This window comes from Embleya scabrispora DSM 41855, from assembly GCF_000372745.1.
Lineage (GTDB): Bacteria > Actinomycetota > Actinomycetes > Streptomycetales > Streptomycetaceae > Embleya > Embleya scabrispora.
In genome coordinates, this window is sequence record NZ_KB889684.1 from 1 (window position 1) to 55135 (window position 55135).

Sequence of the window (55135 nt, forward strand, 5' to 3'; positions counted from 1 at the left end):
CGAAATCCGCCCGGTATGTGCTTTCGCCTTCGGTGATCAGGCTCGCCCAGCGGCTGGGGGCGGAACCCTCGACGTGTCGCAGGTCCGGGTACGCGTGTTCGATGTCGCCGATCACGAACCGCCACGGCTGCAGCCCGGCCACGCTCTCGACCGGCGGCGTCGTGGCGGGATCGGCTCGTACGAGCCACTCCTGCCAGACCCGCCCGTCGGGGCCGGTGAGGATCTCGAAGCGCAACTCCGGCCACAGCGGCAACACCCACCACTGCGCATCGGCGGTGAGATCCCCGATCCTGCGCTCGGCCCGGCCGGACGGCTCGCCGAGCGCGGCCCGGTACGCGCGGCCGGGGCCACCGACCGAGCGGCTGCGCACCATGCGCTGCCACTGCGCGTTGACCTCGCGCATCCGGGTGCGGGTGAATTCCAACTCGCGGATGGCGTCGGCGACCAGATCGGGTTGGTAATCGCCCATGCGCCGCAACAACACCAGACAGAACTGATCCGGTCCCACGCTGATCTCCGTACTCGTTCGCAGCCGGCCTCGACGTTATCCACAAAGCGGATGGCCGCGGCGTCATTCCCCGCAGGTTCGTTTCCGGCATGTCGTTCCCGATGCCGTGCCCGGCACCCGCACGTCGTCCACCGCATTGTGAACGCCGAGCAGAGCCCGGGCACCCCGCAACATGTATGCCCGAGGCCCTGGGATCTGACGGTTCGTCAGCGCTATCGTGAGCCCGAAGTCATCGGGCGGCCACCGGACAGTCGGCGCCGACCCATTACGTGGCAAGGGGTGGCACATGATCGTCGACTACATCCGGATGCTCGGCGGGGACCGCATCGAGCATCCCGGCGGAACCCTGCTGGCCCACCTGAGCCGGGTCGAGGCCCTGCTCGGCACCTGGGGCGCACGCCCCGAACTGCGCACCGCCGGCCTGTGTCACGCCTTCTACGGCACGGACGGCTTCGCGACCGCACTGCTCCCGCTGGACCGGCGCGCCGAACTCGCCGGCCGGATCGGCGTGGGCGCCGAGCGCATCGTGTACTTCTACGGCAGCTGCGACCGGGCCGCCAGCCACGGCACGCTGGTCGACGGCCCGTTCCGGGACCGGTTCACCGGCCGCACCTACCGGCCGAGCGAGGCCGAGCGACGCGACTTCGCCGAGCTCACCGCGGCCAACGAACTCGACATCGTCCGCGTCGTCCCGGAGCTTCGGGCGCAGTGGGGCGGGGAGCTTCGGGCCATGCTGGCCGGGTTCCGTCCGCTGCTCAGCGCCGCCGCCTGGGCCGAGTGCGAACGGGTGCTCGGGGACACCAGGGCCGGCATTCGGTAACCGGTACCTGCGCGGGAATCAGCGGCCCTCGGGCGTCGGGCGGTGCTCGACGTACTCGACGATCGTGCCGTCGGCATGCCGAGCGGTCACCCCCGAACCGGTGGGCACACGCCGCAGCGGTTCGAGGATCTCGGCGCCGGCCGCCGTCAGGCGTTCGAGGTAGGGCGCCAGTTCGGGGACGAGCAGGGTGCCGGTGGTGGACCGGAACCGCTCCACCGTGTCTGCGGCGCCCTCGATCAGCAGGAAGCCGCCCACGGCCGACAGCGCGATGCCGAATTCGCGGAAGGTGAACCACATGTCGCGCTCGACGCCTTGGAGGTCCTCGTAGAACCCGGTCGCGGCCTCCAGGCCACCGGGCTCGACGAAGACCCGCAGGAACGCGCGCGGCGCGGTGAGCATGGACGAGTCGTTGTTGCGACGCCACACGATGTCGGCGGTGGGATCGACTGCGTCGATGGCGGACCCGACGGCGGACCTGATGGTCGCGGGGGTTGTGGGGGTGGGCTCGCCGGTCATGGTTTCGGGTTCCTTGTCGGTGCGTCGGCCGATCGGGCGGCCGGTGTCGATGGGTACGGCCACCACCCTCGCGACGTCGCCCGGGCCGGGCCAGGCTCCGGTTCATACGGTGAGCAGCGGTCATAGGCTGGGTCGATGGCCACCGAGGACGAGCAGGATCGCCGGCGTGGGTTGGGCGGCTTCCAGCGCGCGCACCGCGAACTGCTCGCGCCCGAGGACGTCGGACTGCCCCGATCGCCGCGCCGGCGCACACCGGGCCTGCGCCGCGAGGAGGTCGCCGCCCTGTCGGGGGTCGGGGTGGCCTGGTACACGTGGCTGGAACAGGGCCGGGTGGACACCTCGCGCCAGGTGCTCGAATCGGTGGCCCGGGCTTTGCGCCTGGACGCCGACGCACGCCGGCACGTCCTCGAACTCGCCGGCTTCCACGTGCCGGCCGACTCGGGCCCGGCGCCGGCCGACGCCCTGCGGGCGATGGTCGAGAGCCGGCCGACCAGTCCGGCGCTCGTGCTCGACCGAGCCCTGGACGTACTGGCCTGGAACGACGCCTGGCGGGCGGTTCGGCCCGATCCGGCGGCCGTGCCGATCGCGCGTCGCAACCTGCTGCTCATGCTGCTGACCGACCCTGCCCACGAGGCGGGATTCCCCGAGCGGGAGGCGATCGCCCTCGACCTGGTCCGGCACCTGCGCACCCGCCCCGACGACGCGCGCGGGCGCACCGTCGCGACACAACTACTGGTCGAGCGCCCGGACTTGTCGGCATGGTGGCGATGCCGTGCGGTGGGCGTGTTCGCGGCTCGGACGGTGCGGATTCGCGAGACCGCGACGGGGCCGGTCGCGGCGCCGGCCGGGGCGGACCGGGCGGCCGAGGGGTACGCGACGGGGGGCGTTGCACTGCGCTTCACGATGTCCTTGCTGCTGCCGGCGGAGGCGCCCGAGACCACGGTGCTGCTCTGGACACCCGCGGACGCGGTGACGGCCGCCCACATGGTGAACCGGACGACCGGCGCCCACTCGACGGCGGAGCGGCCGGCGGCGTCGAGGAGCAGGAGCCCGTGTCCCTCACGTGGGTGAGTCGATCGCCGCCCGTGGTGCCGAACGTCGACGACGGTGCGAACGAGAGTCGTCGGCGTCGAGCGCACCTCGGCCAGTCGGTGGGCCCGGTCCGCGAGTGCGCTCGGGGCGAGCGCCCGGGCCGCCGGGGTGGGAAACCGGGTTCGCCGGACGGGGCGTTGCTCGCGTCCGTAGCGTTGGGATGCAGCGGTTCCCGCACAGAAGGCAGGTCCCATGGAATCCGGCACGCTGGCGGTACCCGGAGCCGACCTCTACTACGAGGTTCGCGGCTCCGGACCGGTCCTGTTATTGATCAACGGCAGCAACGGGGACACCGGGCTGTTCTCGGCGCTGGGCGATCGCCTGGCCGATCGCCACACCGTGGTCGCGTACGACCGACGTGGCAACTCCCGTAGCCGGCTCACCGGTCCGCCCGGCGAACAGCGCATCGACGAGCACGCCGACGACGCGCATCGGTTGCTCCGCGCCCTCACTTCCGAACCCGCCGCCGTCTTCGGGACCAGCTCCGGTGCCACGATCGGTCTCGACCTGCTCGCTCGACATCCCGAACAGGTCGACTTGCTGATCGCCCACGAGCCTTTCGTGTTGGGGCTGTTGCCCGAGCCGAAGCAGTGGCACGAGAGGTTCGACAACGTCTGCGAGCTGTACCGGACCGACGGCGTGCAGGCCGCGATGGGCGAACTCAGCGCGCTGTTCGGGCTGGCCGGCCCGCCGGAACCGACACCGGACCTGCCGGCTCCGGTGCGGGAGTTGATCGAACGGGTGCAGGCCAACGTGCATTTCAATCTGTCCTGGGAACTCTCGTCGTTCGCCCGCTTCGAACCGGACTTCACCGCGCTGCGGCGCGCCCCGCTGGTGCCGGTGGTCTCGAACGAGGGTGCGCAGACGCTGCTTCACCGCACCACGGCACTGCTTGCCGAGCGCCTCGACCTCCCGGTCGTGGAGTTCCCGACCGATCACGTGGGCTACGTGTTGCGGCCGGACGAGTTCGCCGCGGCACTGGTCGAGGTGCTCGACCGGGAATAGTCAAACGGCCGGTCGGACCAAGGTGGTTCGGCACGTCGAGCGGAATGCCGAGGTGGCCCGGCCGCGTCGGGTGACGGCGGCCGAGCCGGGGCTGGGAATTCGTACTGCCGTCAGGCGCTGGCCCCGCCGTCGAGGACGAGGTCCGTGCCGACCGCGAAGCCGGCCTCGTCGGAGGCCAAGTACAGGACGGCAGACGCGAGTTCGGCCAGTGTGCCGACCCGGCCGGACGGGTTCTCGCCCCTCATCCGGTCCGCGCGATCGGCCTCGCTCTCGCCGGGACGCAGCGACATCGTGGTGGCCAGCGGGCCGGGGCTGACCGCGTTGATCCGCACGCCCTCGCCGATGTGGTCGAGTGCTGCGCCGCGGGTGAGGGCGCTCACGGCGGCCTTGGAGGTGACGTACGCGCCGAGGTTGGCGAGTCGGGCGTGGGCGCCGAGGTTGGACGCGATGTTCACGATGGCCCCGCCGCCGTTGGCCCGCATGTAGCCGATCTCGTGCTTCATCGAGAGCCACGTGCCGGTTACGTTGACATCGAGGGTGGTCCGGAAATCCCTTTCGTCGAGGTCGGCGAGCGGGCCCACACCCTGGATCACGCCCGCGTTGTTGACGGCGACGTCGAGGCCGCCGAACAACTCGACCGTGCGGGCGACGAGGGCTGCCAGGCTCGGCGAGTCGGTGACGTCGGCGGTGACGGCCGCGCCGCGTCCGCCCTCGGCCTCGATCAACCGCACGGTCTCCGCCAGCGGCGCGGCACTGCGGCCCGCGACCACGACGGCGGCGCCCTCGCGCGCGAAGGCGAGTGCGATCTCCCGACCGGCCCCCGTGCCGGCGCCGGTGACGAGGACGGTCTTGGCGGTGAAACGTGCGGACATGGTGGTTCTCCCGGGTCTTGATTGGTTGGTTGGTCGGTCGGTGGGTTGGTGGGTTGGTCTGTCGGTCAGTTGGTTCGGGGGCTTTCCGGTTCGCGGGCCGAGCCGTGTTCTTGGTCGCCGTCCCGGTCGCGGACCAGGGGGGACGCCACCACGGCGGCCAGGAGGAAGACCGCCCCGGCCGTGCCGAAGGCCCAGGCGTAGCCGGCGATCGCGTCGGCGCGAGTCGCGGCCACCGACATCAGCGCGGCCAGGCCGACGGTGGGCCCGAGTTCCATTGCGGTGTTCAGCACGCCGCCGGCCAGGCCCGCTCGGTGGGCGGGGACGTCCCGGGTGGTCAGGACGGCGGTGCCGGCGAAGATCAGGGCGGCGCCGACGGGCAGCAGGATCAGGCCCGGGAGGAGGTCGGGGGCGTACCGGGCGCCCTCGTCCAGGCGAGTGAGCAGGAGCAGGCCCGCGCCGCCGATCAGCAAGCCCGCCACGGTGATTCGGCCCGGACCGTATCGGCCGATCAATGGCCCGGCCGCTCGACCGGCCGCGATCAGCGCGAGGGTGAACGGTACGAACGCGCCGGCGGTCGCGAGTGGTGACCAGGCGCGGTCCTGTTGGAGGTGGAGCGAGATCAGGAAGCTGACCAGGCCGGTGCCGGTGGCCGCGAGCAGTACTCCGACCAGTCCCAGGATCCGGCGCGGGTCGCGGACGAAGCCCGGCGGGAGGAGCGGGTCGGCCACCCGCCGTTCGACGGCCGCGAACGCGGCGAGCAGCATCGCGCCGACGCCGAGTGGGGCGAGTACCGCCGCCGACGTCCAGGCGTGGTCGCCGGTGACGGTCAGGCCGTAGCCCGCCAGGGTGATGCCGACCGTGGCCAGGATCGCGCCGAGCGGATCGAGACCGGGACGGCCGCCCGGCTCGGCCGACGGGTGGGCGGTGGGCCCGGCGTACGTCGACTTCCCGTTCGGCAGGAGACGCGGTGTCAGGAGTAGGGCCACCACGGCCACGGTGACCGGTATGGCGAACATCCAGCGCCAGGACACCCAGGTCGTGAGCACGCCCGAGGCGAGATTGCCGAACGCGGCGCCCAGTACGGACAGGCCACCCCAGGTCGCCATCGCCCGCCGGTACGCGCCCGGTTCGGGGTACACCGCGCGCAGCACCGCCATCGCGGCCGGCGCGGTCAACGCGGCTCCCAGGCCCTGCCCGAAGCGAACCGCGATCAGCACGGCGAAGCCTGGCGCGAACGCGGCGATCGTCGACGCGAGGCCGAACACGAGCAGGCCCACCCCGAACATCGGGCGTCCGCCGTACCGATCCGCAAGCCGACCGCCGAACAACAACAGCCCGCTGAACGGCAGCCCGTACGCGGCACTGAGCAGCACCAGGTCGGCCGAATCCAGGCCGAACTCCCGGCCGATGTCGGGCAAGGGCACGCCGATGGCGGTGATGGTGAAGATCAGCGTGGCCTGCACGGTGCCGAGTACGGCGAAGGCGACGGTGGCGTGCGGGGCCGGGGTGGGAGAGGGGGCGGAGGTCGTGGATGTGTTCGTGGCGCTTTGGGGATCGAGGCGCGATGTCGTGCTCGTGCCACTGCCAGTCATGTAGGTACCCCCGGTCGCCTTTAATAGATCGATCGTTCTGGAATGAGGGCATGCTTACGGTGGTCGCGTGGCCGGATGCGGATGCGGATGCGGATGCGGATGCGGAATCGGGGTCGGCTGCCGATCGGCGCGTGGTGCCCGGTGCGTGGTTCGGGTGCGTGGTTCAGGTGAGCAGTACGAGTGCCTGCCGGGTCGCGTCCCGCAGTCGGACGGAGTCCGGGCCGGCCTTGCCGACCACGCGCATCCCCTGCAGCAAAACCAACAGGAAGCGGGCCAGCACCTGGGGGTCCCGATCCGGACCCAGTTCGCCCTGCGCCCTGGCCCGGGTGAGTGCGACGGTCAGATTGGTCTCCATCTGACTCCAGCCGTACTCGACGATCCGCGCGGCACCCGCGTCGTGCGCGGCGAGTTCGGCGGCGGTGTTGGTCAGGAAGCAGCCGAGCAGCCGACTCGGCTCCTCGGCCGCCTCGCGGGCGAACCGCTCGACCAGTGCCCGAACGGCCGGCAATACCGGGCCCGGCTGGGACAACTCCTCGAACAACTCCGGGTTGCGGCTCTCCCGGTAGCGGTCGAGTGCCGCGAGGTAGAGGTCGTGCTTGTTGCCGAACGTCGCGTAGATGCTCGCTCGGGCGATGCCGAGGCGAGCCACGAGGTCCGCCATCGAGGTCGCCTCGTAGCCGCGCTCCCAGAAGAGTTCGAGAGCGGACTGCAAGGCGGCGTCGGGATCGAATTCCTTGGTCCTGGCCACGGCATGACTCTAAGGCATTCGAGAACGGGCGGTCAATAAAGATCGACCGGCCGGGACACGTCGGGCCGGCGGGTGGGTGGGTCCGCCCGCTTGAGGGCTGCGGGACGCCCGGGGCGGCTCGGCCGTCGTGGGCCCCGATGAGCCGCTCTCAACCTGCCGCTCGACTCCAGCGCCCGGCCAATCGGGCGACCCGGTGCAGGAGTTCGGGTGGGCTTTCGACGGTGAAGTCGAGATCGAGGAAGGCGAGACGGATCGCCAGCGCGTCGATCGAGGACGCCCCGGTGGTCAACCGGCACGTCCGCGTGTCGATCGCCTCCAGGACGCCGTCGGTCGCACCGATCCGGGCCGCGGCGAGTTCCGGCGAGGCATGCAGGAGCACGGTCGCGTGATGTGCGAAGGCGTGCGTGGAGATGCCGGCGCGGATGTACGCCGCGATGTCCCGGTCCGGCAGCGGACGCGGCGCGAAGCGCGGGCCGGTCGGCGGACGCAGCCGGATCCGGTCCACGCGATACGTACGCCAGTCGGTCCGGTCGAGGTCCCAGGCCAGCAGGTACCAGCGGCGTCCCGTGCAGGCGATTCGGTGCGGCTCGGCCGTGCGGACGGCCTCGCGGCCGTCGTGGGTGCGGTAGTCGAAGCGGAGCGTTCGGGCGGAGCGGCACGCCGCCGCGATCGCGGCCAGGTCGGCGGGGGCCACCGTCTCGCCGCACACCGGCAGCGACACGGTGACCGCGTCGAGTGCGTCGACCCGGTGGCGCACCCGGGCGGGCAGCGCCTGTTCGAGCTTGGCCAGCGCCCGGGCCGAGGTCGGCTCGATCCCGGCGACCGTACCGCCGACCGCGGTGCGCAGGCCCGTCACGATCGCGACCGCCTCGTCGTCGTCCAAGAGGGGCGGCGGCGACGGACCGCCCGCGTCGAGCCGATAGCCGCCGGACGACCCGCGGACCGGGTAACCCGCGGCGCGCAGTCGTTGCACGTCGCGCCGGACGGTTCGGGGGCTGACGCCCAGGTGCGCGGCGAGTCGGGGACCGGTCCACCCCGGCGCATCGGGTGGGAGGGGCCGGTCGGCGCGGTCGCGGCGCTTCGATCGCGACTGTTGCTCGGGGTCGGACCGTTGCTCGGGTCGGGATCGGAGGAGGGACAGCAGACGAAGCAGGCGGGTCGTACTCTCCAGCGTGTCCATGTGATCAGCGTGGCGTCGAATGAGGCAGGTTTCCGTCCGCATTCGCTTCTAGTCTTCGTGCATGGAGATCACCACTCTCAGCACCCGTCGACTCAATCGCGCGCTGCTCGAACGTCAGTTGTTGACCCGGCGGCACCCGATATCGGCGGAGGCGGCGATCACACACCTGGTCGGCATGCAGGCGCAGGCCCCGCACCCGCCGTACATCGGCCTGTGGACCCGCCTGGCCGACTTCAGGCCGACCGAACTGGCCGACCTGCTGACCGACCGCCGCGTCGTGCGCCTGGGCCTGATGCGCGGCACGGTGCACCTGGTGACCGCCGCGGACTGCCTCACGCTCCGGCCCGTCGTGCAGTCGATCTACGACGTGGACCTGTACCGCAATGCCCTGCACGGACTCGGTGAATCGAACGTCGATGTAGCCGAACTCGTAATCGCAGGGCGGGAGTTGATGGCCGAGCAACCGCTGACCGCCAAGGCGCTCGGGGTTGCGCTCGCGGAACGTTTCCCGGACGAGGACCCTAAGGCCCTCGCGCACGCGCTGCGCAGCCAGGCGCCCCTGGTCCAGGTCCCGCCGCGGGCGTTGTGGGGCCGCAGCGGTCAATCCGCCTGTACCACCGCCGAACACTGGTTGGGCCGGTCACTGGCGGCCGAAACCGCCCCGGACGCCATGCTGTTGCGCTACCTGGCGGCCTTCGGCCCGGCCACGATCGCCGACATGCAGGCCTGGTCCGGCCTGAGCGGGTTGCGCGCGGCGGTCGATCGGCTCCGTCCGAGCCTGGCCGTCTACCGGGACGAGGCCGGCCGCGAACTCTACGACATCCCCGACGCTCCGCTGCCACCCGAGGACGCCCCGGCTCCGGTTCGGTTCCTCCCGGAGTTCGACAACATCCTCCTCTCCCACGCCGATCGCGCCCGGATCATCTCCGAGGAGGACCGCAAACGCCTCTTCACCGTCAACGGCATCATTCGGGCAACCTTTTTGGTGGACGGCATGGTTGCGGGCATGTGGCGGCTCACCCGAGGCGGCAAACCGGTCTCGGCGGGCTCTCCCGCCGCCGTCCGCCCGTCCGGCCCGCCCCTTGTCCTGGACGTGCAACCCTTCCGCCCGATCTCCAAGGAAACCGAGGCGGCCCTGACCGCCGAAGCCACCCGCCTGCCGGCCTTCAGCACCCCACACGACCACGAGATCCGCTTCGCCTGAGCGGGCCCGGCCAGGTCCGAGCGTGATGGGCCCTCGCGGGCGGCGATCGGTCCGGGACGGGTCGGCGGGAGGTCAGACGCGGTTGCGGCGGTGCAGGCGCAGGGCCTTGAGCATGGCGACGGCGGCGGCGGTGGAGAGTGCGGCGCGGATGCCGTTCCAGATGTTCCAGGTGCTCTCGAAGTCGGCGCGGGACTTGCCCGGGTCGACGCTGCCGGCGTGGGCGAGTGCCTGGTTGAGCGGGACGTTGATGCCGGAGGTGGTCAGCACGGTGGTGGTGTACAGGGCGAGGGCGGCCAGGGTCCAGCGCAGGACGGTGGCGGCGGTCGTGTGCTTGCGCAGTTTCCAGGCGGCGATGGCCGGTGCGGCGAGGGCTGCGGTGAAGACGGTGAAGAAGAGCGGGTTCTCGATGCCGGTGTTGATCTGCTGCATCGAGTGCACGAAGTCGGCGTCGTCCTTGGTGCCGAGCAGCGGCATGACGACGGTGGAGAAGGCGACGTAGGTGCCGGCCATGAGGGTGTTGGCCACGGCGCCGGCGGTGAGCCAGCGACCGACGGTGTCGCGGGTGGTGCTGATCGCGTCGGTGCCGGCGAGGAGGGTGCGGTCGATGGCGGCCATGGTGAACTCCCTTGAGAATGAAGGTTGTCGGTGGGGTTCGGCCTGCGGTTTCCGCGTTTTGCCGTCCCGTTCTTCGATGTCTCAAGACTGTCGTGCGCGCTCGCCTCGAACAACGGCCGATCTCGGAACCGTGGTTAACCCCCGGGTTACCGATGCCGGGGGCGATCGCGGTTCGCGGTGGTGGCCGGTACGCGGGTGCCCCGGAGGAGCGCGGTCGGGTCGTGGGCCGGGCCGTGGCCCGCGGGTGCGGCGGGACGGAGTGTCGGCGGGTCCGCCGTGTCGGCCAGGAGCCGCGTGATGCGGCCGAAGGCGATCGTGGATCGGGCCGGGAGGATGTGCGATTCCAGGAGATCGCCGGCGTCGCGCCAAGCACGGGTTCGGACGAGGGCGTGCAGCAGGTAGGCATGGTCGTTGTGCGCGGTGCGGCTGCCGGGGATGCGGCCCGCGGCGGCTTGTTCGAACAGGGGGATGGCCTGCATCGCGAGTTGGGACAGGGCGAAGTGTTCGGCGGAGCGATCACCGGCCAGGCGCGCCGTCCGGACGGCCCGAGTGGTCGGTCGATGGGACAACTCGTGCCGATCGGCGTCGTAGGCGAGCCGGCGGGCGATCTGTTGGGCTTCCGCCACGGCTGCCAGTCTGTCCCGGGACGGCCCGCCGACCAGGCCGGCTTTTGTAGGCGGGAGCGGTCGGCGGTGACATGTGCGGCAGTCGGGGGATGTTATGGAGCGACTGCTCTGTTATGGTCTCGGCATGCCGCGTCCTCGGGTTCACGATCTTGATCGGCTGCTGGACGTGGCCGAGCGGCTGGTGGCCGATGGTGGGCCGGAGCGGTTCACCGTGCGGTCGTTGGCGGTTGCCTCGGGGGTGTCCAATGGGGCGATCTATCACGCGTTCGGGTCGCTGCCGGTGATGCTCGGACGGGTGTGGTCGCGCGCGGCGGGCGACTTCCTGGACCTGCAGACGGAACTCGTCGACGCGGTGTGGTCGGACGGGCCCGAGAGCGGTGTTCGGGCGGTGGTGGCCGCGGCGAGCGCGCCCGCGGTGTTCGCGGATCGACGACCCGAGGCGGCTCGGTTGCTCATGGGCGTGCGTCGCGAGCAGTTGCTCGGTCCCGAGGTGCCGCAGGAGTCGGCCGAGGCGCTGTTCGCCCTGGACAAGCGGGTGTTGGCACTGCTCACCCGGCTGGCGCGGGGAATGTGGGGCCGGGCGGACGGGCCGAGTGTCGAGGTGGTGACGCTGTGTGTGGTCGATCTGCCGACGGCCGTGTTCCGCCGGGAACTGACCGGGCCGGCCGTCGATGGTCGGCCCCGGGTCGGCGCCGACAGCCGAGAACGTTTGGCGGCCGCGGTCCGCGCGGTGCTCGCCCTCCCGCTGCCGCCCCCGCATGCCGGGCGCACGGCGGCTTCCGGAAAGGAATGACCATGCCCGAACTCCGCCACGAGGACACCGTCTTCGTCCTGGACCTCGGCGACGACGAGAACCGATTCGCGCCGGATTGGCTGAAGAGCGTGCACGCCCTGCTCGACACGGTCGTCGCGCACCCCGAGCCGGCCGTCCTGGTCACCACGGGAGAGGGCAAGTTCTACTCCAACGGCCTCGACCTGGACTGGTTGGCCGAGCACGGCGACCAAATGGTGCCCTACGTCGCCGACGTCGAGGACCTGCTGGCCCGAATGCTCACGCTGCCGGTCCCGACCATCGCCGCGGTGAACGGCCACGCGTTCGGGGCCGGCGCGATGTTCGCGATCGCCCACGACTTCCGGATCATGCGGGCCGACCGCGGCTACTTCTGCTTCCCCGAGGTCGACATCCGGATCCCCTTCTCGCCCGGCATGGCCGCGCTCGTCCAGGCCAAGCTGACCCCGGCCGCCGCCGTCGCCTCGATGACCACCGGACAGCGCTTCGGCGGCGTCCGGGCGCAGGAGGTCGGGTTGGTCGACGACGTCGCCGACGAGGCGGGCCTGGTCGAGGCGGCCACGGCCCGGATACGGCCGCTGGCGGGCAAGGATCGCACCACCCTGGGCGTGATCAAGTCGACCATGTACGCGGCTGCGGCGGCGGCGCTCACCACCCGCTGAGGGGCTCGGGGCGTGCGGTGCGCGTGCGGTGTCAGGTGCCGGGGAGCGAGGTGCTCTCACCCGGGGCCAGGCGTCGGACGGGACGGGTGTCGGAGCCGGCGAGTTGACCGAGGATGCGCTCGGCGAGGGCGAGGCCGGTGTCGTTGTACACGCCGTCGTGGATCAGGAACGCCTGTGCCGGGGCGACCGCGCGGACGTAGTCGGCGGCGTCGCCGAGTTTGAGCCAGGGGGCGCCCGCCGGCACCAGCAGCGTGGGCACCGCTTCCCCGGGGAGGGTGAACGCGTCGCCGGGGTGGAAGACGCGGCCGTCGATCAGGAAGCCGACGTTGTCGATGACGGCGATGTCGGGGTGGATCACGGCGTGCTTCTCGCCGTGTACGTGCACCGCCACGCCCTGCGCGCCGCCGATCTCGAATGTGTCGCCGTGTGTCACCGCGTGGATTCGGCCGGCCAGGTCGGGGAACTGCGCGGCGACGGCGGGATTGGTCCAGATCTCCAGGTCCGGATTGGCCGCGGCGGCGGCCCGAAGCGTGTCGGGGACCACGTGGTCGAAGTGCTCGTGGGTGATCAGTACGGCGTCGGCCCCGACCATCGCGTCGGGTTCGCTGAAGGCACCGGGGTCGATCACGATGGTGCCCCGATCCGTGGTCAGACGTACGCACGCGTGGCCGAGCTTGGTGAACTGCATGGCCGCCTCCTGGGTGGGTTCCGTTTCGTGAAGCCTGTTCGGTGCTGCGGTGCTGCGGCGCTGCGGTGCCTGTTGCCGCTGCCCGGGTCGATCATGCCAAGGCAATCGATGCCGGGGCGGGGAGGGGGCGCGGCTGGGAGACAATCGATGCATGTACGACGACCAGCAAGAACCGACCGAGTCGATTCCGGTGGGGCGGGCGACGGATCTCGGTGCGGCGTTGCTGATGCCCGACATCGACCGGCCCCACGCGTGGCTGCTCACGCTCAACGATTCGCCGCAGTCGTACGTGGATCTCGACCGGCCCGAGCACCTGGAATTCGAGTACACGCGGCGCCTCGGCCACGTCGTCGACCTCGTGGCCGAACAGGGTGCGCCGATTGCCGCGCTGCATCTGGGCGGCGGTGGCCTGACGTTGCCCCGCTACATCGCGGCCACCCGGCCCGGCTCGGCGCAGACCGTCGCCGAACTCGACGGCGAACTGGTGGCGTTGGTGCTGGAGCATCTGCCGTTGCCGGAGGGCGAGAGCATGGCCATACACACGGGCGACGCCCGTGCCGAGCTGACGGCGCGGTCCGACGACTCGGCCGATCTGGTGATCGCCGACGTATTCGGGGGAGCGCAGGTGCCCGCTCACCTGACGTCGCGCGAGTTCGCCGCCGAGGCGGCTCGGGTGTTGCGGCCCGGCGGGGTGTACGCGGCCAATATCGCCGATGGCGGGGACCTCGACTTCTCGCGGGCCCAAGTGGCCACCCTGCGGGCGGTGTTCCCGGAGGTGGCGTTGATGGCCGAGCCGGGCGTGTTGCGTGGCAGGCGCTTCGGCAACCTCGTCGTCGTGGCGTCCACGATCACGCTGCCGGTGTCGCAGTTGGCCCGGCGTACGGCCGGCGACGACACGCCTGCCCGGGTGCTCTCCGGGATCGAGGCCCGGGTGTTCTCGCGGGATGTCGCGCCGGTGACGGACGAGACCGCAACCCCGTCGCCGGCTCCGCCCGGGGGTACGTTCCGCATCGGATGAGTGGGCGCCGGACCCGCGACCGGTCGGTTCAGGCCCAGAAGTCCTCCGCCGCCGCCATGTCCTCGACGCACTCGTCGAGGTCGGTGATCTTCTCGCCGACGACGCGGAACACGATGCCGCCCACCTGGTCGAGCGTCTTGCCCGCTCGCTCGCCGGTGGCTCGATGTACCGACATCACGTGGCCACGACCGTCGACGAAGAGGTGTTGCAACTCGACCCGGAAGGTGCCGTTCGTCTCGGTGGCGAGCTGTACGTAGTAGCCGAGGACCGCGTCCGCGCCCTTGAAGTCGCCCGACAGCGCGTGGTCGCCGGGGACGTGGTGCGCACAGTCGGTCGTCATCATCGCGCGCAGGGTGTCCATATCGCCGCGCGAGAACGCCTCGTAGCCCCGACGAATCAATGCGGCGTGTGCATGTTCAGCCATGGCATTTCGCCACCTTCCGCAATAGACATGGAGGAATGGCTGACCACTCCACCCTGTCACTCCACACGTCGCCGGTCCACTCCCCTGTCGGCTCGGGTTCGGTCGGCCGCGGGTGAGGTGAAGGCGCGGCGGTAGTCGGCGGGGGAGATGCCCAGGCGGCCGGCGAAGTGGCGGCGGAGGTTGGCGGCGGTGCCCAGACCGCTGCGTTCACCGATCTGCTCGACGGGGAGGTCGGTGGTCTCCAAAAGCGATTGGGCCCGGGCCAGGCGCTGGGTGAGCAGCCATTGGAGCGGAGTGGTGCCGGTGGCGGCCTGGAGACGGCGAAAGAAGGTGCGCGGACTCATCCGTGCCCGGCGGGCCAGGTCCTCGACGGTGAGCGGACGGTCGAGGTGGGCGCCGGCCCAGTGCAGGACCGGGGCCAGGCCCTCGTCGTCGGCGGTGGGGACGGACAGGTCCACGAACTGGGCCTGGCCGCCGGGTCGATGGGCCTGGACCACCATCCGGCGGGCGAGCTGGTTGGCGATGTGGGCGCCCAGGTCGGTGCGCACGATGTGCAGGCACAGGTCGAGGCCCGCGGTCATGCCGGCGCTGGTGAGTACGGTGCCGTCGTCGACGTAGAGCACGCTGTCGTCGACGGTGACCTTCCGGGGTGATGTGGGCGGCGCTGACCGGCTGGCTGCACGGTTCCGCCGTGGTCGGCGCCGACGGGGTGAGCGCGGCCGACTTCACGCCGGTCGCCAACCGCTGGTTGACGCACGCCGTGGCCGGCTTCATCGGCGAGTACGCCAGGCAGGTCGACGCGGGCGCCTACCCCGGCGACGACGCCACACTGGACGTGCACCTCGCGACGATGGATCACCTGGTCCACGCGAGCCGGGCGCGCGATATCGACACCACGCTCGCGGAGCTGTACCGCGGGTACACCAGGCGGGCGATCGCAGCCGGGCACGGCTCGGACGGCTACGCCCGGCTGATCGAGGGGCTCCGCAAGTGAACGCGCCGGAACCGACGAGGCCGCCTGGGCCCGCGAGGCCGACGACGAGCGGTCCTGTCGGCAACTGCTCGACCACATCGTGCTGGGCCTGGTCGGCTACGCGGGTCTGCTGATCGCGCGGCCGACCGATCGCTACATCACGCTCTTCGCCTCGCTCGATCCGCCGGCGCCCATCGACGCATGTTCGGACGGGCCGCGCCGGGACGCTGCTCGCGGCGACCGTGCGCGAGACACCGCCCGAGGTCCGCGCGTGGCATCCGTGGGGCCATGCGGATCGGACCGGATTCGCCGCGATGGGCGTGGCCGAACTCCTCCTGCACACGTACGACGTCACCCGGGCCCTCGGCCTCGCCTGGTCGCCGCCGGACGAACTCGCCGCCCCGGCGCTCGCCCGACTGTTCCCCGACGCGCCCGCGGTTGCGGGCGACGCCCCGGCCGACGTGCTGCTGTGGCGCACGGGCCGGGGCGACCTGCCGGGCCGGCCGCGGATCCCGGCCGGCGCGTGGCGGTGGGACGGGCGGGTGCGCTGAGGCGCACCCGCAGGTCCGAAGCACTCGGGCTCAGACCTCCGCCGGTGTCTCGTTGTACACGCCCGCGTAGTCCTGACCCGACAACTTCTGGATCGCTTCCATGATCTCGTCGGTGATCTCGCGCCGGGCCCGGGCCACGTCCTTGCGCTCGTAGTGGTGCGAGAAATCGAGCGGTTCGCCGAAGCGGATGAGCGCGCGCGGCGACAACTTCGGGATGTTCGAGCCGATCGGCTGGACCTGGTCCGTGCCGATGATCCCGACCGGCACCACCGGGCAACGCGCGGCGAGCGCGAGCCACGCGACGCCGGTCCTGCCTCGGTACAGCCGGCCGTCGCGAGAGCGGGTGCCCTCGGGGTAGATCCCGAACGCGTCGCCGCGTTCGAGCACCGAGAGCGCGGTCTCCAGGGCGGCCTTCGCCGCGCTGTGCGTGCCTCGGGGCACCGGGACGGCACCGATTCCGGAGAAGAACGCCTTGCCGACCCGGCCCTTGAGCCCGGGGCCGTCGAAATATTCGGCCTTGGCGAGGAACGACACCTTGCGCGGCATGACCACGGGGATCGCGACGCTGTCAACGAACGACAGGTGGTTGCTGGCGATGATGACCGGGCCGGTCATCGGTACGTTCTCGCGGCCCTCGGTGTGCGGGCGATAGATCGCCTTCGCGGTGGGCGCCACGACGCCATGCATGAACTTGTCGATCAGCACGGATCCCCCGTGGGAGTGGGTGAGGTCTGGAAACACGCGCCACCTTATCGAGTCTGCGGCACCCCCTACGACGCATGTACCCACCTGCACTGTTGACGCAGTGTCAAATGTTCGTCACGACACCGATCGTGATCGGCTATACCGCCCCGCCCGACCGCGTTCACACCCGCCGAGCGAGCGATTCCAGCACCAGGTCGAGCACATCCTCGAACGGACTGCCCGCCATCTCCTCGGCCAGGTGCCTGCGAACCGTGCCGATCGCCGGGTAGTCCGCCTTGGGCAGCGTGTTGTACGTCTCCTCCCAGGATCGGTCGTCGGCCGCCCGCACCTCGGGTGCGAGTGCGGTGTAGGACGCCTCCAGGGCCGCGTGCGCCAGGACGGTGTCGATGAACGCGCGGTAGTAGCGAACCGCGTCGGCGGGGGAGAAGCCCGCCGAGAGCAGCAGGGAGACCCCCATCTCCACGGCCCGGAACTCGTTGTGCCGCCGGGTCACCCGGGCCGCCGCGATCGCGGCCACGCGCGGGTGGCGCAGATAGCCGTCGCGCACCCGCAGGCCCAGCTCGCGCAGCGACGCCACCCAGTCGGGGCCCGGCCGGTAGCCCACCAGGGTCTCGCCGATCAGGAAGTCGGCGATCGCGAGCAGCAGGTCGTCGGTGCTGCGGAAATACCGATAGATGGCGGTGGGGTCGCACCCGAGCGCGGCGCCGAGCTTGCGTACGGTCAGCGCCTCCGCGCCTTGGTGTCCGATCAGGCGTACCGCACAATCAACAATGACATCATCGGACAAAACCGTCCCCGACTTGGTCGGCCGGCGACGGCGACGTTCACCCACGACCCGATCCGCCCGGTCCGCTTGATCCCCCCGGTCCACATGCTCCATGCGTTCCACTCGTTTCTCCGCGACCGGTTCGGCGTGCGCCGAGCCCGGTTCCCGGTGTCTCGGTCCGAATGCCACCGTCCTGCGCGTCACCGCCCTCGCGTGCATCTTATGTCAACACCATTGACGTAATTCTGACGCAGGCTGTTTCATCGGCGTCCACCCCCTGTCAGCTTTAGCCTCCCTTGGAGCGCCGATGTCCACGAACCTGCCCCGGGACGATCAACCGCCCGCGCTGCGCAAGTCGCTCGGTGTCGTCGACGGCATCGCGGTCGCCGCGTCCAGCACGGCGGCCACCACCAGCATCGGCGTCGGCATGGGCAGCCTGGCCGCCACCGTCGGGTTGGCCACGCCGGCCATCATCCTGATCGCCTTCCTGCCCATGCTCGGCATCGCCGGCGCGTACGCCCGACTCAACCGGGTCGAGCCGAACTGCGGCAGCGGCTACGTCTGGGTCGGCAAGTCGATCGGCCCGTACTCCGGGTTCCTCACCGGTTGGGTCGCGCTCGCCGGATCGATCATCTTCCTCGCGTACACCAGCGCGATCACCGGCTCGGTGCTGCTCCAGTTCGCCAACAAGGCCGGCTGGCACGAGTTCGCCGGGCTGGCCCTGGACCCGAACTCGACCAAGCTCAGCACCGTCCTGGGTCTGGTCGTCCTGGTCGTGGTCACCGTGCTCGCGATCACCGGCGTGCACCAGGCGACCCGGTTGCAGACCTTCCTGCTCGTCTTCGAGTACTCGGTGCTGCTGATCTTCTGCGTCTGGGCGATCGCCTCCGGCGAGCAGCCGTTCTCGTTCTCCTGGTTCAACCCGTTCGAGATCGACTCGGCCTCGGACTTCGCCCAGGGCCTGGTGCTCGCGGTGTTCTTCTTCTGGGGCTGGGACGCGGCGTTCAGCGTCACCGAGGAGACCAAGAACCCCGAGGACTCCGCGCGCGGCGGATTGATCGCGCTGTTCGTGATGCTCGGCATGTTCCTGCTCGGTGCGATCGCCTTCCAGCGCGTGATGACCGCCCCGGAACTGGCCGAGAACGGGCCGCAGGGCCTGACCTTCCTGGGCGCGCACCTCGCCGCCGACCCGTGGGCGAGCCTGCCGCTGCTCGCGCTGATCTTCTCCGCGATCGCCTCCCTGCAGTCCGGCGTCATTCCCACCGCGCGTGGCATGCTGGCGATGGGCCGCGACCAGACGCTCGGCAAGGTGTGGACCCGGATCCACCCGACCTTCGGATCGCCCGCGATCGGCACGATGTTGATCATGGCGATCGCCGCCGGCACCGCCGTCCTGGCCATCGGCATCCCCAAGCTCAACGACATGATCCTGGCCGCGGTCAACTCGATCGGCCTGATCGTCGCCTTCTACTACGGCCTGACCGCCATCGCCTGCGCGGTCCGCTTCTGGCCGACGCTGCGCACCGACCGGCGTGAGGGCGTGCGCGCCGTGGTCATCCCCGGGCTGAGCGGGCTGGCGCTGCTGGGTGTCGGGGCCTACCTCTCCTACGACTACCTGACCATGAGCGACAGCTTCGAACTCAGCCCCGACAACGGCTGGTTCATGTTCTCCGTGCCGGTGGTGGTGATCCTCAGCGGGCTGGGCTTCGCCGCGTACGCCAAGTACGTACGCAAGTCGGCCTACTTCGAGACCGGCCGGGGCACCGACGGCGACTCGATCGAGCTGCCGATGGACCGCTACAACGACGCCGCCGATTTCGACGCGTTCAACTCCAAGGGAATCGCATGAGCACGACCGAGCAGACCGCTTCCGCCGCTTCCTTTGCGGCCCCTGCCTTCGCGGCCCCTGCCTTCGCTTCGGGCGTCGCCGACGTCGTCTTCACCGGCGGCCCGGTGTACACCGTCGACGCGGCGCGCAGCCGGGCGAGCTCCGTGGCCGTGCGCGACGGGCGGATCGTCGCGGTCGGGCACGACGAGGTGCGCGAGCTGATCGGCGATCGCACCGAGGTCGTCGATCTCGCGGGCAGGCTGCTGATTCCCGGCTTCCAGGACGCGCACGTGCACCCGGTGGGCGGCGGCGTCGAAATGGGTCAGTGCGACCTGTCCGAGTACGAGACGCTCGCCGAATACCGGCAGGTGGTGCGGGCCTACGCCGACGCCAACCCGGACCTCGAATGGATCACCGGCGGCGGCTGGTCGATGGAGGCGTTCCCGGGCGGCCTGCCGCACCGGTCGATGCTCGACGACCTGGTCTCGGACCGGCCGGTGTACCTGCCCAACCGGGACCACCACGGCGCGTGGGCCAACGGCGTGGCGCTGCGGCTGGCGGGCATCACCCGGGACACCCCGGATCCGGCCGACGGCCGGATCGAGCGCGACCCGGACGGTGAACCGACGGGCGTGCTCCAGGAGGGCGCGGCCGACCTGATCGGCCGGCTGCTGCCGCCGCTCACCGCCGAGGACCAGGTGGCCGGCCTGCTCCGGGCACAGCGGTTGCTGCACTCGCTGGGCATCACCGCCTGGCAGGACGCGCTGCTCGGCGCGCACGCGAACATCAGCGACGCGAGCGCCGCGTACCTGACGGCGATGGACCGCGGGCTGCTGACCGCGCGCGTGGTCGGCTCGCTGTGGTGGCAGCGCGACCGGGGGATCGAGCAGATCGACGAACTGCGCGCGCGTCGCGCCGCGGGCACGCGCGGACGGTTGTCCTGTACGACCGTCAAGATCATGCAGGACGGCGTCGCGGAGAACTTCACCGCCGCGATGCTCAGCCCGTATCTGACGTCGTGCGGATGCGCCTCCGACAACAGCGGGATCAGCTTCATCGAGCCGGAGGCGCTGCGGCGATACGTCACGGCCCTGGACGCGGACGACTTCCAGGTGCACTTCCACGCACTGGGCGACCGCGCGGTCCGGGAGGCGCTGGACGCGGTGGCCGCGATGCGCGCGGCGAACGGGTGGAAGGACACCCGGCCGCACCTGGCCCACCTCCAAGTGGTGCACCCGGCCGACATCACCCGGTTCCGCGAACTCGGGGCGAGTGCGAACATGCAGCCGCTGTGGGCCGCGCACGAGCCGCAGATGGACACGTTGACCATCCCGTTCCTGGGCGCGGAGCGGGCCGCGTGGCAGTACCCGTTCGGCGCGCTGGCGCGCAGCGGTGCGACGTTGGTCGCGGGCAGTGACTGGCCGGTGTCCAGCCCGGACCCGATCCAGGGCATCCACGTGGCGGTGAACCGGCGGATCCACGGGTCGGACTCGCCGGCCTTCTTCCCGGAACAGCGGCTCGACCTGCACACCGCGCTCGCGGCGTACACGGCGGGCAGCGCGTACGTGAACCACCTGGACGCCACGGGCAGCATCGTGGTGGGCAAGCACGCGGACCTCGTGGTGCTCGACCGCGACCCGTTCGCAGCGCCGGAGAGCGAGATTGGCGCGACGCGGGTGTCGGAGACGTTCGTGGGTGGGGAGCGGGTGTTCGGGAGGTAGGGCTCGACCGGGGTGTGGTCGGGGCCGAGTCCGGGCCCCGGTGCGGATGCGGGTGTGGTCGGGCCCGAATCCGGGCGGGGCCGACCACGGTCGGGTTCGGTCCTGGTCGAGACGGATCGTCGGGCGTGGCCGGGACGGGTCGCCGGCCTGCCGAGTGGCGTCACGGACGAGTTCGGCGATCCGTTCCCGGTGTGGTGGCTCGGCGGTGAAGGTGACGATCTTCTGGTCCGGCCGGTCGGCGACCCGAAGCACCACGTGGGTGAGGTCGAGGCGCCCCAACAGCGGGTGGCGAAGGCGCTTTCGGCCCGAGGACAGCGCGCTCACGTCGTATCGGGGCCACCACGCGTCCGCCTCCGGCCCGGCGGCGCGCAGCCGTGAGGCCGACGGCGGGCTGCTCGTGCCTGCCGCCGGCCGGGCGCGGGATTGGTGCGGGCGGGCTTCGGGTGGATCGCGGTCCGGTCAGTCGGCGGCGGTGTGGGCCCGAGCCACCGTGAGGCTGTCCTCGTATACGTGGTAGCGGCTGATCAGGCCCGCCTCGACGGTGACGTGCAGCGCGCACCGCGCCCGGTAGGCCGTACCGGTGGACGCGGCCGTACGCCGGATCTCGGTCAGCAGGACCGCCTCGGGCCCGTCGACCAGGATCCGCAGGTCGGGTCCGGCGACCGGATCGTCGCCCTCCCGGGGGTGGTCGTCGGTGTGCGCGGCGGCCAGTTCGCGAAAGTGCGCGGCGACATCGGCGCGCGTCGAACGCTGCCGGATCCACGGCGTCGACGGGTGGCCCTCGGCAGGCCAGTCGAGCAGCCAGTCCACGTTGTCGGCGAACAGTTCGGCGATCCGATCCGGCTCGCCCGACCCGACGCGGCGCACGAACTCGGCGACGACGGCATCCGTACCGGGCGTCGGGTCGGTCGACACGGTGAACTGGTGGTCGTGCCGGATCCGGCCGTCCGGACCGAGTCGCGCGACCACCCTCCCGGTCCACGCCACATCGCCGCCGGCCGCCGGAACCATGTAGGTCGTGAAGGTGATCGCGCCGTGGTGGCCGACCGCGTCCTCGGCCGAGCGGAAGACGAAACCGCCCTTGTCGACCAGCTGTTCGTAGGCATCGGTGATGCGATCCAGCAGCGCGTGGTGCCCGATGTGTTCCCCGGACGAGATGGTCTGGATCCCGTCCGGCGCCCACAGCGCCTCGACGGCGGCCCGCCTGGCGCCCGGGTCCGGCTCGTTCCACACGGCCACGTAACGGTCGACGAACGCGTCGATGTCGACATCGATGTCGGTGGGGGTGGCGGGAACGGTCTTGTCGGTGGTGTGGATGGCGTTCATGGACGGGAACGTAGACGTGGTCCACTGACACGTTGTGTCAGTGGAGTCGGGCAGACTTCCCGGATGCGGGCGAGTCGGCTGGTCTCCATCCTGTTGCTGTTGCAGACCCGGGGGCGGGTCACCGCGCGGGAGATCGCGGAGACCCTGGAGGTCTCCGTCCGGACGATCTACCGGGACATGGAGTCGCTGAGCGCGGCCGGGGTGCCGCTGTACGCGGATCCGGGCCATCGCGGCGGATACGAACTGCTCGACGGTTTCCGCACCCGACTGACCGGCCTCACCACCGGCGAGGCCGAATCGTTGTTCCTCACCGGCCTGCCGACCGCGGCCGCCGATCTGGGCCTCGGCTCGGCGGTGACCGCCGCGCACCTGAAGCTGATGGCCGCGCTCCCGCCCGAACTGCGGGACCGCGCCGGGCGGATCGCCGAGTGCTTCCACCTCGACGCGCCCTCCTGGTATGGCGCCGAGGACCACACCCCACACCTGGCCGAGGCCGCGGATGCGGTGTGGAACCGGCGACGGCTGCGCATCCGCTATCTGCGCTGGGCCGAGCCGCACGAGAACACGCGGGTGGTGGCTCCGTACGGCGTGGTGCTCAAGGCGGGCGCCTGGTATCTCGTGGCGGGGCATGTGGAGGCGTACGGGCAGGGGCGCGTCGAGGCGGAGGCGGCAGCGCGGGGCGGGACGGGGGCGCGGATCCGTACGTACCGGGTGTCGCGAATCCTGGACCTCGACGCCCTCGCGGAGACGTTCGAGCGACCGGCCGGGTTCGCGTTGGCCGGGTACTGGGAGGAGTACCTGGACAGGTTCGACCGCCGCCGGCATCGCGCGTCGGCGACTGTGCGGATGTCGCCGATCGCGATGAAGCGGCTGACGGACGTGCTGGAGCCGGTCGTCGTACGCGCGGCCCACACGAGCGCCACCCGCCCCGACGCCGACGGCTGGGTCGAGGTCGTCCTTCCGATCGAGTCGGTCGACTCGGCGATCACGACCCTCCTGCCGTTCGGCGGCGAGGCGGAGGTGCTCGGGCCACCGGAACTGCGGGCGGGGATGCGTGCCTCGGCGACGGCGTTGGCACGGGTGTACGGGGGGCGTGATGCGGAGGCCGATGGCGATCGGTGGTGATCGGGCGGATCGCGAAGATCCGGCGGAGGGGACGACCGGACGCGGTTACCAGCCGCACGCCGGCCGCGCACCAACCGGATGAGGGACTTCCGGATATTGCATTTTTTGCCGTGGCTATACGAATTCCGGCCACGGGATGCCGGTCCGACGTGCACAATCAAGCCTTTGCCCGTGGATCATGAACGACGCCGGACCCGATGGGCCCGTCGCCTTTCGTGCCACGGGCATGACCATCCCGTACGCAACCGACACGTTGGCGAGGCGGGTTGTGGCTCGGAGCACAACCCGAAGTCGCGGACGACGAGGCCGGATCATAGGGTCGCGAGCATGGCGATTCGCGAGCCTGCCGGGTGATCGAGTGGACCGAGGGGCCACCGGATCGCATGGTTGGACGCCCGAGTGATCAAATGTCCGAGTGACTCTGCGGGGCGCACGTCCGATCCGCCCGCGTCCCGCAGTTGGCCCGATGATTGGGCCGGGCCAGGGCCCGTCCATCCCGATCCCGCCGCGTCGCGCCCGGCGGGATCGGGGGACGGGCTCCGGTGCGTCCGACGTCATCGGGCCGGCGTCGGGTGCGACGCGCCCCGGTCGAGATCGCGCGACCAGGCCACCTCGCGGTCGAGTTGGCCACTCGCGCGGAACAGGGTCACCTGGTGAGTGTCGGCCAGGACCGTCGCGAGGCGGGTACGATCGGCCGGCTCGAAGCCCAACCGCTGCCAGAACGGACCTGATCGGCGACTGAACAGCCACGCCCGTCGGGCGCCGGCCGCAGCAGCGCGATCGAGTGCGAAGTGGGCCAGTTCCAGCCCCAGACCGCGCCCCCGGGCATCCCGATCCACCGCGACGCTACGAATGAGCGCATGATCACCGGCGGCTGACAACTCGTACCCGGTGCTGCCGCGCACCTTCCCGCCGCCGTCCCGAAGCAGCCACAACCGCACACCGGCCGCATCGAGCCCACTGAGCGTGAGATCGGCACGCATGAGGAAGTCGTGCAGGTCGGGGAGGTCGGCGGGGGTGAGGGGCGCGAGGGCGGATGCGGCGATTCCGACGAAGGGGGCGGGGTCGCCGGCGCGTGGCCCGCCGGGCTGCGTGGGCTGCGCGGGCTGCGTGGGCGCCCAAGCGTGCCCGGTTCCTGTGGTGTCCGTGGTGTCCGTGGTGTTCGTGGTGTTCGTGGCGTCCACCGATTTCCGAGTGCGGTCGGCGTCGGCGAGTCCCCTGGAACCCCCGGTGCACGTGGCTTCGTCCGCGTCTACCGCTGCCCTGACGTCCATGGCGTCCTCCGTGCGATCCGATACGACAGTCGAGGTGGGGGTCAGGGCTTCGGGGCGGGGGCTGAGCGCAGTAGCGCGGTGGTCAGGGAGCGGACCGAGGTGGTGAGGCGCTCGGGGCCGCCGTTGTCGACGATGTGGCGGACCAGGTCGGCGTCGAACATGCCGAGGAGGGCGTGGGCCGCGAAGTCGACGTCCAGGTCCGGGTGGGAGCGGGTGAGCAGGTCGGTGATGTGGGCGTGCCAGCGTAGGTAGGTCGGATCGGTGTACTTGTCCTCGGCGCAGGCGCGTTCGTGCGCGGCCAGCAGGACGATGTTGCCGGCGGCGAGTTCGGCGAGGGCATCGAGGAAGGCCGGGAGGCGCACCTCGGCGGGGGATTCCGGGCCCAGTGGTGGCGGGCCGGTGGCGATTGCCTCGCTGAGGAGGAGGGCGCGCTCTTCCAGCAGAGCGCGGAGCAGGCCCGTGCGGTTGCCGAAGCGGCGGAACACAGTGCCCTTGCCGACGCCGGCCTCCGCCGCGACCTTGTCGAGGGAGACGTACTCGAAGCCGTGCTCGGCCAGCAGGACTTCGGCTGCGTGCAGGATGGCGCGGCGGTTGCGCGTGGCATCGGCGCGCTCGTGAACCGGCTGGGACACAGGGGCTCCTGGGGCGGGGTGGGTCACGCGACGGGTGATCGGACGGGCCGTCGGGCGGGCATCGCACCTTGAACAATCGGACTGACAGTCCGCATATTACCCCGGGGTCTATCCGGACTGATGGTCCGAATAGGCACGGGTGGTGACCGTGGAGTCCACACGGCCGGCCGGCGGTCGATGCGATCGGCGGCCGGCCGTGCGATCGAGGGGGCCGGTATGGCTGTTCGTGCTCTGATTGTCGATCCGGAGGCGCCGGGCGGGATTCGGGAGGCCGAGATCCCCGAGCCGGCACCGGGGCCGGTCAGGTGTTGGTCGAGGTGCGGCATGTGTCGGTCAACCATGGTGATGTGCGCACGGACGTGTGGCCGGCCGGGACGGTGCCGGGCCATGACGCGGCGGGCGTGGTGGTTCGGGCGGCGGCGGATGGACGTGGGCCGGCGGGTACTGATCACCGGTGCGGCCGGTGGCGTGGGTCGGATGGCGGTGCAACTCGCGGCGCGAGCCGGCGCGCGGGTGATCGCGTCCGTCGGCACCCCGGAACGCGGCGCCGGGCTGGTCGAACTCGGCGCGGCCGAGGTCGTGGTGGGCCTGGACGGGGTCGACGAGCCGTTGGATGTGGTGCTCGACAACGTCGGCGGGCCGCAACTGGTGGCCGTCTGGCGGCTGTTGGCGCCCGGGGGAACGTGCAGAGCATTGGTTGGGCCTCGGGGGAAGCGGCGGTTTTCCCGCCCTGTTCGACGTTCGCGTCGGGGGTGGCTCGGACGTTGAGCTCCTTCGGTGACGCGAGCGACCCGGGGCCCGACCTCGCCACGCCGGTCGGGCTGGTGGCCTCCGGCGAACTGGTCGTCGAGATCGGTCTGCGTGAGCCGTGGGAGCGGGTGGCGCGGGCGTTCGCGGCGCTCGCGGGACGACGGGTGGCGGGGAAGGCGGTGCTCGACGTGGCGCCGGCCGAGATCGAGCGGGTTTGAGGGCGTCGGCCCGGGGACGACCCGGGCGTGCCGGCGTTCGCGGTGCGCGCGGTGGCGGGTGCATTGCCTTACGCGGTCGGCGAAATCGGCTCGCGTCGATGATCAGCGGGCGGGTGGTCATGCCTATGGTTGACGCGATCGAACCAGCGTCTTGCATGGGGGACCGTTCATGATCGTCGAATACATCCGCTACACGATCGCCGAAGCGGACAGTACCGAGTTCGAGGCCGCGTATACGCGCGCGGCCGAGTCGCTTGCGGCCGCGCCCGAGTGTGTGGACTACGAGTTGAGCAGGTGTCAGGAGGAGGCGTCCGCCTACATCCTGCGGATCCGTTGGACCTCGACGGACGCGCACCTGAACGGCTTCCGCAAGGGTGAGCACTTCGCCGCCTTCTTCGCCGCGATCCGGCCGTATGTCACCGCGATCGAGGAGATGCGGCACTACGCGGTGACCGACGTGGTGGGCAAGGGCGGTTCGACCCCGACGCTGTACGAGTGGGCCGGTGGTGCGCCCGCGTTCGAGCGGCTGTTCGGCACGTTCTACGAGCGGGTGGCCAAGGACGAGATCCTCGCTCCGGTGTTCGCGAACATGGATCCGCACCATGCCGAGCATGTGGCGTCCTGGCTGGGCGAGGTCTTCGGTGGCCCGTCCCGCTACAGCACCGAGTTGGGCGGGCATCGACACATGGCCTCGCGCCACCTGGGTCGGGGGATCACCGAGACGCAGCGGCGCCGGTGGGTCGCGCTGCTCCTGGAGACGGCCGACGACGTGGACCTGCCGGCCGACCCGGAGTTCCGCGGGGTGCTCGCGTATTACCTGGAGTGGGGCACCCGGATGGCGATCCTGTACTCCGGGGCCAACCCGCCGCCGCTCCCGGACTCGCCGATGCCGCGCTGGGACTGGGGCCAGACTCCGCCGTACCTGGGCTGACCGAACCCGTACCCACCGACCCGGATCGGGCTCGACACGGGCCCGATCCGGGTCGCCGCCGGTCCGGGTACGGATCACGCGCGCATCGAGGGCGGTTCGGGCCCGCTCCCGGTGGAAATGCAAGAGGGGTCGGGTACGGATCGCACGGCGGGCGTCGACCGGGTGATCGCCCGACGAGTACCGGGCAAACATCCGACGGCTCCGAGCGAAGGCCGGCGTCCGCCGGGCAGGGGCGGCCCGATGGCCGAGCGATCATCACGTCGAGCCTTCGATCAGCTACGCGCGTCGGCCACGGAGCGCGATCGACCGGCTCCTCGCCGGCTCGCCCGCATATGCCGCCAAACGGACCTAGCGTGTGGTAAACCCAAAATCTGGGTAATGGCTACCCCTCCGATTGGCAAGGATTCCCGCTCCGACCCAACCGCCCCCTCGTCGCATCGGTCACCGACACGGCAGCATCTGCGGCGTCGATGTCACTCGTGACAGATCCGTCACATGGAGGAACACCCACGTGAAGAGACACACTCTCGTCGCGTTCGCAGCCGCCACTACGTTGGTGGGCGGGCTCCTGACCCTCGCTCCGCCGGCTTTGGCGGACGACTCGCCCGCACCCCAGGCCGAGTCCTCAGCCACCCCCATTGCCTGGAAGAACTGCGGCAGCTCGAACTATCCGACGCTGGAATGCGGTTCACTCCAGGTCCCGATGGACCACAGCAACCCCGGCGGTCGGCAGATCACCCTCGCGGTGTCGCGGGTTCCGCACACCGCTGCGAAGTCGCTCGGCCCGCTCCTGGTCAACCCCGGTGGCCCCGGTGCGCCGGGTCGCGGACTGGCCGGCTACGTCGCGAAGAACCTGCGCCCCGAGGTGGCCGCGCAGTTCGACGTGATCGGCTTCGACCCCCGCGGCGCGGGCGCCAGCGAGCCGCACCTGGACTGTGTCCCGGGCTTCAACAACCCGGTTCGTCCGGACACCGTCCCGGACAACTTCGGTGACGAACTGACCAACATCAAGCGGGTGTACGAGTACGCCCAGGCGTGCGGCGACAAGTACGGCGACTTCCTGAAGCACATGAACACGCCGGCCTCGGCCGCGGACATGGACTCGATCCGCGCCGCCCTGGGGGCCAAGCAGATCAGCTACTTCGGGTACTCGTACGGGACTTACCTCGGCTCGGTCTACGCCAAGCTGTTCCCGAGTCGGGTCAAGCGACTGGTGCTGGACAGCATCGTCGACCCGAGCAAGGACAGCGTCTGGTACGGCGGCCAGCTCACCCAGGACGTGGCCTTCAACAGCAACATGAAGGCGTTCTTCGGGTGGGTCGCCAAGTACGACGCGAACTACCACCTGGGCACCGACCCCGCCAAGGTCGAGCGTGCCTGGTACACGATGCGCGACGAGTTGAGCAAAACCCCGGCCGAGGGCGTCGTCGGTGGCGCCGAGATCGAGGACGCGTTCGCGCAGGGCGGCTACAACGACTCGACGTGGGCCGAACTGGCCGAAGGCTTCTCGGGATACGTGGTCGACCACGTCACGGCTCCGCTGCGCACCGCGTACGAGGACCTGGCGGCGGCGAGCCCGGGCAACGACAACATCAACAGTGGCTACCTGGCCACCCAGTGCCGGGACGCGGCTTGGCCCAAGGACTGGGCGACCTGGCACCGGGACGCGGTCAAGACGTACGCCAAGGCGCCTTTCCTGACCTGGAACAACGTCTGGTTCAACGCGGCGTGCGCGTTCTGGCCGACGTCGAGCCTCAAGCCGGTGAACGTCGCCAACGACAAGTTGCCCAAGACCCTGCTGTTCCAGGCGACCAACGATGCCGCGACCCCCTACGAGGGTGGCGTCACGATGCACCGCCTGCTCCGTGACTCGGCCCTCGTGGTCGAGCAGGGCGGCCGCAACCACGGCATCTCGCTCAGCGGCAACAGCTGCCTGGACGACTACCTGAACGAGTACCTGGTCACCGGCAAGACCCCGAAGGGCAGGGGTCACGGCCAGGCCGACGCGGTCTGCCAAAAGCTCCCCGACCCGGTACCGAACCCGGCGGCCGCGGAAGTGAAGGTCGCCGCCGCGCCGAAGATTTCCAAGACCGCACTCTAGGCCCGCGTCACGCCGCACACGCGGCAGCCCGGGCGTCGATCACGGCACCACGCCGACACCGCACCACCGCACCGCGAGTACGTACGGGCCCGTCGCCTCCGCGGCGGGCCCATACGCGTTCCCGCGTTTCGTGCCCGACCCCGTCCTGCCCCGTCCTGCCGTAAGGTCTGCTGCCGAGGTTCCGGTGAAGGGGGACGCGGTGCACCTGACGGGTGTCGGCAAGCGGTATACCCTGCGCGGCCCATGGGTGTTGCGCGGAGTGGATCTACACCTGCCGCGCGGTGGGCTGATCCGGGTCGAAGGCGGCAACGGCGGTGGCAAATCCACCCTGTTGCGGGTTGTCGCCGGGGTCTGCGAACCGACCGCCGGCAGTGTCACCGAACGCGGCTCGGCCGCCTACGTTCCCGAGCGATTCCCGCCCGAACTGCCGTTCACCGCACTGCGATACCTCACCCACCTGGGCCGGTTGCACGGTCTCACCGGCCGGGAGAGTCGACGGCGGGCCGAGGACTGGGCCGAGCGGCTGGACTTCGCGGACAAGGTACGGGCGCCGCTGCGCGGGTTGTCCAAGGGCACCTGCCAAAAGGTGGCGGTGGCCCAGGCGTTCATGGCCGAACCCGATCTGCTCGTCCTGGACGAGGCGTGGACCGGGCTCGACGTCCCCTCGCGCGGTGTGCTGGACGGTTGTGTGGTCGAGCGGGTCGAGGCCGGTGCCACCGTGGTCTTCGTCGACCACGACCCGCGCCGACTGGCCGACGAGGTGACCGACACGTACCGGGTCGAGGCGGGCCGGGTCGCGCCGGTGATCCCCACCGCGAAGGCCATCCGCGTGGTGATCGACATCGACTGCGGACACCGCCCCGAACTCGACCGCCTGCCGGGCGATCCCGTCCGAGAGGAGACGCGCCCGGGCGAGCTTCGGCTGCACAGCACCACGGCGCACTCCGACGCGTTGTTGCGCCATCTGCTCACCGCCGTGCCGGGAGTCGGCGTGCGCGCGGTGCACCGGGAAGGGGACGGCGCGTGATCTCCGCCGTGGTGCGTTATCAGGCCGCCCTTGTGTTGCGGTCCCACCGATGGATACCGCCCGCGCTGGTGTACGCGGCGGTGATGGCGATCGGTGTGGCCGGCGGCGACCCGCTGCTCGCCTCGTTCGGGTGGGCCGCCGCCGCGATCATGCCGATCGCGGTGTGGCTCACGCGCGTGTCCGCCACGGTCGAGCCCGCGGCGGCCCGGCAGACCGCCTCGGCCGTGGTCGGACCCGGCCGGGCGCATCTTGCCGCGCTGTTGGTCGCGCTGGTCCTGGCCTGTGTGCTCGCCGCGCTGTGCACCGCGGCGCTGGCCGTGTCGACCGACCGGATCGCCGATCACGCGACACACGGCGTGAGTCGGGGCGAGGCGATCGCCGCGGGGGCGGTGGCCCAGCTCGTCACCATCCTGGCCGGCGTGGCGATCGGCGCGCTGACCAACCGCCCGATGTTGCGGCGCCCGGCATACGCCGTCCCGCTCGCGGCGCTGGCCACCCTGGCCGCGCTGGTGGTCACCGGCAGCCCCGCGGCACGCGTCCTCGAAGTGGTCACCGACGCCGCCAGGAACGATCGGGTGGACCTGCCGACCACACAACTGGCGATCGTGGCAGGCATATTCGTGGTGGCGGTGGCCGCCGCCTGCCGCGTCGCGGCCCGCGTGGAACACGACTGATCCGAGCGCGTGGGCGAGGACCACAGTCGGGGCGAGCGGGTCGACGGCGAGTTCGGCGAGCCGAGCCCGGACGGAAGGGCTGTCCGGGCTCAGGGGGTGTCGAGCCACTCGGCCAGGTAGGCCGGGATCTCCTGGTCTCGGTCCGGGCGCACCGGCCCGCGCGTGGTGGTCAGGGGGACGACGCCGGCGAAGTGCGGCAGGTCGAGGTCGTCGGGGTCCTCGGCCAGGCCGTGGTCGCGGATCTTCGCGGCGACCTGGTCCAGTTCCAGTCGAAAGACCGCGGTCTGCGCGTTCTCCTTCGGGTTGGGCGGGCGCACGTCGTCGGCGCGACCCGGGACCAGGTGGTCGATGATCACCCGGTAGGCGTGCAGCTGCTCGTCCGGGTCGGTGACGTGCACCAGCGGGCCGTGCGCGATCACGCAGCGGTAGTCCATCGAGTGGTGCATCGCCGATCGGGAGAGCACCACGGAGTCCACGTGGGTGACCGAGACCGCCACCGGCAGGCCCTCGGCGCCGCTCGCCCGTGCGGCCAGCGCGAGCTGTCCGCCGCTGGAGGTGTGCAGGTACAGGCGCTCGCCGTCGCGGCCGAACGCGAGCGGGATCAGCTGCGGTCGACCGCCGAGGGTGAACGAGACGTGCGCGAGGAAGCCCGCGTCGAGGATCGCGTGTACCGCCTCGACGTCGTAGTGCATCCGGTCGCGGTGCCGATGGGGGGTGGTGGCGGCGGTGGCGGGGTACTCGGTCATCACGATGATCCTTTGTACTAGTTCAAATCAGTGATTGGAGTAGTACAATAGAGCCGGCCTCCGGCAGGATGTCAACGGCATAATCCGACGACCCGCCGGATTCGGGGTCTCGGCAACGGCCCGCAGCCCGCGGTCCGCAGTCGGATGCGGAATCCGGATACCCAACGCGGAATACGGCAGCCGCACCTGCCGTACGCAAGATCCGGCAGCCGCAATCTGCCGCGTGACGCCCAGACGCAGGAGAAGCATGGCCACCACCGGTCGCACCGCCGCCGACATCGCCGCATCCGTCGAACGCGACCTGCACACCCGCGAGCTCGCGCCCGGCGATGCGTTGCCGCCGGTGCGTACGCTCGCGGCCGAGCTGGGCGTCAACGCCAACACCGTCGCCGCCGCGTACCGCACCCTGCGCGAACGCGGCATCGTGGAGACGCACGGCCGGGCCGGCACCCGGATCCGGGCCCGCCCGGCGACCACCCGGCGCGACGACCTGGGCCCTCGCGTACCGCCCGGCACCCGCGACCTGTCCAACGGCGAGCCCGACCCCACGCTGCTGCCGTCGCCGGCCTGGCCCGATCCGAGCGGCTGGCGTCCGCTCTACCTGCACGCCGCCCTGTACGAGCCGTTCGCCGAAGCCGCCCGCGCGGTGCTGCGCGCGGGCGGCGTGGGCACCGCGCACCTGGCCGCCACCTCCGGCGCGCTGGACGGCATGGAGCGCGCGCTCACCGCGCACCTGCGGCCCGGCGACCTGGTCGCGGTCGAGGATCCGGGCTGGGGAAACCTGCTCGACCTGCTCGCCGCGCTGAACCTGACCCCGCGGCCGATCCCGGTCGACGACGACGGCCCCGACCCGACCGCGACCGAGGCCGCGCTGCGCGCCGGCGCCCGCGCACTCGTGGTCACCAGCCGCGCACAAAACCCCACCGGCGCCTGCGTGTCGGCCCAGCGGGCCGCCGAACTGCGCCCGATCCTTGCCGCGCACCCGCACGTGGTGCTCCTGGAGGACGACCACGGCAACGACATCTCCGGCCTGGACCTGCACACCCTCACCGGCGTCGGCGCCCACTGGGCGCACATCCGCTCGGCGTCCAAGGCGTACGGGCCGGACCTGCGCTGCGCCGTCGTGAGCGGCGACGCGGTCACCGTCGACCGGATCGGCGGCCGGCAGCGGCTCGGCCCCGGCTGGGTCAGCCACGTGCTGCAACACGCGGTCGCCCATGTGTGGACCGACCCCGACGTGGCCGAACGCGTGCGACTCGCACGCGAGGCGTACCGGGTGCGCCGTACCCGCCTGATCGACGCGCTGCGCGCCCGCGGGGTGGCCTCGGTCGGCCGGACCGGGATCAACGTGTGGATCGAGGTGTCCGACGAGACCACCGCCGTGGCCGACCTGCTCGCCCGGGGCTGGGTGGTCGCCCCCGGCTCGCGGTTTCGGATCACCTCCGCGCCCGGCCTGCGGATCACCGTGGCCACCCTCACCGCCGAGGAGACCGAGCGGCTGGCCGACGCGGTGGCCCTCGCGGTACGGACCGGGACCCGGCGGCAGACGCGGTGACGCGCCGGGTGGATCATTGCCTGGGTGAATCACCCGGGATGGATCCGGTATGAGAGGTGGGGCAAACCGAACCCCGAGGTCGGGGGCTGTCACCCTCGATACGGGTGCCCCGAGACGGGGAGCATGAGCACACTCCACCATCACGACCGTTACGCCCCGAGGATGCCCCCATGTACACGTTCCTGAAGGCCCCGTTCACGCGACGAACGTGGGCCGAGGCCGGCTACGCGATCCTCACCGTCCCGCTCGCGACGTTCGGCTTCGCCGCGGTCTTCCTGCTCGCGGTGTTCGGGATCGGGCTGACCGTCACCCTGATCGGCCTGCCGATCCTGGCCCTCGCGGTGATGGGCGCGCGGGCATGGGGTGGTGTGCACAAGGGTCTCGCGCGCACCATGCTCGGGGTCGAGACGCCGCCGCTGCGCGCGTTCCGGCCCAGGCGAGGCCCGCTCGGGCTGCTCGGCTCCGCGCTGGGCAACGCCGAGGGCTGGCGGGCCATCGCCTACCACGTGCTCAAGTTCCCGCTGAGCGTGCTGATGGCCCTGGTGACCGGCGCGTTCTGGAGCTACGGGCTGATCATGCTGGTGTATCCGCTGCTCCGGGTCGTGTTGGATCCGCACACCACCGACTCGCACGGCGTCGAGCGCCGTTCGGGGATCCAGATCGGCGACTTGTACTTCGACACCTGGCCGCTCTCGTTGCTGGTGAGTGTGTCCGCCATCCCGATTCTGCTCCTCGCCCCCTGGGCGGTACGCGCGGTCGTCCAGCTCGACCGGCTGCTCATTCCCGCCCTGCTCGGGCCGAGCAAGTCCGCGCAACGAGTGGCCGATCTGGAGGAGACCCGGGCGATCGCCGTCGACGACTCGGCCGCGACGCTGCGTCGGATCGAACGCGACCTGCACGACGGAGCGCAGGCCCGACTCGTCGCGCTCGCGATGAACCTCAGCATGGCCAAGGAGAAGCTGGACACCGAGGACACCGAGCGTCCGATGGACGTGGACCGCGCGCGCACGCTCGTGGACAGCGCGCTGGGCAACGCCCGCGAGGCGATCGTCGAACTACGCGACCTCGCCCGGGGTATCCACCCACCCGTTCTGGACCAGGGCCTGGACGCCGCGCTGGCCACCCTGGCCGCGTGCAGCGCGGTCCCGGTGCAGGTACACACCGACATCGACGTCCGCCCGCCCGCCACGATCGAGACCATCGCCTACTTCTGCGCCGCCGAACTGCTCACCAACGTCGCCCATCACTCCGGTGCGAGCGAGGCGGTCGTCGACGTACGAGTCCGCGACGGCCGGTTGCGCATGTCGGTCACCGACAACGGGAACGGCGGCGCGAACGTGAGCAAGGGCAGTGGCCTCACCGGCCTGGTCGAGCGGGTGCGTACGGTGGACGGCGTACTGCGGATCGTCAGCCCGCCGGGCGGCCCGACCGAGGCGACGGTCGAGTTGCCGGCCCGAGGGTGAGCGCGGCCCCGGGAGCCGGGGCCGCGGGGGCATGGGACGATCGAGCCCATGCGCATCGTCATTGCCGAGGACGCCGCGATCCTGCGGGACGGCCTCGTTCAACTTCTCCTCGACCGCGACCACGAGGTCGCGGCCGCCGTCGCGGACGCCGACGCCCTGCGAGCGGCGGTGGTCGAGCACAAACCGGACGTGTGCGTGGTCGACATCCGGATGCCCCCGACACACACCGACGAGGGCCTGCGCGCCGCGATCGACATCCGCCGGGGCCACCCCGGCATCGGGGTGTTGGTCTTCTCGCAGTACATCGAGACCCGGTACGCCGCACAACTGCTCGGCGGCAACGCGGCGGGCGTGGGCTACCTGCTCAAGGAACGCGTCGTGGACACCCGGGACTTCACCGACGCGCTGGAGCGGGTCGCGGCCGGCGGCACCGCGCTGGACCCCGAGGTGGTCACCCAACTGTTCGGCGCCGGGCTGCGCAGCGGCGGCCTGAGCACGCTCACCCCGCGCGAACACGAGGTGCTCGGGCTGATGGCCGAGGGCCGTACGAACGCGGCGATCGCGAAGAAGCTGGTGGTGACGGAGCGCGCGGTGGAAAAGCACGTCGGCAACATCTTCACCAAACTCGACCTGCCGCCTTCGGACACCGACCATCGCCGGGTGATGGCGGTGCTGCGGTATCTGCAGCTCTGAGGGGCCGGGGGCGCGGTAGCCGCGCCGGCCTGTGCGAAGGGGCGGGTGGCGGTGCCCGCGCATCGAACCGCCCTGTCCGGGTTCGTCCGGCGCCGGATCGGCTCGGGCCATCCGCGGCGCCTGGGGCCTGCGGCTTCGAGAAACGGACCGTTGCGCTTTCGACTTCGCGGACCGGTGCGGGATGCCCGGATCGCCCCCTCCGTGATCCGCGCATCCCACACCGTCCTCGGGCCGACCACGGCATCGGCCCCCGGGGCGGATCGGTTCACGGCTGTACCGGCTCCTCGACCCGCATGTCGGTCCGCGCACACTCGACGGCGTGGTGTGCGCCGAGCACGATCGACGTGAACGCGGCCGGTCCGGGGCCGGCTGCGGGCGCGATCGTGCCCACCTCGTGTGTGCCCATGCCGCTCTCGTCCGTGCCGCGCGCGGTCAGCACGACGATCGCCGACACCACCGCCGCCAGGATGCCCGCCGCCGCCGCGGGCAAGGCGCGTCCGCGACTCACCCGATCGATCTCACCGGCCGGGCGGCACACCACGCCTCGCGCACCCTCGTAGCGGTGCTCCGCCGCCGCCACTCCGGCGCCGGATGCCAAGGCGTGGCCCGGTCGTTCCGAAGGCAGGTCGCCGCCTCCGGCCGGATGTGCCGCTCGTCCGTCGCGCTCCACCATGGGATGCGCGCCATCGAACCCGTGCCGCTTCGGTCGCCGTCGAACCGGGTCGGCGCCTTGGCCGGCTGCGGGTCCCGCCGCAGCAGCCGCGAGCACGGGGCGGGCGCCCGGTGGCCGCCGCCACCGGGCGTTCCCGCATACGCCAAGGGCGCGGCAAATCGCGCCCCCGTGGGCACCGGATCGGTGGGAGCCGTGCTGTGGTTGCGGTCGGATTCACGCATGCGCGACCTCCCCCGAAACGCCGTGCCCGCCCCACCCCGGGCGGGCACGGCGTAGCGCGAGGCTAGGGGCGTTCCTTGTGGGTTTCCTGTGAACGGGCGGCCGGGGAAGGGATTTTCCCGGTGGATCGGGTCGCCGCGCGGGATTTCGGTCCGTCGGCCCGGGTCCGGGACACGGCCGGGGTGGGCCGCGTGTCAAACGCGTCGGGCGCGGGCCGACTCGCCGACGCCGGGGTCCGGATGCCCAACCAGGCGCGCTCTCGGGCCGCGACCGGGTCGGCCCGCAGCGGCAGCACCACCTCGACCCGGGTGCCGCGTCCCGACGGCGGCACCCCGACGGTGACCCGGCCGCCGTGCAGCGCGACCTGCTGGGCGACCAGGGTCAACCCCAGCCCGGCGCCGGGGCTGTCCGGGCCGCGCCGGAATCGCTCGAACACCACCTCGCGCAACTCCGGTGCGATACCGGGCCCGTCGTCGTCCACGCACACCACACCACAGTCCATCCCGGGCAGCACCTTCACCAGCACCCGACCCGCCCCGTGTACCAGCGCATTGCCCACCAGGTTGTCCACGAGCAGGCGCAGCCCGGGCGCGAGTCCGTACACGACCACCTCGTGCGGCGCCTCGACGCGCACGTCGACGCCATTCGCGGCGGCCCGCTCCTCGACACCGGGCCGGCGAGTCGGCGCGGCCCGGACCGCCGCGTGCGCCACCTCGCCCAACTCCACCGGCCCGAACGCCGACGCATCCACCAGATCGCCCTGGGCGAGCGCGCGCAACGCGGTCAGTACCGACAACACCCGTTCGTGGCCCACTCGTAGATCCGCGACCACGTCCTCGCGCTCCGCCGAGGCCAGGTCCGGATAGGTGGCCAGCACATCCAGATCGGTGCGCATCCCGGTGAGCGGGCTGCGCAGTTCGTGGTCGACAGTGGCGGCGAACGAGCGTGCGGTCTCCAGTGCTTCGCGGGTGCGCGCGGTCTGCGCCGCGTACCGGCCCAGCACGTCGTCGAGGGTGCGGCCGAGTTCGTCCACCTCGACCACGCCGGACGGCACGTGTACCGCGTCGTGCGCGCCGTCGTCCGGATCCAGCCGGGCCGCCCGGCGGCGCAGCGCGCGCAACGATCGGGTGGCCGCGGCGCCGGCGGCGAGTCCGGCCAGCCCGGACAGCGGCACCGTGAACGCGGTGACCACGTACACCCGCCGCCGCAACAGCGCGGCCTGCGCGGCCGGTTCGCCCGAGGGCACGAATACGTACAGCGAGCCGTTCGGCACCGGTCGGGTCACCATCCGCCAGGACCGCCCGCCCGCGTGCACCGTCACCGGGGACGGCGCGCGCTTGGGCAGCGGCGCGTCCTCCGGTGGCTGGGGTCCCACCAACAGTGGTCCGTCCGGGGTGTCGACGCGGACGCCGACGTCCAGGGCCAGGCCCAGGATCCGGTACTGCCGGGTGCGGATGGCCTGTTGGCGCTCGTCAAGGTCGGCTCGGGCCAGGATCCGGGCGGGTGGCGCCAGGCGTTCGGCCCGCTGCTGGAGCTGCTGCTCCTGACGCTGCATCAGGTCGTGTCGGGCCCAACGCACCACGAGAGTTCCCGCGCCCAGCACGAGCAGAGGCACCAGGACGGCGACCGACAGTGCGACCCGGGTGGAGAGCTTCATCCGAGACCGCCCGAGGCACGCAATACGAAGCCGACCCCGCGCACGGTGTGCAGCACGCGGGGTCGGCCGTTGGCCTCCAACTTGCGGCGCAGGTAGCTGACGAAGGTGTCGACCACATCGGTGCGCACGTCGAAGTCGTAGCCCCAGACCCGGTCCAGCAGCTGGTCCCGGGTCAACACCAGGCCCGGATTGCGGGTGAAGACCTCCAGCAGCGCGAACTCACGGCGGGTCAGCTCCAAGGCGGCGCCGTGGCAGGTGGCGACGTGCGCGGCCACATCCACCGCGACCGGGCCGACCCGCAGCACCGGTTCGTGCGCGCCGACCGCCGGTCGGCGGCGCAGTAACGCCCGTAATCGCAGGTCGAGTTCGCGCAGATCGAAGGGTTTCACCAGGTAGTCGTCGGCGCCGCTCTCCAGGCCCGCGATGCGATCGGCCGTCTCGTCGCGCGCGGACAACATCAGGACCGGCGTCTCGGCGCCTCGGGCCCGCAGCGCGGCGCACACCTCGATGCCGCTGACCCCGGGCATCGCCACGTCCAGGACCACGACCTGGGGATCGAGTGCGGGCGCAGGCGGGGCGGCGGGAACGATCGGCGGTGCGGGCGCGATCAGCTCGAGGGCTCGGGCGCCGTCGGGGGCGAGGGAGACGTGGTACCCGGCCAGGCGCAGGCCACGTTCGAGGGCGCGCCGGATGGAGGGGTCGTCGTCCACGACCAGCACGTGCGGCGCGTGGCCGGTGCCCGGTTCCGCGGTCACCGGGTCGCGGCCTGCGATTCCGCGGCGGGCGCATGCGATATGTGTCGCCGGCTGAACGCCTCGACGCGATCTGTGATGGCCATGTCGTCGGCTCGACCCATGTCGTCCCCCGGAAGGCTGTTGCCGCTGTCGCCGAAGTTGTCGGTGCACAACCTATGGCCGGAAAGCACGTGTTGTACGGCGAATGAGGGCTCGTCAACGAGGTGGTGGGGCCGGGGCGTCGGGGTGGCCCGGGGGTGGCGGGTGAGGTGGGGCGTGGGGGGTGTCGCGAGGTGTGTCCTTCGCCATGGCGGACAACCAGCGGAACCAGTTCGTGCGGTTGATCGGGATCTGTGGGTTGCGCAACAGCCACAGCACATGGCCGGCCTGATCCCGGGTCCACGGCTCGCCGGAGACCTGCGCCTTCGCCAGCCGGGCGCGCAGGTCCTCGCCGTCCACCACGCGGGCGATCCGCGAGTACTCGCGGTCCTTGCAACGATGCCGGCGGTACACCACCAGTTCGACCAGGTCCAGCAGCCGGGCCCGGGCGGCGGCGTGGTGCCCGGGGACGGCGAGCAGCCGGATCAGCCGCTGCTTGGTGCTCCAGACCTTGGCGTGCCGGGTCCATTCGGTCGGGTATCGGGCCTCCCACTCCAGGTAGGTCAGCGCGTACGGCAGTCCGCCCCAATCGGGCACCTCGGCCGGGGTGGGCGAGTCGGTGAGCAGGGCTGCGGCGGGCGTGCGGAGCCACGCGGCGCGGAAGCGCTGCCAGGCCGCCTCCTCGGCGGAGACCGAGCGGGGCACGCGCAAGACGATCGTGTCGTACGCGGCGCGCGCCTCGCGAGTGTCCCGGGTCACCCGCAGATACCGATCCAGGGCGCGTCGATGGGCGATCTCGTCGTCCGACACGAGCGCGCGCATCCAGCCCAGCCGGGTGTCCCAGTCCTCGATCGCGCCTCGTTCCGTCACGCCGACGATCTACCCAGGTGTCCCCGGAACAAGTCCGCGATGAGGCCGGCCAGACGAGCGAACTCGTCACCACGGGGCTGGGGGTGTCCATCTCGACGGGTTTGGGGGTACTTGGGGTGGGAGCGGCGGTGGCGGCGCGTTGCCCGCCACCGGCGCGGCCCGGGTGGTTGTGGGGGTTGGGCGGTGGGGAGGGTAGCCCTCGGGTCGGGGGCGGGTCAGGCGCTGCCTGTGGCGAGTTGGGGGGTGCGGGTGATGCGGCCGGTCAGGGCGAGGGGCGGGGTGTTGGGGTGGGTCGGGCGCGGGGGGAGGGCGGCGACGCCGGAGCGGTTGGGGCCGGCGGTGGCCAGTTCGGCGCGGATGCGGACCTCCATCAGGGCGCCCGCGGGCGCGGCCAGTGCCTTGGCCAGGAGTTCGCAGGCGGCTTCGGTGCGGCCCTCGGCGCGTTCGACGACCGCGAGCGCGTACAGCGCGTAGGCACCGACCGGGGTGAGCCCCTTGGTGCCGGTCAGCCGCAGGGCCTGCCAGGCGCCGTCGCGCGCCTCGGCGATCCGACCCTGGGTGGTCGCGGCCATCGAGAGTGCGGCCAGGAACCACGCGGCCAGCGTGCCCTGTCCGGTGGAGCGGGCCAGCCGCAGACCCTCGGCGGCGTGCGTCTCGGCCTCGACGGCCCGCCCGGACAGCGCGCCGGCGACCGCGAGCGGCATCAGGGCCGCGGCGAGGGCGCCTCGGGCGCCGTGCGTGCGCAGTACCGCGGCCTCGTCGAGCAGGACCTCGTAGGCGGCCTGGTCGGTGGCCGCCGCGTGGACCGCCAGCGGGGTGACCTCCCACAGCGCGATACCCAGGCCGTACAGCCGGGCCCGGGTGGCCGGCGCGACCATCGCCGGGGAAACGCCGTCGGCGCCGAGCGCGGCCACGACGGTGCGCAGCGGGTCGTCGGCGGCCAGGGGGAGCGCGGACAGGGCCGTGCGGGCCTGGGTGGTCCGGGCGCGGTCGCCCGCCTCCCAGGCGGCGCCGGTCGCGGCGAGCAGGAGCGCGGCGCGACCGTGGGCCGCTTCCAAGAGCAGCGCTCCCGCTTCGGAGCGGTGTCCTTCGGCGTGCCGCAGCGCGGCGCGGAGCCGGATCGCGGTGCCGGAGGAGTGTGCCGAGGAGCCCTCGTCGGCGACGCCGTCCAGGTCGGTGGCGTCGGCGGTGTCGAGCAGGGTGCGCGCGCGGGTCGGGAAGCCGGCCTCCCACGCGGCGTATGCGGCGGCCACGTAGCGGCGGCGGGCCGCCGGGCGGTCCGAGGTCAGTCGGGCGGCCTGCTCCCAGGTCGCGGCGGCGGCGCCCGCGCCGAGTTCGCGGCGGGTGCGCCCGGCGCCGGCTTCCAGCGCGGCGGCGAGGTCGGCGTCGGGGCCGGTGGCGAGCGCGGCCAGGTGCCACGGTCGCCGGTAGGCGAGAGCACCGCTCGCGGCGTAGACCAGCGCTCCGTGAAGTGAGCGGCGCTCCGCAGGGCTGAGCGAGCGGCGTACCTCTTCGCGCGCCGCCGCGTCGCGGAATCGCACCCGGTGTTCGGCGGCGTCGACCAGGCCGGCCCGCATCACCGCGAGCCGAGCGCCCCGACCGATGCCGATCCGCCGACCGGCGACGGCCAACTGGTCCAGGTCGGCGGCCGGTTCGAGCGCGGCCAACGCGAGCAGCCGGCGAGCCTCCTCCGGCAGCGCCGCGAAGGGCGCGTCCCCACCGGCGACCGCCGCACCGGGACCCGCCCGGCGCGCACCCGTTTCGGCGGCGCCCCGGGAGGTCTCCGCCGCCGCCCGAGCTGCCGCGTCTGCTGCGAATTGCCCCGATGTGTCCGGAAGTTGCCCGATTGTGGCATCGACTCCCTCACTCACGGCCGTCGTCACCTGCTCCGCGGCGCCGACGCCCCGGAACACACCGCCCGCCGCGCCTTCCGGCCGACCACGTCGTGTGTCCGCCGTTGCGCGGCCCGTCGAAGGCTCCGCCGCGCGGGCCGTCGGAGCGGCGTCGGTGATGGTGCCAACGCCGGTGTCGGTGCCGGTGCCGGTGCCGGAGAGCAGGCCGGTGGTTCCCGCCCCACCCGCGGCCGAGCCGTCGTCGACTCCGCGATCCGAGGCCGCCCGCTCGGCCGCCCCCGACTCGACCCCGCCACCGCCGGCCGCGCTGCCAACCTCGGCCCCGCCCGCGCCCACGGCCGACCCAGGCGCCTCCGCCGCGCCTGCCCCGTCCGCGGCACGGCCGCCCACACCCACCGACGCCTCCGTCGCGCCCGCCTCGCTCGCGACCGGCGCCTCCGCCGTCTCCGCCTCGTTCACGACCCCGCCACCCACACCCGAATCCGCCGCCGCCGGACCCGGCCCCGCGGTCGCCCCCTGCCGCGTCGCGCGAAGCACGGCGATCGGCAGGCCCTCGGCGCGTCCCGCGATGTAGGAGACGACCGCGGCCGAGGCCGCGTCGAGCCAGTGGGCGTCGTCGACGAGGACCAGGACCGGCTGTTCCCGGGCGGCGATCAGGATCAGCGAGCAGGCCGCAGCGGCCACCACGCCGCGATCGGCCGCGCCGGGGGCCAGGCCGAGTGCGGTGCGCAGCGCCTGGGCCCGGGTGTGCGGGAGGCGGCCGATCCTCGGGTGCAGGCCGGCGAGCAGTTGGCGCAGTGCGGTGTAGGGGAGGGCGCCGCCGCCGCGCGGGCCGGCCGTCCGCAGGACGGTCATCCCCTTCGCCTCCCACATCGCCTCGGCCAGGAGCGTCGTCTTGCCCGCCCCCGCGGCCCCGCGCAGCACGACCGCTCCGCCGTCACCGGCGCGCGTCCGTTGCAACAGTGCCGTGACGGCGGCCAGTTCGTCGTTCCTTCCGTGAAGCACGGAAACTCTCCTCGCATCTCGCTCACACCCCCGTGGTGTGGCCGGCGGCCCCGCCGGATTCGGCCGGACCGCCGCACTATGAGCCTGAGCTTGCCCGTTCCCGGTCAACACATGTTCAACATTCACTCAACGTGTGGAGTCCGGGCCAAGTAATTACGGACATGTGACACCGACATCGGGTCGGCGTCACGCCGGCATCCGGCTGAATATCCGTCAGTCTTTCGGCTGAAGATCCTTCGAACAGCCGTCCCAAGGTTCTTCCCGACGTCCGGCCAACCTCCGTCCAATGTCCGTTCGAGCCCCATCCGAATGCCCGTCAGTCCTTGTACTCCGGCCGCCGCTTGTCCTTGCGGGCCCGAATGGCCTCCTCGAAGTTCTCCGTGGTCAGTCGCACGTACAACTGGGCGTGCCCCTCGTGGTCCATGTGCGAGTGCATGCTGCCGGCCTCCATGCCGGACCACAGCAACCGTTTGGTCACTTCCACCCCCACTCGACTGAACCCGATGATTCGCTCGGCGAGTTCGTACGCGTCGTCGAGCAACTTCTCGCCCGACACCACGCGCGACACCAGCCCGATCCGCTCGGCCTCGGTCGCGTCCACGTCCCGTCCGGACAACATGATCTCGAATGCCCGAGACGACCCGATCGCCCGGGGGAGCAAATAGCTGATTCCGAGCTCGCTCGCGGTGAGCCCGTTGTTGATGCCGGCCGCCCGGAAGTAGGCCGTGTCGGCGGCGATTCGGATGTCGGTGGCGGTGGCGAGACAGAAGCCGCCGCCGATCGCGGCGCCGTTGATCGCGCCGATCACCGGTTGGTGCATCCGACGCAGTCCCAGGATCACGTCGTCCAGGATCTCCATCGAACGACGGGCGATGCTGGTGCGGGTCAGACCCTTGATGCCGGGGATGCGGCCGGAATTCTCCAGATCCGCACCGGAACAGAAGCCCCTCCCGGCGCCGGTCAATATGACGACACGCGTATCGTTGTCGGCGCTCACGGCTTCCAGAGCCTCACGAAAGGGGACCATGACGTCGAAAGCCATGGCGTTCATGCGGTCCGGTCGATTGAGGGTGATGAGCGTGACATGGGGGCGGGGCTTGTCGACGAGTACGAAGGACATGGGGGCGTCATCCTCGGCATGATTGAGGGGCAAAGGGCTTCGAGTCGCACGGCGTCGGGCCGGGCGACCGGGGAACCGAAGAGCGTGAATCCGCTTCCGGTGCCGTCGATCGGGACGAACCGCCCGATCGCCGACCGGGCGATCGGCCGCGAACCGGCCGACGCGACACGTTCGGCGTCGCGTCGATGGTTCGGGGCGCGCGCCCGGTCCGCGGTGCGTACCTGGGTCGGGACCCGCACGTGGTTCGGGACACGCAAGCCATTCTTGACCAAGTCAATGAAACCGCTCAAGGCCGATCCGCGGCTCTTCGACGCCTTCGCGGGCGACTACGACCGCTATGCGGGACTGTGCGACCCTCTCGGCGAGTGGCTCGCCGGGCTCGAACTGACCGGCGACCGTGCGTTGGACGCCGGCTGCGGCTCCGGGCGGCACGCGCTGGCGCTGGCCGGCTCCTATACCGAGGTGCTGGCCGCGGATGTGAGCGCGCCGCTGATCGAGGTCGCCCGGATACGGCGCTCGCACCAGCGGATCCGCTACGAGGTCGCCTCGCTCACGGACGTCCACGACGGCGAGGGCTTCGACCTGGTGCTGAGCATGGGCACCCTGCACCATCTCTCGGACCTGGGTGCGGCGTTGGCGCACCTGAAGTCGCTGGTGCGACCCGGCGGCGAGATCGTGCTGGTCGACAACGTGGCCACCGTGCCCGGCGCGACGCGCCGGCAGTACATCGCCGGCGCCGCCCGCGAACTGGCCCACGACCTGCGGCGCATGCGCGCCCGGGACGCCTGGTGGCTGTACCGCTTTCGCACCGGCGCGGTGTGGCTGGACCACCTGATGTCGGATCACTACCTGACCCGCGCGCAGTATCGGGACCGCTACGGCGAGGTCTTCCCGGGCGCGGACTTCGTCGACCTGTCCTTCGCCACCGCGATGCGTTGGCGCCGGACCATCGGACCGACGGCGGGATAGGGGGCCGGCGCGATGCACGGACAGGGCACGACCGCGACCGCGCCGGTACGAGTCGACCTGGGCGCGGTGGCGTACCCGACAGCGCAGGTCGACATGGCGCGCTGGGTCGCCGAGCGGCAGCAGGATCTCGCCCCCGACCGACTGTTCCTGCTCACCCACCCGCCGGTGATCACCTACAGCGCACGCACCCCGGTGGCCGACCTCCCGGATCCGGCGTCGCCGATCCCGCTGGTCGAGGTGGACCGCGGTGGCCACGCGACCTATCACGGGCCGGGCCAGCTGATCGGCTACCTGATCGTGAACGTGCGGGCGCTCGGCCCCGGGGACCTGGTGCGCCGGGTGGAGAATGGCCTGCTCGCCGCGCTGGACACACTCGGCTTCCCGGCGATCCGGCGCGAGACCCCGGCGGGCGCGCCCAGCCTGGTCGGCATCTGGACGCCCGACCACCGCAAGCTCGCGTCCATCGGAATGCGGATCCGACGCGGTGTCAGCAGCCACGGCTTCGCGCTCAACATCGACCCCGACCTGAGCGCGTTCAGCACATTCACCGCGTGTGCCCTCCCGGACACGACGATGACGTCACTGGCCGAGCTCGCCGCCGAAACCGGCCGAGCGACACCGACCGAGTGGGCGGTCCGCGACGCGGTGGCCGCCGCACTCACCGAGGAACTCACCCGCCGCTAGGGCGTGTCTGCAATCCCCCGCCGAGCACCACGACGCCCGGCATCCGTCCTTCGGGCTCCTCGCCGCGCTCGGCGCGGACGCCGGTGACGTCCCACAGGTGGTGGACCGGGTCGTGGATGAAGTAGCGCGCGAAGGACTCGACGGTGAAGATCATGCCGTCGCTGCGGATGCCGGTACGGGCCCACCCGTCCTCGGCCACCGCCGCGAACGCGTCGGCCAGCGTGGCGCCGGCCGACGCGAGGTCGGCGGCGACCCGTACCGGGTCCTGCTCGGAGTAGCGCGACTCGACGGCCGTCGCGTCCTGGTCCCAGTTGGCGAACTCCGGGGCGTCCTGCGTCAGCATCAGCCGCAGTCGCTCGTCGAACAGGACGAACACGTCGCGGACGTGGCACGCGTACTCGGCCGGAGACCAGGTGTCCGGATTCGGCCGGACGCGCAGTTCGTCGCCGCCGGAGACGAGCAACTCGTGCCACGCGGCGGCGTTCGCGCGGGTCAGCGCGGGGATCCGGGTGCGCGGGACGGTCGGGGTGTCCAGCCCGCAGTCGGGACAGGCCGACTCGAGAACCCACGTCCAGCTCTTGGTCTCGGGAATGATCATGTACCGAGAATGGCCCACCCGACCCCACCCGAACAAGGCATTTCCCCGCGAAGGCCACCGGTTCGCCAGTCGGGGCGGCGCGGTGCGCGACCAGGTGTCCGAGGACGCGCGTGGTGGTGGTGCGGCCGGGGTCGGAGATGCCGGCGTGGACGCATCCGGGCGATGACCGCGAGCGATTCGTGCCGCCTGGGCACAACCTCCTCGTCCGGCTCACGGCACGCCCTACGATCGGGGCATGTTCGTGATCACGCTGACCTACGTCGCCCCCATCGAGGACATCGACGCGCTCCTGCCCGCCCACCTCGAGTGGCTCGACCGGTACTACGCCGCCGGCACCCTGCTGGCCTCCGGGCGGCGGGTGCCCCGTACCGGTGGGGTGATCCTGGCACGCGCCACGGATCGGGCCGAGCTCGACGCCGTGCTGGCGGAAGACCCGTTCCGGAGTGAGGGCGCGGCGACGTACGACGTTGTCGAATTCGCGCCCACCCGGACCGCTCCAGGGCTCGAAGGGCTGATCCCGACGGACTGAAGTGCCGACAATAGCCGTTCATTTCCAGCACATTTGATGGCGATTACTCACCAATTCAGACAAGAAACGAGTACAGGCTTCCGCATTCAGGTCCTCGGGTGATTTCGTGTTGAGAACACACCCGGTTCGGGCGATGGGGGTCGTTCACCCGCCGGGGCGGGCATCGAGCGCCGGGTATCCCAATCGCAGCACTCATTCCCCGCTCGGCGCGCCATACCCGGGTACACCGGATACAACGGCACAGCTTGCGACAGGACGTGTGGGGGAGGCGCTGACCGATGCGCGTGCGAGATACCCGGTTGCCGGGGTGGCCTGCGGAAATGTTCGTACCCGAACTGCCCGTGGCGACCGCTCGGCTGCGTCGGCGGGTCGCCGATTCGGTTCGCCACGACGGCGCTGTGCGCGGTCCGTGCCGCAGCCGGGTGCTCGAATCGGCACTGTTGCTGCGCCTTTTGGAGCGCACCGGTATCGAGGCCGACCACCACCGTCGAGTTGCCGAGTTCCTGAGTGATCACCTGGACAGCACCGAACCTTTGGATCGGTTACTCGCAACGATCGCTTTACGCCATGTCGGCGACCCTTGCGAGTACGGGACGGGCGATCTTCTCGACCGATTTCTGAGACGGGCGCCGGCATTTCTCAACGCCCGCAAACGGGTCATGCTGGAGACCGTTCTGGCCCTGCTCGGCCCACCGCGTCGGGCCGCCCGCCGGCCGTTCGACCCACGCGCGTTCGACACCGGCAACCTGCACCCGTGGGCGCACGTGCAGACCATCGCGCTCAAGGTCGCGCTGGCCGACCTCACCGGTCACGCGGACCGGGTCGCCCCGGCCGAACTGCGCCTGCTCCAGGACACCCAGCGACAACCGGGGGTTTGGGAGGGCAACATCCTGGTGCATCTGCTGGTGCTGCACGCGCTCGCCGACCGGCCGCACCTGGACGCGCTGCTCGTCAACGGCGTGGCCAAGGCGCTGGCCCACCAACGCGACGACGGCGGAGTGCCGTTCGTGACCGACACCGACACCTGGTGTGCGGTCACCGCGGGCGTCGCGCTGGATGCCTCCGGCGCCCCGTACGAGGTCCGCCGGCGGATCGGCGACCACCTGGCGGCGCGCCAACGGCCGGACGGCGGCTGGTCGTACACCGTCGCGGCGGTGCTCGCCGACGTGGACGACACCTCGGTGGCGATCGAGTTCCTGCACGCGACCGACCCGGTGCGTTACCGGCGCAACATCGACGTCGGCCTACGCGCGCTGTGGTCCTACCAGGGCCCGGACGGCGGATTCCCCACGTACATCACCGGCGCGCCGTCGGAGGCGTGCATGACCGCCGCCGCCGTCAACGCGCTGAGCGTACGCGCGGCGCGACACGTACAACGCATCACCGCCGGGCGCCGGTTCCTGGCCGCCGCGCAGCATTCCGACGGCACGTTCGAACCGGACTGGAGCCGCAGCCGCTACCACGCGATCTTCCGCGCCCTGCTGGCCATCGACGCCTGCGGTCCCGAGACCTACCGGGCCACCGTCAAGCGGGCGCTCGTCGCCATCCGCGAGGGGCAGAACCCGGACGGCGGCTGGGGCCAGCAACCCGGCGACCCCAGCGACGCGATCAGCACCGCGTACGCCCTGACCGCGTTGTGTCGGCAAAACGACCCGCGCCCGGTGGCGCGCGGCGTCGAGTACCTGCTGGGCGCGCAACGCGGCGACGGCGGGATCGACTCGGTACCGGACATGCTCGGCACCAGGCCGTTCCTGTACGTGATCCCGTGCCTGGCCGACCACTTCACCCTGCTGGCCCTGGGCCACCTCGGCAATCGACTCGCCCTGCGATCGCACCGCCCCGCGGGCACCCCGCGTGGCCCGGGCGTACTACACCCCACGACTCTGCGCGCCCCCGCGCCCGGCACCGCCGGATCGCGCGGCGAGGGCAGGAAAACTCCGACGCAGACCGGCGAAAGGAGCCCGGCGTGAGCACACCCACCGTCGTCGACCTCCCGATCAGCTTCCATCTGCCGAAGCTCGCGAACCTGTTGCCGATGACGTTCCATCCCGAGACCGACCGGCTGATGCGCGAATCCCGCTGGTGGGCGCACCGCCACCTGGGTTTCGCCTACGCCGGCGACGCGGCTCGGATCGACAAGAACGTGGACGGCACACTGCTGGTGTCGTTGTCCGTTCCGCACGCCGACTACGAACTCGCCCTGACCACGGCCAAGGTGATGAACTACCTGATCGGCATCGAGAACAGCCTGGTCGACAAGGCGGGCCTGGGCGGCAGTTCGTTCGCCACCCGTAACGTCTTCGGCCGCTTCATGTCCGATCTGCTCGGCTGGGGGGACGGCTCGACCCCCCTGCGCGAGGACTTCTCCTGGTTGCGCGAGCGCATGCCGCCCGCCCGCTGGGTTCGCTTCGTCTCCTACATGGAGGACTTCGCACACGGCTTCACCACCGAACTGGAGAGCTGGCGCGACGCCGGGATATCCGACTACGACACCTACATGGACGACCGCCGGCACAGTCTGGGCGTGCGCTGGCTGTTCGGCTTCGCCGAGGAGGGCGTCCCGGGCGTGGCACTGTCCCAGGAGGCGTTTCGCTCGCCCGAGATGGTGGCCCTCCACGACACCGCGATAGACGGATACACGCTGATCAACGACCTGGTCTCGTACCGCAAGGAACTGGTCATGGACGACCGGGTGAACCTGGTCTACTACCTCGGCGAGGCCGAGGGGCTCGACCTCGAAGGCGCGATGAACAAGATCTGCGGGCTGATCGACGCCACCGAACGCAAGTTCCTCGACCTGCGCGAGCGCATCATGGCCGGCCCACACGGCGGCGAACCGGGCATGCGGGCCTACCTCGACGAGGTCGGCCACGTGATGACCTCCAATTTGTGGTGGGCCACCGTCAGCAAGCGCTACGAACCCGGCGGACTGGGCTGGGACGGCTCGACCGCCGGCACCATGACCTTCCACCGGGACCGCGCCGTGTTCGTCCCGGATCCCCAACCGGGCGGGTGAGGGGCATCGGGACCGACACCCACCCGAGCCGGCTCCCGCCGAGCCCGTCGCCCACCCGACCCCGTCGCCGCCCGCGGATCCACCCGCCGACGCGCCTTCCGCGCGTCGGCGGACTTTGCCCGACCCTGACACAACGTCAAGGGGACTTCGGGGCGGCTTTAATCATTCACTCATGTAGCACGTCCATGCTGCCTACATGGACTTTCCGCGTTGTGGCACCCCGCGTCCTGCGGTTCGACCCGGCTCGCATCCCGCACGGACGGCGCGACCGCCCGTCGCACCCCGGCGAAATCGGCGGGCCCGCGGCGAGGTGATCGCCGGTTTCGGGGCAGGCGCTCGTTGATGGCCCTCTCCCTCGGCACCCACGACACCCGGACCCGGGGCGCCCGCCCGACGCTCGCACCGGCACCGGCACCCGGGGCCGGCCGCCGGCCGCATCTGCACCGGGTCGACCTGATCCGCGACGTCGCCTTCGTGTGCGTGATCGTGGTGCACGTCATCGGCGTCACGTACCCCTTCCCGGGCGAGGGCCCGGCGTTCACCCAACTCGTCCTGCACTCGACACGTGCGGTGTTCTTCTTCGTCAGCACGTTCGTGCTCTTCCACAGTGCCTACGGCCGCCCACTGCGCGTCGGTGCCTTCCTCACCAAGCGGTTCAAGCTCCTGGGGGTCCCGTATCTGCTGTGGTCCACCGCCTATTGGGCGCTGGGCGACCACGCGCGGATCCGACACGACCTGCCCGGCGCGCTGGCCGATCTGCGCGGCGGCATCGTCTGGGGCGGGTCCTGGTACCACCTGTACTTCCTGCTCGTGTCGCTCCAGATCGCCGTGCTCTTCCCGCTCTTCCTGAGGCTGGTCCGCGCCTGCGCCGGCCGACACTCGCTGCTGCTCGCGATCGCCGGCCTCGGACAACTCGCGGCGCTGGTGGTGCTGTTCCACGAGACGCCGCTGAGCGGCCCGCTGGAGTGGTATCGCATCCACGGTGGCATGCTGCTGCCCACCTACGGCTTCTTCGTGCTGTCCGGCGCGCTCGCCGCGGTGCACCTGGACGCCTTCCACGCCTGGGTCCTGGGCCACACCCGGACCATCTGCTTCGGCACGCTCTCGATGCTCGCGCTGACCTACGCGTGGTACCGGCACACCGTGGCCGCGGGCCGGGACACCGCGACCGCCTCGATCGCCACCCAGCCGGTGAGCCTGCTGTGGGGGCCGGTCGCGGTGCTCGCGCTGTACGCCCTCGCCGCCCGGTGGGAGCGCGCCCGGACGCCGATCCCGAGTCGGCGTGCCGCCGCGCGCGGAGCGCAACTGGCCTTCGGCGTCTACCTCGTGCACCCGATGATCCTGCGGTTGCTGGAACTGAACGGCTTCGCCGCCGCGTTGCCGTGGTCGTCCGCCGTCGACACCGTCGTACTGGTGGCCGTGGTCGCGATCGCCTCCACCGGATTTGCCTGGCTGGTCGCGCGGACCCCGCTGAGCCCGTGGCTGATCGGCCGCGAGCGGGCACCGGGTCGATGGTCGACCCGGTCGGCCCGGTCCCACCGGCGGCCCGGGCCGGCGCCGGCGGGTCAGCAGGTCGGCAGCAGGTCCTTCGCCGAGCCGGTGGTCTCCAACCACGCCTCGGGCGCGTAGCCGGCGCCGTGTCCGGTGGTCACGAGCACCCACTGATCGCTCTTGCCGCCGCGCCAGCCGTACACGTTCGCACCCTTGGCCCGGCAGGTCGCGGTCAGTTCGGTGCCCGCGCTCACCTCGGCGACGGTCTTGCCCTTGCCCGGCTTCTCACGTATCTCCAGGCCGATCGCCTGGCGCGCGATGACCGCCATCTTGGCCGTCGAGGTGGGCGAGGGCACCGAGGAGCCGCTCGCGCGCGCGGACGGATTCACCGACCCGGACGCGTTGGGCAGCGCGGTCGCCGCCGCGGACTTCTTGCCGTTGTCGCCCCCGCCGGAGGACAACAACCACCACGCCAGGATCACGATCGCCCCGACGATCACCGCCCCGATCACCAGACCGTTCCCAGCCCTGGGCGGACGCGGACCACCCGCGCTCGCCGCCCTGCGGGCGAGCGTCATTCGACGCCAATCGAACCGGGACGATCCCGCAGACGACATGCTGACTCCTTCACACGGACGTGCGGTGGTACGGGGTGAACTCACTACGCACTACTCGGTACTCGATTCTTTCCTGTACCGACCCCGTCACGGTAAAGCGATCCGGAATCGCCGCGCCGTATGATTCCCGGCCACATGTCGCACCGGACCCCTATGGTCGGCGCATGACCTCTGCGTTGCCACGGATCACCGACGACGAACGACGAGCGCGTTTGGGCATTCGGCATCGGCTGGCGGCCGGCGCGCGCGCCGCGAACGCGGAGGACGCGGCCCGCGCCGTGCTCCTGCTGCACGCCACCGACCCTGCCACGGTGTACGTGTCCGCCTGCGCGCGCCTGGCCGAACCGTCGTCGGCCGAGGTCGAACGTGCGCTCTACGACGACAGGTCGCTGGTCCGGATGCCCGGCATGCGGCGCACCGTCTACGTGGTCCCGCGCGAACTCGTGCACGTGGTGCAGCGCTCCAGCACCGACGCGGTCGCGATCACGCAGCGCCGGGTGATGCTCCAGTTCCTCGCGTCGGGTGGCTACGACGAGGCGTGGCTGGACGAGGTCGAGGCCGCCACCGTAGCCGCGCTCGCCGAGCTGGGTGAGGCGACGGCGGTGCAACTGGGCGAAGTGGTACCGCAGTTGCGCACCCAGATCCGGGTGGCGATCGGCAAGCCGTACGAGGCGAACCAGGGGGTGTCCACGCGGCTGCTGTTCACGCTCTCCTGCGAGGGCAGGATCGTCCGGACCAGGCCGCAGGGGTCGTGGTTGTCCAGCCGGTTCCGGTACACCATCGCACCGCCGCTGCCGGAGATCGGCAGGACCGAGGCCAAGGCCGAACTGGTGCGCGGGTGGCTGGCCGCGTTCGGACCCGGGACGCCGGCCGACCTCAAGTGGTGGACCGGCTGGACGGCGGCCGACACCCGCCACGCGCTCGCGGCGGTGCGCGCGGTGGAGGTCGCGTTGGACGACGGGAGCGTGGGCTACGTGTTGCCCGGCGACGAGGCGCCGAGCCCGACGCCGGAGCCGTGGGCGGCATTGCTGCCGGCGCTGGACGCCACGCCGATGGCTTGGAAGGGGCGGGACTGGTACATCACGCCCGAGCTGCGTGAGCGCCTGTTCGACCGGATGGGCAACATCGGCCCGACCGTGTGGTGGAACGGCCGCGTCGTCGGCGGGTGGGCCACGCGAGCGGACGGAGAGGTCGTCTGGCAGGCATTGGTCGACCTCCCGCCGGAGGCGACCAAGGCCATCGAGGCCGAGGCCGCCCGGCACGCCTCGTGGTTGGCCGGCACGTGTGTGACACCCCGCTTCCGTGTCCCCCTGGAGCGGGAACTGAGCGGATAGGCACGGCGTCGCCCGCCCGCCGGGCCGGCGGGCCGCCGTGTTCAGGGCCGGGCGGCCGTCACGGACGGTTCGGCGCCGACGCGCGCGGTGCGGGGCGCGGTGGTGTACACGACCAGCATGAGGTCGGGGTCGCCGGGAAAGGACAGGGTCTCGTAGGCGGTGTCCAGTACGGTGCCGTCGGCGGGGCGCAGGCGCTTGGTCCCATGCGTCTTCTCGGCCACCTGGTGGGCGTCCCACAACGGCCGGAAGCACGGGTTGCCGGCGGACAACTCCTCGACGAGGGCGGCCATGCGCGCGTCGTGCGAGTGCCGCGCGGCGTCCAGGCGCAGGAACGCGACCGTGTCGGCGGCGACCCGCTCCCAATCCGGGTAGAACCGGTCCGCGTCCGGGGACAGGAACGTGTGCCGCGCCATATTGCGCTCGTGCGGCGCCATCGCGCTCAGCCCCATCACCGCGTCGGCGGCCGGATTCCAGGTCAGCACGTCCATGCACCGGCCCAGTACGAACGCGGGCGCGTCGATCCGGTCCAGGAGCACCTGTACGCCCGGTCGCGCCGTCGACGGCGCGAGCTGCCGCGCGCTCACCCGGGTCGGCCGGGCCAGATCCCACATGTGCTCGTACTCGGTCGGATCCAGCCGCAGCGCGCGCCCGATCGCATCCAGTACGGCGTCCGAGACGTGCTGCCCCCGGCCCTGCTCCAGCCGCACGTAGTAGTCCACACTCACGCCCGCGAGCTGCGCGACCTCCTCGCGCCGCAACCCGGCCACCCGACGCTTGCGCCCGAACACCGGCAACCCGACCTCCTCGGGCCCGACCCGGGCCCGACACGCGCGGAGGAAGTCACCCAGCTGCTCGAACGACGCATCCACACTCATGCTCGGACTCTAAATGCCGTGACCCACCCGTATTCGCGCGCCCCGTCGACCCGCCTCCGAAGGTGGTACGGGCAGACCCAGGAAAACGCGGGCTCTGGGTGGGGGGCGCGGGCGCGGGCAAGGTGAGGTGGGTCAGCGGGGAACACGCCTCGCGCCGCCTGCACTGGAGTCTTCCCATGAGTTACACCGCGCTTGCCGGTCGGATCGCCGTCGTCACCGGAGCCGCCAGCGGCATGGGTGCCGAGACCGCCCGGCTGCTCGCCGCCCACGGTGCGCACGTCGCGTTGCTCGCCCGACGTGAGGATCGGCTCAAGGACCTGGCCGCCGAGATCACCGCCGCCGGCGGCACCGCCCTGGCCGTCGCCGTCGACGTCACCGACCAGGACTCGGTGGACGCCGGCGCGGCCCGGATCCGCGCCGAACTCGGCCGGGTCGACCTGGTCGTCAACTCGGCCGGGGTGATGCTGCCCAACCCGCTCGACGACGGCCGAATCGACGAGTGGACCCGGATGATCGACACCAACGTCACCGGCGCGCTGCGGATCATCCGCGCGTTCACCGCCGACCTGGTGGCCGCCGCTGCCGACGGGCGGGCCGCGGACCTGGTCGACATCTCCTCGATCGGCGCACACGTGACCTTCCCGAACTACGCGGTGTACGGCGCGACCAAGGCCGCGCTCACCCACCTGTCCGCGTCCTTGCGCAGCGAACTGGGCCCGCGCGACGTCCGGGTCACCAACATCGAGCCGGGCCTGACCGACACCGAACTCGGCTCGCACATCGACAACGCCGAACTGGGGGAATCGGGCCAACTCGGCGCCATGTTCGACGCGATCGGCAGCCTGGCCGCCACCGACGTCGCCGACCTGGTGGCGTACGCGGCAACCCGACCGCGCCACGTCAACCTGCGCCAGATCGTGATTCTCCCGACCCGCCAGGCGTGAGCGCCGGCGCGGCGGCGCGGCGGCGCGGCGGCGCGGCGGCGCGGCGGATCATCGGGTCAGGTCGACCCTGCGGACGTCCCGGGACACCGTGAAGCCCTCCCGTTCACACAGGTCGAGGATTTCGGCAGTGCGGCGGGAGGCTCGGAAGTAGGCAGCGCGACCGGGCCGGAAATAATACGTACGCCCCGTCGCCGCGCGCAGGCCCACCATCGGAGTCCGCAGCATCCCGACGCTCGGGAAAATCAGCTCGATCTCCGCCGGTGAACTCACCGCCAACGACGCGCCGTTGAACGCCGTCGTCACCCAGGCCGGACGGCCCCGAAGGGTGATCAGACCGGGCTCGACCCGTAATCCGGCCAACGGCCATCGCACGCACACGTAGCCGGTCGTGTACTTCCCGGCCATCTCCGGCACCAGCGCCGAGCCCAC

The 55135-nt window shown here is 71.6% G+C and carries 55 protein-coding genes and 2 pseudogenes (1 of these 57 cut by a window edge); 29 read left to right on the top strand and 28 right to left on the bottom strand.

The window, feature by feature from the left end:
- Positions 1–508: hypothetical protein (locus A3IC_RS0130975; RefSeq protein WP_020553969.1), on the bottom strand; the 508-nt coding region annotated here is incomplete at its 3' end.
- Positions 509–794: 286 nt separating this feature from the next.
- On the opposite strand from A3IC_RS0130975, the gene A3IC_RS0130980 reads away from it, so the two are divergent.
- Positions 795–1328, top strand: coding sequence for a DUF6817 domain-containing protein (locus A3IC_RS0130980; protein WP_020553970.1), 534 nt, complete (start codon positions 795–797; stop codon positions 1326–1328).
- A gap of 18 nt (positions 1329–1346) precedes the next feature.
- Here the strand turns inward: A3IC_RS0130980 and A3IC_RS0130985 are convergent, their stop codons facing one another.
- Positions 1347–1844 (bottom strand): VOC family protein, encoded by a 498-nt coding sequence (locus A3IC_RS0130985; protein WP_245599705.1) that lies wholly within the window; start codon positions 1842–1844, stop codon positions 1347–1349.
- Between the two features lie 135 nt (positions 1845–1979).
- Here A3IC_RS0130985 and A3IC_RS57455 point away from each other — a divergent pair, with 135 nt between their 5' ends.
- The gene (locus tag A3IC_RS57455; protein ID WP_020553972.1) at positions 1980–2915 is read left to right on the top strand and encodes a helix-turn-helix domain-containing protein; all 936 of its coding nucleotides are present in this window, start codon (positions 1980–1982) and stop codon (positions 2913–2915) included.
- Between the two features lie 213 nt (positions 2916–3128).
- Positions 3129–3941: an alpha/beta fold hydrolase gene (locus tag A3IC_RS0130995; RefSeq protein WP_020553973.1), complete on the top strand. Its 813-nt coding sequence runs from the start codon at positions 3129–3131 to the stop codon at positions 3939–3941.
- A 110-nt stretch (positions 3942–4051) separates the two neighbouring features.
- Here the strand turns inward: A3IC_RS0130995 and A3IC_RS0131000 are convergent, their stop codons facing one another.
- The 4 genes from A3IC_RS0131000 to A3IC_RS0131015 all read right to left on the bottom strand — a co-directional run bounded on the left by A3IC_RS0131000 (position 4052) and on the right by A3IC_RS0131015 (position 8333).
- Complete coding sequence (locus A3IC_RS0131000; RefSeq protein WP_020553974.1) at positions 4052–4813, bottom strand: SDR family NAD(P)-dependent oxidoreductase; 762 nt, start codon at positions 4811–4813, stop codon at positions 4052–4054.
- 65 nt (positions 4814–4878) lie between these two features.
- Positions 4879–6405, bottom strand: a complete 1527-nt coding sequence (locus A3IC_RS0131005; protein ID WP_020553975.1) for an MFS transporter — start codon at positions 6403–6405, stop codon at positions 4879–4881.
- A gap of 163 nt (positions 6406–6568) precedes the next feature.
- On the bottom strand, positions 6569–7153 hold the full coding sequence (locus tag A3IC_RS0131010; RefSeq protein WP_020553976.1) for a TetR/AcrR family transcriptional regulator: 585 nt from the start codon (positions 7151–7153) through the stop codon (positions 6569–6571).
- Positions 7154–7301: 148 nt separating this feature from the next.
- Entirely contained in the window at positions 7302–8333 is a 1032-nt protein-coding gene (locus A3IC_RS0131015) for a helix-turn-helix transcriptional regulator (protein ID WP_020553977.1), read from the bottom strand.
- Between the two features lie 61 nt (positions 8334–8394).
- Here A3IC_RS0131015 and A3IC_RS0131020 point away from each other — a divergent pair, with 61 nt between their 5' ends.
- Entirely contained in the window at positions 8395–9537 is a 1143-nt protein-coding gene (locus A3IC_RS0131020; protein WP_020553978.1) for a winged helix DNA-binding domain-containing protein, read from the top strand.
- 72 nt (positions 9538–9609) lie between these two features.
- On the opposite strand, the gene A3IC_RS57460 is transcribed toward A3IC_RS0131020, so the two are convergent.
- Positions 9610–10152, bottom strand: a complete 543-nt coding sequence (locus A3IC_RS57460) for an anthrone oxygenase family protein (RefSeq protein ID WP_020553979.1) — start codon at positions 10150–10152, stop codon at positions 9610–9612.
- A 146-nt stretch (positions 10153–10298) separates the two neighbouring features.
- Positions 10299–10778: a hypothetical protein gene (locus A3IC_RS0131030; protein WP_020553980.1), complete on the bottom strand. Its 480-nt coding sequence runs from the start codon at positions 10776–10778 to the stop codon at positions 10299–10301.
- A 124-nt stretch (positions 10779–10902) separates the two neighbouring features.
- On the opposite strand from A3IC_RS0131030, the gene A3IC_RS0131035 reads away from it, so the two are divergent.
- Entirely contained in the window at positions 10903–11571 is a 669-nt protein-coding gene (locus tag A3IC_RS0131035; protein ID WP_040877432.1) for a TetR/AcrR family transcriptional regulator, read from the top strand.
- A 2-nt stretch (positions 11572–11573) separates the two neighbouring features.
- Positions 11574–12230 carry an enoyl-CoA hydratase-related protein gene (locus A3IC_RS0131040; RefSeq protein WP_026218951.1) on the top strand — a complete coding sequence of 219 codons (657 nt, stop codon included), beginning with the start codon at positions 11574–11576 and terminating at the stop codon, positions 12228–12230.
- A 31-nt stretch (positions 12231–12261) separates the two neighbouring features.
- Here A3IC_RS0131040 and A3IC_RS0131045 read toward each other — a convergent pair whose 3' ends face one another.
- Positions 12262–12918 carry an MBL fold metallo-hydrolase gene (locus A3IC_RS0131045; protein WP_020553983.1) on the bottom strand — a complete coding sequence of 219 codons (657 nt, stop codon included), beginning with the start codon at positions 12916–12918 and terminating at the stop codon, positions 12262–12264.
- 151 nt (positions 12919–13069) lie between these two features.
- Between A3IC_RS0131045 and A3IC_RS0131050 the strand changes: the two genes are divergently transcribed.
- The gene (locus A3IC_RS0131050) at positions 13070–13936 is read left to right on the top strand and encodes a spermidine synthase (RefSeq protein ID WP_020553984.1); all 867 of its coding nucleotides are present in this window, start codon (positions 13070–13072) and stop codon (positions 13934–13936) included.
- 28 nt (positions 13937–13964) lie between these two features.
- Here the strand turns inward: A3IC_RS0131050 and A3IC_RS0131055 are convergent, their stop codons facing one another.
- Both A3IC_RS0131055 and A3IC_RS0131060 read right to left on the bottom strand, forming a co-directional pair.
- Positions 13965–14360, bottom strand: coding sequence for a nuclear transport factor 2 family protein (locus A3IC_RS0131055; protein WP_026218952.1), 396 nt, complete (start codon positions 14358–14360; stop codon positions 13965–13967).
- A gap of 56 nt (positions 14361–14416) precedes the next feature.
- Positions 14417–15004 (bottom strand): annotated as a pseudogene (locus A3IC_RS0131060) (GlxA family transcriptional regulator); the annotation flags it as partial.
- An 8-nt stretch (positions 15005–15012) separates the two neighbouring features.
- On the opposite strand from A3IC_RS0131060, the gene A3IC_RS57465 reads away from it, so the two are divergent.
- A complete protein-coding gene (locus A3IC_RS57465; RefSeq protein ID WP_020553987.1) occupies positions 15013–15354 on the top strand; it encodes an imine reductase family protein in 342 nt (113 codons plus the stop codon).
- 221 nt (positions 15355–15575) lie between these two features.
- Positions 15576–15884, top strand: coding sequence for a hypothetical protein (locus A3IC_RS73110; RefSeq protein WP_020553988.1), 309 nt, complete (start codon positions 15576–15578; stop codon positions 15882–15884).
- A 30-nt stretch (positions 15885–15914) separates the two neighbouring features.
- On the opposite strand, the gene A3IC_RS0131075 is transcribed toward A3IC_RS73110, so the two are convergent.
- Both A3IC_RS0131075 and A3IC_RS0131080 read right to left on the bottom strand, forming a co-directional pair.
- On the bottom strand, positions 15915–16589 hold the full coding sequence (locus A3IC_RS0131075; protein WP_245599713.1) for a lysophospholipid acyltransferase family protein: 675 nt from the start codon (positions 16587–16589) through the stop codon (positions 15915–15917).
- A gap of 160 nt (positions 16590–16749) precedes the next feature.
- Positions 16750–17376, bottom strand: coding sequence for a TetR/AcrR family transcriptional regulator (locus A3IC_RS0131080; protein WP_321184071.1), 627 nt, complete (start codon positions 17374–17376; stop codon positions 16750–16752).
- Between the two features lie 286 nt (positions 17377–17662).
- On the opposite strand from A3IC_RS0131080, the gene A3IC_RS0131085 reads away from it, so the two are divergent.
- Both A3IC_RS0131085 and A3IC_RS0131090 read left to right on the top strand, forming a co-directional pair.
- Positions 17663–19204: an APC family permease gene (locus A3IC_RS0131085; protein WP_020553991.1), complete on the top strand. Its 1542-nt coding sequence runs from the start codon at positions 17663–17665 to the stop codon at positions 19202–19204.
- Positions 19201–20904: an amidohydrolase gene (locus A3IC_RS0131090; protein WP_020553992.1), complete on the top strand. Its 1704-nt coding sequence runs from the start codon at positions 19201–19203 to the stop codon at positions 20902–20904. Before A3IC_RS0131085 ends, A3IC_RS0131090 begins: the two co-directional genes overlap by 4 nt.
- 198 nt (positions 20905–21102) lie before the next feature.
- Here A3IC_RS0131090 and A3IC_RS73710 read toward each other — a convergent pair.
- Positions 21103–21276, bottom strand: a pseudogene (locus A3IC_RS73710) (MmyB family transcriptional regulator); the annotation flags it as partial.
- A gap of 87 nt (positions 21277–21363) precedes the next feature.
- The gene (locus tag A3IC_RS73115; RefSeq protein WP_026218954.1) at positions 21364–21819 is read right to left on the bottom strand and encodes a nuclear transport factor 2 family protein; all 456 of its coding nucleotides are present in this window, start codon (positions 21817–21819) and stop codon (positions 21364–21366) included.
- 474 nt (positions 21820–22293) lie between these two features.
- Between A3IC_RS73115 and A3IC_RS57475 the strand changes: the two genes are divergently transcribed.
- Positions 22294–23355, top strand: a complete 1062-nt coding sequence (locus tag A3IC_RS57475) for a helix-turn-helix transcriptional regulator (RefSeq protein WP_020553995.1) — start codon at positions 22294–22296, stop codon at positions 23353–23355.
- Between the two features lie 554 nt (positions 23356–23909).
- Here A3IC_RS57475 and A3IC_RS70240 read toward each other — a convergent pair.
- Both A3IC_RS70240 and A3IC_RS0131115 read right to left on the bottom strand, forming a co-directional pair.
- Positions 23910–24629 carry a GNAT family N-acetyltransferase gene (locus tag A3IC_RS70240; protein ID WP_020553996.1) on the bottom strand — a complete coding sequence of 240 codons (720 nt, stop codon included), beginning with the start codon at positions 24627–24629 and terminating at the stop codon, positions 23910–23912.
- A gap of 41 nt (positions 24630–24670) precedes the next feature.
- Positions 24671–25261 (bottom strand): TetR/AcrR family transcriptional regulator, encoded by a 591-nt coding sequence (locus tag A3IC_RS0131115; RefSeq protein ID WP_020553997.1) that lies wholly within the window; start codon positions 25259–25261, stop codon positions 24671–24673.
- A gap of 387 nt (positions 25262–25648) precedes the next feature.
- Here A3IC_RS0131115 and A3IC_RS73120 point away from each other — a divergent pair, with 387 nt between their 5' ends.
- The 6 genes from A3IC_RS73120 to A3IC_RS0131145 all read left to right on the top strand — a co-directional run bounded on the left by A3IC_RS73120 (position 25649) and on the right by A3IC_RS0131145 (position 30962).
- Positions 25649–26029 carry a zinc-binding dehydrogenase gene (locus A3IC_RS73120; RefSeq protein WP_026218956.1) on the top strand — a complete coding sequence of 127 codons (381 nt, stop codon included), beginning with the start codon at positions 25649–25651 and terminating at the stop codon, positions 26027–26029.
- A complete protein-coding gene (locus A3IC_RS73125; RefSeq protein ID WP_321184072.1) occupies positions 25945–26229 on the top strand; it encodes a zinc-binding dehydrogenase in 285 nt (94 codons plus the stop codon). The genes A3IC_RS73120 and A3IC_RS73125 overlap by 85 nt, the downstream gene beginning before the upstream one ends.
- Before the next feature lie 169 nt (positions 26230–26398).
- Positions 26399–27160 carry a group II truncated hemoglobin gene (locus tag A3IC_RS0131130; protein WP_020553998.1) on the top strand — a complete coding sequence of 254 codons (762 nt, stop codon included), beginning with the start codon at positions 26399–26401 and terminating at the stop codon, positions 27158–27160.
- 703 nt (positions 27161–27863) lie between these two features.
- Positions 27864–29261 carry an alpha/beta hydrolase gene (locus A3IC_RS0131135; protein WP_020553999.1) on the top strand — a complete coding sequence of 466 codons (1398 nt, stop codon included), beginning with the start codon at positions 27864–27866 and terminating at the stop codon, positions 29259–29261.
- A 199-nt stretch (positions 29262–29460) separates the two neighbouring features.
- On the top strand, positions 29461–30288 hold the full coding sequence (locus A3IC_RS0131140) for an ATP-binding cassette domain-containing protein (protein ID WP_026218959.1): 828 nt from the start codon (positions 29461–29463) through the stop codon (positions 30286–30288).
- Positions 30285–30962: a hypothetical protein gene (locus A3IC_RS0131145; RefSeq protein WP_020554001.1), complete on the top strand. Its 678-nt coding sequence runs from the start codon at positions 30285–30287 to the stop codon at positions 30960–30962. Before A3IC_RS0131140 ends, A3IC_RS0131145 begins: the two co-directional genes overlap by 4 nt.
- A gap of 89 nt (positions 30963–31051) precedes the next feature.
- Here A3IC_RS0131145 and A3IC_RS0131150 read toward each other — a convergent pair whose 3' ends face one another.
- Positions 31052–31708 (bottom strand): pyridoxamine 5'-phosphate oxidase family protein, encoded by a 657-nt coding sequence (locus tag A3IC_RS0131150; RefSeq protein ID WP_020554002.1) that lies wholly within the window; start codon positions 31706–31708, stop codon positions 31052–31054.
- A 247-nt stretch (positions 31709–31955) separates the two neighbouring features.
- Here A3IC_RS0131150 and A3IC_RS0131155 point away from each other — a divergent pair, with 247 nt between their 5' ends.
- From A3IC_RS0131155 to A3IC_RS0131165, 3 genes are all read left to right on the top strand, one after another.
- Positions 31956–33263, top strand: a complete 1308-nt coding sequence (locus tag A3IC_RS0131155) for an aminotransferase class I/II-fold pyridoxal phosphate-dependent enzyme (RefSeq protein ID WP_020554003.1) — start codon at positions 31956–31958, stop codon at positions 33261–33263.
- Between the two features lie 170 nt (positions 33264–33433).
- Positions 33434–34726 carry a sensor histidine kinase gene (locus A3IC_RS0131160; RefSeq protein WP_020554004.1) on the top strand — a complete coding sequence of 431 codons (1293 nt, stop codon included), beginning with the start codon at positions 33434–33436 and terminating at the stop codon, positions 34724–34726.
- 48 nt (positions 34727–34774) lie between these two features.
- On the top strand, positions 34775–35419 hold the full coding sequence (locus A3IC_RS0131165) for a LuxR C-terminal-related transcriptional regulator (protein ID WP_020554005.1): 645 nt from the start codon (positions 34775–34777) through the stop codon (positions 35417–35419).
- A 265-nt stretch (positions 35420–35684) separates the two neighbouring features.
- Here A3IC_RS0131165 and A3IC_RS0131170 read toward each other — a convergent pair whose 3' ends face one another.
- The 6 genes from A3IC_RS0131170 to A3IC_RS0131200 form a co-directional block, all read right to left on the bottom strand.
- Positions 35685–36092: a hypothetical protein gene (locus A3IC_RS0131170; RefSeq protein WP_020554006.1), complete on the bottom strand. Its 408-nt coding sequence runs from the start codon at positions 36090–36092 to the stop codon at positions 35685–35687.
- 283 nt (positions 36093–36375) lie between these two features.
- Complete coding sequence (locus A3IC_RS57485; protein ID WP_020554007.1) at positions 36376–37968, bottom strand: sensor histidine kinase; 1593 nt, start codon at positions 37966–37968, stop codon at positions 36376–36378.
- Positions 37965–38723, bottom strand: a complete 759-nt coding sequence (locus A3IC_RS0131180) for a response regulator transcription factor (protein ID WP_020554008.1) — start codon at positions 38721–38723, stop codon at positions 37965–37967. The genes A3IC_RS57485 and A3IC_RS0131180 overlap by 4 nt, the downstream gene beginning before the upstream one ends.
- Positions 38724–38918: 195 nt before the next feature.
- Complete coding sequence (locus A3IC_RS57490; RefSeq protein ID WP_020554010.1) at positions 38919–39671, bottom strand: hypothetical protein; 753 nt, start codon at positions 39669–39671, stop codon at positions 38919–38921.
- 215 nt (positions 39672–39886) lie between these two features.
- Positions 39887–42529: an ATP-binding protein gene (locus A3IC_RS57495; protein ID WP_020554011.1), complete on the bottom strand. Its 2643-nt coding sequence runs from the start codon at positions 42527–42529 to the stop codon at positions 39887–39889.
- Positions 42530–42845: 316 nt separating this feature from the next.
- Complete coding sequence (locus tag A3IC_RS0131200; protein WP_020554012.1) at positions 42846–43649, bottom strand: enoyl-CoA hydratase; 804 nt, start codon at positions 43647–43649, stop codon at positions 42846–42848.
- Between the two features lie 264 nt (positions 43650–43913).
- Here A3IC_RS0131200 and A3IC_RS57500 point away from each other — a divergent pair, with 264 nt between their 5' ends.
- Positions 43914–44618 carry a class I SAM-dependent methyltransferase gene (locus tag A3IC_RS57500; protein ID WP_245599714.1) on the top strand — a complete coding sequence of 235 codons (705 nt, stop codon included), beginning with the start codon at positions 43914–43916 and terminating at the stop codon, positions 44616–44618.
- Between the two features lie 12 nt (positions 44619–44630).
- The gene (gene lipB, locus A3IC_RS0131210) at positions 44631–45302 is read left to right on the top strand and encodes a lipoyl(octanoyl) transferase LipB (protein WP_020554014.1); all 672 of its coding nucleotides are present in this window, start codon (positions 44631–44633) and stop codon (positions 45300–45302) included.
- On the opposite strand, the gene A3IC_RS0131215 is transcribed toward lipB, so the two are convergent.
- Positions 45289–45900 (bottom strand): DinB family protein, encoded by a 612-nt coding sequence (locus A3IC_RS0131215; RefSeq protein WP_020554015.1) that lies wholly within the window; start codon positions 45898–45900, stop codon positions 45289–45291. The genes lipB and A3IC_RS0131215 overlap by 14 nt on opposite strands.
- A gap of 235 nt (positions 45901–46135) precedes the next feature.
- Between A3IC_RS0131215 and A3IC_RS0131220 the strand changes: the two genes are divergently transcribed.
- From A3IC_RS0131220 to A3IC_RS0131235, 4 genes are all read left to right on the top strand, one after another.
- A complete protein-coding gene (locus A3IC_RS0131220) occupies positions 46136–46429 on the top strand; it encodes a YciI family protein (protein WP_020554016.1) in 294 nt (97 codons plus the stop codon).
- Between the two features lie 659 nt (positions 46430–47088).
- Positions 47089–48399 carry a prenyltransferase/squalene oxidase repeat-containing protein gene (locus tag A3IC_RS57505; RefSeq protein WP_158696158.1) on the top strand — a complete coding sequence of 437 codons (1311 nt, stop codon included), beginning with the start codon at positions 47089–47091 and terminating at the stop codon, positions 48397–48399.
- Positions 48396–49445 (top strand): terpene synthase family protein, encoded by a 1050-nt coding sequence (locus A3IC_RS0131230; RefSeq protein ID WP_020554018.1) that lies wholly within the window; start codon positions 48396–48398, stop codon positions 49443–49445. The genes A3IC_RS57505 and A3IC_RS0131230 overlap by 4 nt, the downstream gene beginning before the upstream one ends.
- 342 nt (positions 49446–49787) lie before the next feature.
- Positions 49788–51074 carry an acyltransferase gene (locus A3IC_RS0131235; protein ID WP_020554019.1) on the top strand — a complete coding sequence of 429 codons (1287 nt, stop codon included), beginning with the start codon at positions 49788–49790 and terminating at the stop codon, positions 51072–51074.
- Here the strand turns inward: A3IC_RS0131235 and A3IC_RS0131240 are convergent.
- On the bottom strand, positions 51011–51553 hold the full coding sequence (locus A3IC_RS0131240) for a hypothetical protein (protein WP_158696159.1): 543 nt from the start codon (positions 51551–51553) through the stop codon (positions 51011–51013). The genes A3IC_RS0131235 and A3IC_RS0131240 overlap by 64 nt on opposite strands.
- A 164-nt stretch (positions 51554–51717) precedes the next feature.
- Here A3IC_RS0131240 and A3IC_RS0131245 point away from each other — a divergent pair, with 164 nt between their 5' ends.
- A complete protein-coding gene (locus A3IC_RS0131245; RefSeq protein WP_020554021.1) occupies positions 51718–52887 on the top strand; it encodes a winged helix DNA-binding domain-containing protein in 1170 nt (389 codons plus the stop codon).
- Positions 52888–52928: 41 nt separating this feature from the next.
- Here A3IC_RS0131245 and A3IC_RS0131250 read toward each other — a convergent pair whose 3' ends face one another.
- Entirely contained in the window at positions 52929–53762 is an 834-nt protein-coding gene (locus tag A3IC_RS0131250) for a helix-turn-helix transcriptional regulator (RefSeq protein ID WP_020554022.1), read from the bottom strand.
- A gap of 176 nt (positions 53763–53938) precedes the next feature.
- Between A3IC_RS0131250 and A3IC_RS0131255 the strand changes: the two genes are divergently transcribed.
- Positions 53939–54706 (top strand): SDR family oxidoreductase, encoded by a 768-nt coding sequence (locus tag A3IC_RS0131255; protein ID WP_020554023.1) that lies wholly within the window; start codon positions 53939–53941, stop codon positions 54704–54706.
- A 48-nt stretch (positions 54707–54754) separates the two neighbouring features.
- Here A3IC_RS0131255 and A3IC_RS0131260 read toward each other — a convergent pair whose 3' ends face one another.
- Positions 54755–55135: the 3' portion of a hypothetical protein gene (locus A3IC_RS0131260; protein WP_020554024.1), read on the bottom strand. Its footprint extends 9 nt past the window's final position; the window shows 381 of its 390 coding nt (coding positions 10–390); its start codon lies beyond the right edge, outside the window; the stop codon is at positions 54755–54757.

Bases quoted from the DNA above. Each gene is read 5' to 3' on its own strand.
- A3IC_RS0130980 (WP_020553970.1), top strand. From the start codon at position 795: ATGATCGTCGACTACATCCGGATGCTCGGCGGGGACCGCATCGAGCAT.
- A3IC_RS0130985 (WP_245599705.1), bottom strand. From the start codon at position 1,844: ATGACCGGCGAGCCCACCCCCACAACCCCCGCGACCATCAGGTCCGCC.
- A3IC_RS57455 (WP_020553972.1), top strand. From the start codon at position 1,980: ATGGCCACCGAGGACGAGCAGGATCGCCGGCGTGGGTTGGGCGGCTTC.
- A3IC_RS0130995 (WP_020553973.1), top strand. From the start codon at position 3,129: ATGGAATCCGGCACGCTGGCGGTACCCGGAGCCGACCTCTACTACGAG.
- A3IC_RS0131000 (WP_020553974.1), bottom strand. From the start codon at position 4,813: ATGTCCGCACGTTTCACCGCCAAGACCGTCCTCGTCACCGGCGCCGGC.
- A3IC_RS0131005 (WP_020553975.1), bottom strand. From the start codon at position 6,405: ATGACTGGCAGTGGCACGAGCACGACATCGCGCCTCGATCCCCAAAGC.
- A3IC_RS0131015 (WP_020553977.1), bottom strand. From the start codon at position 8,333: ATGGACACGCTGGAGAGTACGACCCGCCTGCTTCGTCTGCTGTCCCTC.
- A3IC_RS0131020 (WP_020553978.1), top strand. From the start codon at position 8,395: ATGGAGATCACCACTCTCAGCACCCGTCGACTCAATCGCGCGCTGCTC.
- A3IC_RS57460 (WP_020553979.1), bottom strand. From the start codon at position 10,152: ATGGCCGCCATCGACCGCACCCTCCTCGCCGGCACCGACGCGATCAGC.
- A3IC_RS0131035 (WP_040877432.1), top strand. From the start codon at position 10,903: ATGCCGCGTCCTCGGGTTCACGATCTTGATCGGCTGCTGGACGTGGCC.
- A3IC_RS0131040 (WP_026218951.1), top strand. From the start codon at position 11,574: ATGCCCGAACTCCGCCACGAGGACACCGTCTTCGTCCTGGACCTCGGC.
- A3IC_RS0131045 (WP_020553983.1), bottom strand. From the start codon at position 12,918: ATGCAGTTCACCAAGCTCGGCCACGCGTGCGTACGTCTGACCACGGAT.
- A3IC_RS0131050 (WP_020553984.1), top strand. From the start codon at position 13,070: ATGTACGACGACCAGCAAGAACCGACCGAGTCGATTCCGGTGGGGCGG.
- A3IC_RS0131055 (WP_026218952.1), bottom strand. From the start codon at position 14,360: ATGGCTGAACATGCACACGCCGCATTGATTCGTCGGGGCTACGAGGCG.
- A3IC_RS57465 (WP_020553987.1), top strand. From the start codon at position 15,013: ATGTGGGCGGCGCTGACCGGCTGGCTGCACGGTTCCGCCGTGGTCGGC.
- A3IC_RS0131085 (WP_020553991.1), top strand. From the start codon at position 17,663: ATGTCCACGAACCTGCCCCGGGACGATCAACCGCCCGCGCTGCGCAAG.
- A3IC_RS0131090 (WP_020553992.1), top strand. From the start codon at position 19,201: ATGAGCACGACCGAGCAGACCGCTTCCGCCGCTTCCTTTGCGGCCCCT.
- A3IC_RS57475 (WP_020553995.1), top strand. From the start codon at position 22,294: ATGCGGGCGAGTCGGCTGGTCTCCATCCTGTTGCTGTTGCAGACCCGG.
- A3IC_RS70240 (WP_020553996.1), bottom strand. From the start codon at position 24,629: ATGGACGTCAGGGCAGCGGTAGACGCGGACGAAGCCACGTGCACCGGG.
- A3IC_RS73120 (WP_026218956.1), top strand. From the start codon at position 25,649: ATGACGCGGCGGGCGTGGTGGTTCGGGCGGCGGCGGATGGACGTGGGC.
- A3IC_RS0131130 (WP_020553998.1), top strand. From the start codon at position 26,399: ATGATCGTCGAATACATCCGCTACACGATCGCCGAAGCGGACAGTACC.
- A3IC_RS0131135 (WP_020553999.1), top strand. From the start codon at position 27,864: ATGGACCACAGCAACCCCGGCGGTCGGCAGATCACCCTCGCGGTGTCG.
- A3IC_RS0131150 (WP_020554002.1), bottom strand. From the start codon at position 31,708: ATGACCGAGTACCCCGCCACCGCCGCCACCACCCCCCATCGGCACCGC.
- A3IC_RS0131155 (WP_020554003.1), top strand. From the start codon at position 31,956: ATGGCCACCACCGGTCGCACCGCCGCCGACATCGCCGCATCCGTCGAA.
- A3IC_RS0131160 (WP_020554004.1), top strand. From the start codon at position 33,434: ATGTACACGTTCCTGAAGGCCCCGTTCACGCGACGAACGTGGGCCGAG.
- A3IC_RS0131165 (WP_020554005.1), top strand. From the start codon at position 34,775: ATGCGCATCGTCATTGCCGAGGACGCCGCGATCCTGCGGGACGGCCTC.
- A3IC_RS0131170 (WP_020554006.1), bottom strand. From the start codon at position 36,092: ATGGTGGAGCGCGACGGACGAGCGGCACATCCGGCCGGAGGCGGCGAC.
- A3IC_RS57485 (WP_020554007.1), bottom strand. From the start codon at position 37,968: ATGAAGCTCTCCACCCGGGTCGCACTGTCGGTCGCCGTCCTGGTGCCT.
- A3IC_RS0131200 (WP_020554012.1), bottom strand. From the start codon at position 43,649: ATGTCCTTCGTACTCGTCGACAAGCCCCGCCCCCATGTCACGCTCATC.
- lipB (WP_020554014.1), top strand. From the start codon at position 44,631: ATGCACGGACAGGGCACGACCGCGACCGCGCCGGTACGAGTCGACCTG.
- A3IC_RS0131215 (WP_020554015.1), bottom strand. From the start codon at position 45,900: ATGATCATTCCCGAGACCAAGAGCTGGACGTGGGTTCTCGAGTCGGCC.
- A3IC_RS0131220 (WP_020554016.1), top strand. From the start codon at position 46,136: ATGTTCGTGATCACGCTGACCTACGTCGCCCCCATCGAGGACATCGAC.
- A3IC_RS57505 (WP_158696158.1), top strand. From the start codon at position 47,089: ATGCTGGAGACCGTTCTGGCCCTGCTCGGCCCACCGCGTCGGGCCGCC.
- A3IC_RS0131235 (WP_020554019.1), top strand. From the start codon at position 49,788: ATGGCCCTCTCCCTCGGCACCCACGACACCCGGACCCGGGGCGCCCGC.
- A3IC_RS0131240 (WP_158696159.1), bottom strand. From the start codon at position 51,553: ATGTCGTCTGCGGGATCGTCCCGGTTCGATTGGCGTCGAATGACGCTC.
- A3IC_RS0131245 (WP_020554021.1), top strand. From the start codon at position 51,718: ATGACCTCTGCGTTGCCACGGATCACCGACGACGAACGACGAGCGCGT.
- A3IC_RS0131250 (WP_020554022.1), bottom strand. From the start codon at position 53,762: ATGAGTGTGGATGCGTCGTTCGAGCAGCTGGGTGACTTCCTCCGCGCG.
- A3IC_RS0131255 (WP_020554023.1), top strand. From the start codon at position 53,939: ATGAGTTACACCGCGCTTGCCGGTCGGATCGCCGTCGTCACCGGAGCC.